Source organism: Richelia sinica FACHB-800 (genome assembly GCF_014698825.1).
GTDB lineage: Bacteria > Cyanobacteriota > Cyanobacteriia > Cyanobacteriales > Nostocaceae > FACHB-800.
Genome location: NZ_JACJTT010000032.1, coordinates 1 through 57,671, shown reverse-complemented (window position 1 = coordinate 57,671; position 57,671 = coordinate 1). Strand labels below are relative to the sequence as shown.

The following is a 57,671-nucleotide window of genomic DNA, read 5'->3' as shown; positions in this document are numbered from 1 at the left end:
GAAAAGTAAAAGAGCGAGTGAAGTTAGCTACTCGCTCTTTTCAGTATTGATTTATTTTTATTTGATTAGGACTTGATTAGCGGCTGCTACACCAGCACCGGGGGTAAAGTTGTCATAGCCAACTTCGGGAAGGACAGCTTCTAGAGAAGCGATACAACTGAGAATATCGCGATCGCTGACAAAGCCCAAGTGACCAATCCGGAAAATCTTGTTTTTCAAATGGTCTTGACCACCAGCTAAGGCAATATCAAACCGTTTTTTCATGGCTGACCGAATTTTATCAGCTTCAATACCTAGAGGTTCTACGGCGGTAATTGCTGGACTACCGTATTCATCCGCTGCAAACAAAGGTAAATTCAAAGCTTTAATGGCAGCACGAGTCGCATTTTTCAATCTTTCATGACGAGCAAAAATTGACTCTAATCCTTCCTCTTTCATAATCCGCAAACTTGCATGTAGAGCCACAATCAAGTTAACTGGAGGAGTGAAAGGAGTGGTATTTTTCGCAGCAGATTTCCGATATTTACCCAAATCTAAATAGTATTTAGGTAATTTAGCAGTTTTGTAAGCTTCCCAAGCTTTGGCACTCACAGACACAAAACCTAAACCAGGAGGAATCATGTAGCCTTTTTGGGAACCGGAAGCTACCACATCTAAACCCCAGGTATCTATGGGCAGATTAAATGCACCTAAACTAGTGACTGCATCAACAATAATTAAAGCTTGACCATGTTCTTTCACATGATGGTTGATAGCTGCCAAGTCATTGATGACACCGGTGGAAGTTTCACTGTGGGTGATAATGACGGCTTTGATTTGTTTTTCGGTATCTGCTTGTAGCTTGGCTGCAAAGGCTGATGGGTCTAAAGGTTTACCCCATTCTGCGGTGACGGCTTCAACATTTAAACCATAGGCTTGAGCAACTTCTACCCAGCGTTCACCAAATTTACCGTTAGAACCAACCAAAATGCGATCGCCTGGTGAGAGAAAATTGATAATTCCTGCTTCTACTGCACCAGTACCGCTCACATTCAACATCAACACATCATTTTGAGTTTGGTGCAGCCATTTGAGGTTTTCTGTTACCTCAGCCAGAATGTTGCTAAACTCGCCAGTCCGGTGGCCAATGGGGTGTTTGGCTAACGCCAATAAAGCCGCTTCTGGTACTGGGGTAGGCCCAGGAATCATGAGCATCAGCTTATCGTTCATAAAATCTGTGTCCTGTCTAAGTGCTAAAAATTGAATCCCAACAAAATTAGCCGCCCAAATTCATGGAGGGCTGAAATTAACCATATTTTTGGCGCTGTGCGTCTATAAATAGGTTTTTCTTAATAGTTTCCCGTAGGCTAACAAGTAGCAGACATCTAATGTAGGACCAATTTATTTAAAATATAGTGAAAGCGTTTATCTAGGATCTCACAAATTGGGCGTGAGGTACAATCGATTATCAAATTTTAGTCTTATAGCAATGGACAGAGCGGTTAGGACATTAACTAACACTAAAACTTAGACAACAAAAGTCTTTTAGCACTGTCACCTGTCACCTGTTAACTGTCACCTGCTATATACTCATTTCGTGCATCTAAGTCAGAGATAGAGGACTGAACAGTTATCAGTCACTCTCTCAGGGTCTAACATCTCAAACCCATGATGGTATGAGAGATGACACTATCAATCAGGAATAAATACTTTTTCACCATGATGATTAATTGACCATCTGTGTTCCACTGTCACAGCTGAAGATTGAAAAACTTCTTCCAGCCGTTTCTGTTGAGATGCTGCTTTGCGTAAAGTAATAATCAATTGAGTCACTTGATTGCGTAATTCAGGGTTTTGATTTACAGCACTCATAGTTTGCTTTTCTAAAAGTTGTAGTATCAATTCGTAGTGGATAGGTGACGGTAAAGGAATAGGCTCCATGTAGTTGATGTAAAAGTGCAACTTAGAATTTTCTCTGACAGAGACTATATCTCTGGTTACATGAATTGTTACATAGGTAATACCATTTTGGAGTTAGGATTTGCAGTTTTGGAAGTCTGCCTGAAGAAAATCCTGTTTATTTATGCCAATCTTTAAGTCTTTGTTTTATTTTGTCTTGGCTGCTATCTGCGAAATTGGTGGGGGCTATCTTATTTGGTTGTGGTTACGAGAAGGCAAAAGCCTATGGCTAGGTTTGGGTGGTTCAGTGCTACTCACTGTATATGGATTTGTAGCTACACAACAACCAAGCAACTTTGGTCGGGCTTATGCAGCTTACGGCGGTATTTTTATTATCCTGTCTATTGTTTGGGGTTGGAAGATAGATGGATTCGCTCCTGATAAATTTGACCAAATAGGGTCATGGATTGTGCTGGTGGGGGTACTAATTATGATGTACGCACCCAGAGGTTGAAATTAACACTTGAGTGAGGGCAACCATCAACCTGTTGGGGCGTATTGCTATAGATAAGTGAATATATAAAGTTAGTTTGTGGCAGTTATACTTCCAACTAGTTGCCAAACAATTGATGAATTGCCAATTGTGGATCTGGTTGTTTAACTAAAGACTCACCCACTAATACAGCCGATGCACCAGCGGTAGAGACTAGGTTTAAATCTTCTGGTTGATGCAGTCCTGACTCACTGACAACTAAAATATTGCGTTCTTGTAACTGCTGGCCTCTAGCTGCAAGTAGCTGACAAGTGGTTTGTAAGTCTACGGTGAAATCTTCTAAGTTACGGTTATTAATACCGATGAGGCTGACACCTTCTAAGGCTAATACTCGGTCTAGTTCTTCTAAGTTGTGGACTTCTATCAAAGTTGCCATGTTGAGCTTTTGAGCAATTTTGATGAAATACTGCAAGTCTTGGTCATTGAGGATAGCTGCGATTAATAGGACTGCATCAGCACCATGAACCCGGGCCCAATACATTTGGTAGCCATGAATGATAAATTCCTTACACAGTAGGGGTAAGTCTACAGCTGCACGAACTAAGGATAGGTTATCAAAACTACCTTGGAAAAATTTGACATCGGTGAGGACAGATAGACAACTAGCACCACCTGCTTGATAGGATTGAGCGATCGCTACTGGGTCAAAATCTGCTCTAAATACACCTTTGCTGGGAGAAGCTTTTTTCACTTCAGCAATTAAGGCTGGTTTGGTTTGACCGTGACGCAGGGCAGCCATAAAATCACGGGTGGGTGGTGCGGATAAGACTTTCTTTTGCAATTCCCGTAGAGGTGTGCGTTCCCGCATTTGCTCAACTTCTACTTCTTTTTGCCAGACAATTTCTTCCAAAATATTATTGGGTGAGGCATCGGGTACAGCGACTTGATAACACAATGTGGACAGATGAATAGCTGGACTAGGTGAAAGACGACGGATTTGCATATTTAGTCTTGGGTCATAGGTGAAGATGGGTCATTTGCCCTGAAGGATGTACAGGACAAATGACTAGTAATTAAGAAGCGATCGCTCGTTTATAAGCTTCGTCTAACACTTCTGAGAGTGTTGGGTGAGCATGGACTAAATAAGCGAGACTTTGTACAGATTGGCGATTGGCAACGGCAGCCGCAGCTTCGTGAATTAAATCGGAAGCATGGGGACCAAAAATATGTACACCTAACACTTCGCCGGTGTCTTTGCGGTAAATAACCTTAGCCATCCCATCTGCATCATTTTCCGCCAAGGCTTTGGAGTTACCTTTAAAGTAACTCTTGCTGGTAGCAATTTCAAAACCGTTGGCTAAAGCTAATTCTTTGGCAGCAGTTTCTGATAAGCCCACATAGCTAACTTCTGGGTGGGTAAACGCGGCAGCGGGAATACTGCGGTAATCTACGGTTTTGTGTCTACCTAAAATATTTTCGACAGCGATAATACCTTGGGCAGAAGCCGCATGGGCTAACATCATTTTCCCTGTGGCATCACCAATAGCCCAAAGATGAGGAACGACTTCACCGGCGGACAACACTGCCATATGGTCATTGACAGGGATGAATTTGCGGTTATCTAGTTCCACACTCACGGATTCTAAACCGAGGTTTTGGGTAGCGGGGATGCGACCTGTAGCTACTAAGCAAGCGTCAACTTCCAGCACTTCTACATCTTCTTTGGTTTGGAAGTTGGCTAACTCAATTACCACTGGGGAACCGGGAATAATTTTTTTGGCGTAAACCCCAACTTTGGTTTCAATATCACGGGGAGTAATCAGGACTCGTTCCGCTAATTTGGCGATATCACGGTCAAAGCCTGGCATTAGCTGGTCTACAGCTTCAATTAAAGTGATTTCACTACCCAAGGCTGAATAAACATCTGCAAATTCTAGACCGATATAACCACTGCCAATGATTGCTATCCAGTCTGGTAGGGTTTCTAACTTCACCCCTTGGTCACTGGTGAAGACGGTTTTACCATCGACTTCAATCCCTGGGGGAACAAAGGGAACAGAACCAGGGCTGAGGATGATATCTTGGGCGGTAATGGTTTTTTCACCACTGTCTGTGGTAACGGTGACTTTCTGGGAACCAGCAATTTTCCCCCAACCGCGGATGATATCTACACCTAAACGTTTAAGGCTGTTTGTTAAATCCCCTTGAATTTTGGCGACGAGATTGTTGGCATGGTCAGCGATCGCTTGCCGATCAAACTGTACACTACCTAATTGAATACCCAAGGACTTGAGATGATGGGCGTTACGCAGTTCCCGTACCTTCCCAGAAGCCGCTAGCAGGGCTTTGGAGGGAATACATCCACGGTTAACACAGGTTCCTCCCATGTCTGCCGCTTCGATAATCGCTGTTTTCAGACCACAGCTAACGGCATGTATAGCTGCGCCATGTCCACCAACACCAGCGCCGATGATGATTAAATCGTAATCAAATCCATGACTCACGTTTATTTTCCCCGTTTCCTTCACCTATTTATTCTTAACTTGACCAGGAATCAATTTAACTTTGATGTGGATTTTACTCAAATTTACAGACCGCAGGCAGATGCAAGACTCTGACAGCAGTATTTTTGGTTGGCTTTTGCCTTATCTTGCCTGACACCCTGGCTAGATGACTGGTTTATCTATGTTGCGTCAGTTCTCAGTTGTTAGTGGTGTAGTTGTTTTGACCGCTGAACAGTGAGGATTAATCAATGATGGCGATGACTTTACCGTTCCTAAACTGGAAATGGTTGTAATCCTGCCATTTTGTAAAATTATAGTGACGATCTCGATATTAACTTTTGCATGACATTTTGTAATTTTAGCGGATTTCCCTGTAATTTTGAGTTGCCATCTTCAACAGCTACTTAATCTTTAAGTTGGATTTTCAAGCGATCGCTTCATGTCTATTTTTAACCTCAGTGAATTTACTATCCGTCGTCATGCCAATGCCAAATCATTTCAACGCGGGGAGGCATATTATGCCGCTGGTGCCGTAATTAGCTTGATTCAAAGGGGAAAATGGTTACAGGCAGAGGTTCAGGGTCTTGAATGCCAACCCGCTTACGTTAGTGTCTATGGGGATGAGGAGGGTGTAAATTGCTCCAGTTGTACTTGTAATTACGATTTAGAGGATTGGTGTAAGCATATTGTTTGTACTTTACTGGCCTGTTTACGCGAACCAGAAAGGATAGAACAACGTCCTTCCTTAAGTCAACTTCTCCAACCACTTGATTACAGACAAACTCAACGGTTAATACAGGAGTTAGTGGCAGAAAACCCCCAATTAATTGATGTAATTGAAGAGCATATCCATTGGATGGCTAAATATCCAGAGTATCGACCCTGTACATCTTTGGCTGTGAATGTGGATATTGAGATGTTTCGGCAACAGGTGGATCAGATTTTGCAGGATGGGGTCGAGAATTGGCTAGATGCAGAGGAAGAAGACCCGATTATAGAGAAATTATGGAGTTTAGTGGAAATTGCCTTAGATTATAATGACCGGGGTGAAGGCATAGAAGCGATCGCTATTTTGTCAGCAATTACCTCCAGTTGCGTAGAAAATTGGCATCAGGTAGCGGACTATGGTTTTGATCAAGATGCGATCGCTCAAGAATTTAATTTAGCCTGGTGTGAAATTATTCTTAGTACCACACTCACACCCGAAGAAAGAGTTGATTTGCAAGTCGAATTAGAAACTTGGCAAGATGAATGGGATGCTGACTTTAGTTTGAGTTTGGAAGCTTTACATCAAGATTGGGATGACCCAGAATTAATGGAGATTCTCGCTGGTCATTCCAGAGGCATCAGCGATTATAGTGATAGATTGGTATTTATTCGCCTGAAAATCCTCAAAAGGGAAGGCAGATATGAGGAATACTTAAATTTAGCCCAAGCTACAGGTCAGACCCAAGAGTATTTAGAAATGTTGACCAGTTTGGGTAGAGTACAAGAAGCAATGACTGTTGCCTTTACACACATGACTTCCATTGAGCAAGCTTTTACTTTTGCGAAAAATTTACGAGCAAAAGGAGCATTATCTCAAGCTTTAAATGTTGCCAAGACTGGGCTGAATTTACCTGGTGATTGTCATGATGACTTAGGAGTTTGGACGAGTGATTTAGCCCAAGAATTAGGAGACAATCAAACTCATTTATTAGCTATAAGAGCAATATTTAAAGAACAACCATCTTTAGACTTGTATCACAAAATAGCAGCTTTATCAGGTAAAAATTGGCAAGCAGAAAAGCAAAATTTATTAGCAATTATGCGCCGTTATGGGTCATGGGGAACGGAAGCAGCCAAGGTAGAGATATTTTTATCAGAAGGTTTAATTGACGATGCCATCAATATTGTCCGTGACCTCAGCCCTGATTATTCACCATTAATTCAGCAAGTTATGACAGCAGCTATCCCCCATCAACCTGGTTGGGTCATAGCAAATGGTCGTCGTCGTGCCGAATTAATCATCAATGCTAGTAAATCAGAACAATATGCAGATGCAATTCAATGGCTAAAACAAGTACGTGCTGCTTATTTAGCCTCCAACAGACAACCAGATTGGGTAAAATATCGGCAACAATTAATAGAAAATCATGGACGCAAACGTAAATTTATGACTATGTTTAATAGCGCAGATATGGAATAAATCTTTCACAAAATCTACTGATATTTTGCGTTCTTCTTTGCGTCCTTGCGTCTACCCTTCTCCTTCGGAGACACTAACGCGAACGGAAATTCCTACGGCACATGCGTGAGACAAAAATATTTACGCCACAAATCCCAAAATTAAAAATACTATTTCTTATTAACCAACCCTATTAAATCTTCAATTCTTTTAATATTGCCATCTCCCGCTAAATAACCAATCCCCCGATGTAAATGCAGACGAAATTGGGTAATCAGGGTTTCTTTATCTGTACCTAAACCATCGTTATAACAGCGTTGTTTTAAGGCTAAAAGCAGGATATCAGCGATTTCACCCCCAAAGACACGCCAAGTCATTTCTACGTTGCTATCCTGGGGAATAGGCACAGGTGAAGGAGGGGTAGGTTCAGCCAGAGAACGACAAAAAGCCCAACGACAAAGAATATTCCATTGTTCAATTTTTGTGCTGCGTTTAAGTTTTAACAGTTGTTCTTTTGCTGTTTGAGAAAGCCGAATGCGTTCAATTGGAGAGTCCATTTACCAAAAATAACCTTCTTTAATGGTGGTTTCGCGTTGACTGGAGTTATATTGAAGGAGATACTCACGAGCGATCGCTTCCATTTCTCTAAGTGTATCGACTTCTTTTTTGCCAACTTCTGTATCAGTAGATAACAAGATTACTTGATGACTAGCAGAGGGGAAATACCTTTCTACTAGGTTATTACGGTGAGATGAGTCCAGTCTACCAAGGGGAGTATCAATAGCTACAGGCAACCGTCGTCCTGAGACTTTAGCTAGACCCCAGAGAAATGCGATCGCTAAAAGTTGCTTTTCCCCAGCTGATAAGCGATGTTTAGGAACAGATTTACCATTTAAGTCATATAAAGACAAACTGAATGTACGAGCATCAATAGCGATGCGATGTACCAAATCAGATTTGTGTAATAAATAAAGAAAACAGTTTTTAACTTCTTCTTCCAACTTATTCAATTTTCGCAAAGTCAACTTTTCTCGAAACACCTTTAATGTTGCTTGCACTTTAGCGGCTGCATTAATAATATGTTCATTGTTTTTATATTTAATATTGTCTATGGTATATTCATTTAATTCTTTCTTGGACTTAGTAATAGCTGCTTCTAATTCTCCTAAATAGCGGCTGGTAGCTTCATAATTAGCCTTAGCCTTAGCCACTTCAGTCTGCGCCGTTTCTACAGCTTTTTGTAACTTAATATATGCTTCTGGTGCAGCAGCAGTTTGCATTTGACGGTCTAATGTGAGAATTTCTTCCTCATAATTATTCAGTTCTTCTAGTTCCTTTTTTGCTCTAGCTTGGCAGATTTTTAGGCGATAAAATAAATTGTCAAGCAAACTTAAACTTTCTTCGTCAGCGTTCAGCCAATTAGTTTCTGACAATGAATTGTTTGTATATAAATTATCGATATCTTGAATTAAAAATAATTGAATATCATTAACTGTATCTTTGTCAATTTCTAATTTATTTAGCCACTGTAATAATCTTTGATCTCTGTCGATTAAAACATCTTTTGCTAACTGCATTTGTTGAGTGTGAAATTCCTTATCACCTTGGTCTTGCACTTGGGATAATAAATTATGAATCAATGCTAAGGGTAATACATCATCAGCCAATTCACATAAAGATTGGCGAATTTTTTCTGTTAATTTAGTTTTTTCTTCTTTTTGTTTTTCCAATTGACTACGTTCTGAAGCAATTTTTCCACCTTCGGCAATAAATTTATCAAAAGCTTCTTGTTGTTTTAAAATTAAGTCTTTCAATTCCAGTGCTAAATTGTCTAATTCAGCTTTAGTGGTGTCGTAATCTTCTTGTTGCTGAACAAGACATGCTTCAATTTCTTCTAAATTTGCCAAATCTTGATTATCAGCTAATTCCTTTTTTTTACGATTGACTAAAATCTCTAAATCTACAGCTAATCTATCTGCTAACTCTAATCCCAACAGTCCATTAATTGCATCTACCACAATAGGTGGTGGTGTTTCCTGTTCAGCTAGTTCCTTAACTTGTTCACCATCAAAGAGAAATAAATTAGAAATTCCCAACGGTAGAATATTTTCTATATATTCATCCCAGATATTCACTAAAGAATCAACAGGCCAGGTATCATCATCACCTAATATCCCCAAAGAGTCTTTACCATCCTTAGGATTTTTTTCCCAGGTTCTTATCACACGATATTTTACAGGCTTATCCTCTTCAATATGTTCAAAAACTAATTCAACTCTGGTTTTTTCTACTGGGTCGGCTTTACTATTAACACATTGATTTAAAAAATCCGTATAACTCAGATTACCGCGAGTAGAACATTGAGCGCGTTGACCATATAAAGCTAAACGAATGGCATCCATCAGGGTAGTTTTACCACCACCATTCATTCCTCCTAAGAGGATAATTGGACAGATATTATCATCATCTACTTTGGGGTTCAGGTTAATTACCTGTCGTCCAGAATAAGGGCCGAAGTTTTGGAGAACAAGTTCAAGAAATATCATAGTTATTGAGTTATTGCATCATAAAATATACAGTGTAAATATAATTCACATCGACACACAAGAACTAAATTATATGATTTTCACTAGTGCATGTAGACAGACTAGTTTTTTAGCTGCAATTGATAATCATCAAGACTATGTTATTATTTGCAAAATATTCCTTACTTGTGCTTCTTAAATTTTACACTTCCCCAATTAACAGGTTTTGTATCTTCATTCGCAGCATCACCTAAAGTTAACTGTTGAAATTTTTCTTTAAATTTAGCAACGTCACCTTCACTCACTGCTTCTCTTAAATCACGTTTTAGATGAGCATTTTTAATTGCTTCTTCTGGGGAACGAGAACTAGAGTCAAAACATTTCTCTAGGCTTTCGTATATACCCACTCGACGAGTTTTTTTTCTAAATTGGCGTTCTGTATCCAACAATTTCGCCATCAATTCCAAGTGCATAGCATCGTGTTCACATATTTCTTCTAATACTCCCCATTCATCACTACCCAGGAGACTATAATCAGCACCAGGACGAGGGTCACGAAATTCTTCTCCCGTCACTTCTTTATAAATACGGGGTAAGCTATCATCAAATTCGTGCTTTTCTTCCAACCATATTCTACGAATTTCGCTCAATTCTTCTAAGGAAATGAGTGTAATATCACGCATATTCTCTGGAGCATTTTGACGCATTTCGGTTTGGGCTGTTAATAATTTTCTCAACCAATACTCACGCCAATATTTTGTGTACGGGCCTGGTATTGGCTCAATTGATTTTTCACCATTTAGATTACGCTCAAATAGTTGAACTTCGCCTTTCAACCGACGAAAGTCTCTTTTTTCACGGTCATTTTCAATATCTAATTCCCGACGAAAATCGACTATAGGTTGTAACCATTCTTTTTCCTCATTATTTTGAATCATTGCATTTAAAGATTTATCTCTGTCAACAAGTGTACAAACCCAACAGCCAAAACGTGAACTACCACAACTTGGAGTAGAAGTATCAACAACTAAAGGACATTCATTATCTGCTGTTGACTCTCTATACATTTTAAATAATTCTTCGTTACTATGACCCCAAGGATTTTGCCACTGCATTAAATATAGCCAAACTTCATCAGTACGCCAATCTTCAATAGGACTATACACAAGTGAATTAAGTAAATTAGCGTTAGGACTAAGACGGTCTCTTACTCTCTTTTCTTCAAGCTTTTTCATAGTAGCAGCGCGAGTAGCACTTTCTGCTTTACGAATTCCCAAGATTACAATAGCTTCTCCATTACTCCTAACAACATCACGAATAAAACGATTAGATGGATTAATTTTCAATCTACCAGTACACCAACGAAATTTTTGACGAGGTGCAGGATAACCTTTCCCAATTAAACCAACCCAAAAGGTTTCTTGAACTTCTGGTTCTAACATATGAGGTTTAACAGGCATATCCTGTTCTATAGCAGCTAACTCTATTTTTTGGTGAGAATTACGTACCCAGTTGGAAACATAAGGATTTTCTACACCTGTATCTGTTGTAATTATATGAATAGTTTTCGTTCTTTTTTCAGGTGGTAATTCAGCAATCGCATTCCAAACAAGTTGTAAAGTAGCTGTACTATCTTTACCCCCTGAATAACCTAACACCCAAGGTATCTGATCAAAGCAGTATAATTCTCTAATTTCCTTTGACAGAATTTGTATATCTTCCACAAAATCTGCTACTTTGCGATTTTCCTTATTCTGATCTTTGGGATTCTCTTTTTTGGTCATTACTCTCTACGGGTAAATATATATAAACTAAAATTTATTTTTGATATTTATTACAATTAAGTTTTTACATGAAAAATTTAATTGCGTATATGCGTGCTTAATAAAAATTATAATAAGTACAATTTTAGTATGCAATTTTTTGGGACATAATGCTACTAGCGAGAAAAAAAATTTTTTAAAAACATGAAAAATAGTACACATAACCCAAGCAATGATATTGCTCAAGAATATGCAGAGTATGAAAATAAGGACAAACATCTGTTAGCTTTATTACTGGACAAGTTCCTGGAGAAAAAAGACCAAATTTTGGTTCAAAAAACCGAAATGGGAGGGACTGAAGCGTATGTTGGTTCCGTCTCATTAGAATGGTTTGCAAATCGAGTGCATTTCGCTTCTGGTTTACCATTGCTGCAAAAAAAGTACAATCCGGAAACTCAAAATATAGAAATTGATGCTGAAAGTATTGATGAAATTCAGCAGCGCCCCCTTGACTGGTCACGTCAAATCGCATTAGTTCATTATTTAGCGTCTAGAAAAAATCATAAATTTCCAGCTGTATTGGTAGTAATTAATCAACCTTGGGTAGATAACCCAAAAGCAGCAGAATGGAACAGCGAAGGAAGGGCTAAAAAAGCTACGACTGATTTTATTCCCTTAGATAACGAAGGTAAAGTTGGTTTATTAAATGTCTCTGAGGACAATGTAACGATTTATGCTCTTGATGGACAGCATAGATTGATAGGTGTACAAGGTTTAATGGAGTTAATCAAAACTGGTAAACTCCAACGTTATAAAAAGGATAAAGCGGCTGATGATAGTTTTATTAATGTGAATGACTTAATAGAACAGTATCAAGTGGAACCTGCTTATTTACAAAGTTTACCCAAAGAAAAAATCGGTATTGAATTTATTTGTGCCGTTAATGTTGGAGAAACTTACACCGAAGCGAAGCGACGAGTCAGGTCTATTTTCGTTCACGTCAACTTGATGGCTGCACCTTTAACAAAGGGACAATTAGCACAGCTAAATGAAGATGATGGTTTTGCAATTGTAGCGCGAAATATTGCGGTAACTCATCCACTTTTAGCACAAAAACCTAATAGAAATCCGCGTGTAAATTGGAATAGTGCCACAGTAGCGGCTAATTCTACTGTATTAACGACGCTGCAAGCTTTACAAGACATGTCTGAAAGATATTTGGGACAAAAATTTCCCCACTGGAAACCTTTAGAAAAAGGTTTAATTCCTATGCGTCCAGAAGATGAGGAATTACAGGAAGGTATTGCAGAATTTAGAAAGCTATTTGATAACTTAGCTACTTTGCCGAGTTATAAGATTTTAGACCATGAAGATACTCCTGTTTTAAGACGTTTTAGTTTTGAAAAGGGAGGAGGGGAAGCCAATATGCTTTTCCGTCCAGTTTCTCAAGTGGCTTTAGCACAAGCATTGGGAACCTTAGTATTTAAAAAGGGTTTTTCGTTGGAAGCTATTTGTAAGAAATTGCGGAAGTTTGACCAACAAGGTGGCTTTAGTGGGATGGAATATCCTCAATCTTTATGGTATGGGGTTTTATATGACCCAAATAAAAAGCGGGTGCAGGTTGCAGGTAGAGATTTAGCTGCAAAGTTATTAATTTATATTTTGGGGGGTACTAACGACGCAGTAGAAATAGCATCTTTGCGTAAGGCTATAGCTGATGCAAGAACTATAGAAGACAATACTATAAATTTTGACGGAAAACTGGTATCTCCGCAGCAAGTAGGACTTCCATCTATTCTTAATTAGATGATTTGCGTCATAATCTATTACTTGTGGATTTTACTGATGTTTAAATACCTCAGTAAGATTTACTATGATAATCAATAGAGTTAATTGTATCAAGTCTTGATATGAATCAATATAATGAAGAAAACAGCAATCTCATAAATCCTGAAGTGCAGTCTAAATTCAGCGCATTTATGGAGCCTTTTTTTTCTAAATATCACCGCGAAAGGTGCTATCCAGGGCTAATTTTTAGGCAAGGGAAACGGACAATGTTGCAAATTAATGTCCCTGCTAGTGATTTTTCAGGACTTTTACAGACAAAACCATCAGACAATAATGATCCAGACTCCGGTAAAAATCGTCCAGAAGTCAAGGGTCATGCTGAAGAAATTAAGCAATATATTATTGAACGTTCCAATAGAGGAAAGCCCTGGATTGTAGGAACTATAACAGCAAATGTCGAACCGAAAGACATCAAAGTTTTGGAATTTGCTAGAGGTATTTGTCTTGTTGTTATTCCCCGTGTTGTGAAGTTAGATATTACTGATGGACAACATCGTAAACGGGCAATTCACGAATTAATAGAAAGTCATAATAGTCACTTGATTAGTGATGATGATTTTGCTATTACTCTAGTTTTAGAAGGAAATTTCCAACAATGTCAGGCAGATTTCCGAGATATGGCACAAACTAGACAGCTTGATAAATCTCTATTACTATCTTTTGGAGAATTTTCTGGAAGAGTAGGTATTAGTAAGGAGTTAGTAAAAAGAGTTTTTATGTTTAAGGACAAAACAGAAAAAATTAAGGCAACTCCTTCCACAAAACAAAAGTTGATTTACACAATGAATTATGTTGCTCGATTTGTGAGTTGCGTTTTTACTAATGATCCAAGCGATGAACTTAAAGATTTAGATGTAGAAAGTGCTTCTGAAGCTTTAGTTAATTGTCTTAATTATTTCTTTTCCAAATGCAGTAATACTGAGTTCATAGCAGCAACAAATTCTAATGAATTAACGGAAACTGATATAAGTTCATTTAAAGATGACTGTCTGCTTGGTGTAAGTGTAGGTTTGGAAGTATTAGGAAGACTACTATATAATACTTATAATCGCTCTGAAAATTATTTTGATCTAGATAAAGTATCACAGCTAGCTAGTATAGATTGGTCTAGAGGAAACGAGATTTGGAGAGATACTATAGTTAGAGTTGATCCTCAACCCAAAAATCCAGACAAACCTTATAGGTTATCGACAGGTGTTCATGCTGCGACAGATGCAGTAAAAATAGTCAAATTTAAGCTGGGATGGGGATAAATTGTAAGATTTAAGTCAGGAATTTGCTGAAGTTAAATTCCTGATTTACTTCTTGTGCATTAGTTATTTCATATTGAATAAATAATAAAATTCTTTCTGAATAATCTATCGCTCCTCTTAATTCACTTTCTAAAATTTCCAATCCACCATTAGCATATTCTTCAAAAATTTCATTTCTTTGCCTTTCATATTCTTCTTCATGAATAGATAATGATTTAATGTTTTTGGTGGCTACAATTCCTAATAGTTTAACTAATGTCTCATGCCCCATCGTAGCAAAAACTTCTAATCTAATTGGTGCTGGTTCACGTTTAGAAATTTCACCTAAAGGAACACGCTTGTTGTACTTTGCACCTAAAGCAGCAGCAAAGACAATCACATCAGCAAAGGTCTGAAATGGCCCGGTATTCCCACTTGAGGAAGTTAAACTCTTCACCAAATCAGCTTTATCTTTAGCAACCCTGATTCTACCAGTTTCTGCCATTGCTCGATTATATAGAGTGTAATTATTTTAACCGAAAAATAGAAAATAATCACATTTTATACGGGAGCATCCCAATTTTGCAAAAATAACCGCAGCAACACCAAAAACTCTCTTCTTCCTTCTTACCTTCGTGTCCTTCGCTCCTTCTCTTCGAGACGCTACGCGAACGTGGTTCGTTCATTTCAAGTCTTGAACTCAAGCAAAAAAAACTTACACATTTGGGATGCTCCCTTTTATACTAAAAAAATTTTTTTATGCGCTAGTCATTATAAAAATTTTCAGTCCTGGAAACAATATCATATCCAGTTGTTCGCGTAGCATCTCGTTACAGATATACTTATCATTAATACAGCAGGGAGGATGGGGAAAAATAATTTTTGAATTTCTGCATAAACCAGTTATATCGCAATTGCTGAAGGGGAGACAGGATAATAACACCCTTAATTCGGGTTTGCTGAAAAAGAAGACTACTTTATGTTTGTATATCTTTATCTGTGTTTATCTGCTTTCAATTATTATTAATTTTTTATTCTATACAACTTCAGATTTAGCAGGTATGATATTCATTTCATTATTTTGACGCAACTTGAGAGTAAATGCAGTTTCACCTTGAGGAGTGTTATCTAATAATAAATCACCATGATGAGCGCGGGCAATTTCCCGTGATAAGCTGAGACCTAAACCGATACCCTCAATTTGACGATTACGAGAGGGATCACCACGATGAAAGCGTTCAAATATCCTTTTTCTATCTTGAGGGGAAATATCTTGAGAACTATTAGTAATAGTTAAATAAACAATACTTTTATCACTTTTAGCATTAATTTTGATCCAACCATCTGGCAGATTATATTTAATAGCATTGCTAATTAAATTTTGCAGAATTTGAATTAATAAATCTCTATCTGCTTTCACCCATAAATTAGGGAAAATATTTGTTGTTACTGATAACTCAGGAGCTAGCATTTCTATATCTTCAATTAAATCATCTAGGACTTGGGATAGGTTAAAATCGACTTTATGCAAACGCATTTGCCCAGAATCTGCTAACGAAAATAACAATAGTTTTCTGACAATAGAACTTAACCGTCGGACTTCATCTAATAGGTTACTTAAATTTTGTTGGAGTTGAGAACCAGGTTCAGCTTTATGTAAAGCTAGTTCTAATTCACCTTGTAAAATTGCTAATGGTGTTTTTAATTCATGTGCTGCATCTGCACTAAATCTGGATGCTTGTTGAAAACTCCGTTCTAGACGTTCCATCATTTGATTAAAAACGTCTATTAATTCCACAAATTCAATATCTGTCGTTCCAATAGGAATACGCTGATCTAATCCTTTGACTGTCACACCGCGAATAGTTCCAGTGAGTTTTTGGATGGGTTTTAAGGCACTTTCTGATAGCCACCAGGCAGCGATCGCTACTAAAATGAGTAAAATGGGCACTGCAACTAGAAATAAATTGCGGATGGCTGCCATTTCTCGGTCAACTTCCCGTAAACTAATAGCGATCGCTATTCGTCGGTCAGGAGAAGTAAGTACACCGAATCTCCACAAGCCTTGGTTTGTGTCTTTTGTGACAATAGACGATAGCATGAGTGGAGATGGAGGAGGAGGTAGTGGTGACTTATGACCAGGAAAGTTATTAAATTGCGGGTAAAAGAATGGTAGTCGTTGTCTAATTATGGGAGGATGGGGAAACGGTGGACAATTTAACTCGGAAGGAGAACAGAGTTTTTTTATACTCCAATCATTTGGCCAATTCAGAGATTGATGTAAAACAGTTTCATCTCTATTAATTACAGATATTGCTATTGATTTTTGTAAAGTATTTTCATTCTGAGGATTGCGGGATATATTTTGTAATAACTGACTTTGAATTTCTGCATCTAAGTGGTCAATTTTAGTTTTATAAATCAATATCCAAGCAGCAAAACCAAAGCTAATCAGTGTACTACCTGCTAATGAAGCGGCAAACAAAGCAATACGCAATCGAAACGAGCGAATATTTAAACTCAATTTCATAATTTTGATTCCTATTGGTGCGGGGGCAAATAATTAAACTCTAGGAGTCATCATCAATCAAGTTAAAATCGCTCCCCCCATCAACCGCTCATACCGATACTTTAACTCAGCTTTCATTAATGGCCAACGTTCTAAACTTGCATCCATTTCTATAACTTTTTCTGCTGCTTGTCGCGCTAACAGCAATACTTCCTCATCTTCTACTAAACTAGCTAAAGTAAAATCTGGTACACCTGATTGTCGTGTTCCTAAAACCTCTCCTGGCCCACGAAAACGCATATCCATTTCCGAGATAAAAAACCCATCCTGAGACTGTTCCAAAACTTTCAATCTTTGCTGTGCATCAGGATTTCGAGTGCTACTCATTAATAAACAATAAGATTGGGCAGCACCTCGACCAACTCGACCGCGTAATTGATGCAATTGAGATAAACCAAACCTTTCAGCATTTTCAATTAGCATCACCGTGGCATTGGGAACATCAACTCCAACTTCCACAACCGTTGTAGAAACTAAAATTTGTGTTTGATTATCCCGGAATTTATTAATTGCTTCATCTTTTTCCGCGGAACTCATACGTCCATGTAAAAGACCAACTTGAAACTCAGGAAATACACTTTCCTGTAACATTTCATATTCTTCTACTGCGGATTTTAAATCTAGCTTTTCCGATTCTTCTACCAAAGGTAAAACCACATAAATTTGTCTACCTTGGGCAATTTCTCGACGCATTAAATCATAAGCTTGGGGTCGTTGTTGACCAGTTAACAATGTTGTTTGAATCTTTTGTCTTCCCGGTGGTAATTCGTCAATTTGACTAACATCTAAATCTCCATGAACCGTCAATGCTAATGTACGAGGAATGGGGGTAGCAGTCATAGTTAAAACATGGGGTTGTTCACCTTTTTGTTGTAACCTTGCACGTTGTTCTACTCCAAACCGATGTTGTTCATCAATGACTACTAAACCCAATCTTTGAAAGTTCACCTTATCTTGAATTAAGGCGTGGGTTCCTACTAATAAAGGTAATTCACCTGTTTCTAATTGCGAGTGAATTTCCCGACGTTTCGCTGTTTTGGTCGAACCTGTTAATAGTTCCACTGGTAGATGTAGCAAGTTAAACCAACTCACTAACTTACGATAATGTTGTTCTGCTAATACTTCCGTGGGAGCCATTAAAGCTGCTTGATAACCTGATTGAATGGCCGCTAATATCGCAATTACTGCCACAACGGTTTTCCCCGAACCTACATCACCCTGGACTAAACGATTCATGGGGACAGATTTTTGTAAGTCGTTGAGAATATCGTTAATGACTCGTTGTTGTGCGCTGGTGAGTCGAAAAGGGAGAATTTCGTGGAATTTTTCAATTAGTCGGCCTTGGGGTGCGAGAATGGCACTAGTTTGAATTTCTCTAGCTTTCTGCTGACGTTGCAATAAACTTACTTGTAGATAGAAAAATTCATCAAAAACCAGACGACGACGGGCTATTCTTAAAGCATCGCTATCATGGGGAAAATGAATATTAGCGATCGCATCTTTCAATTCCATCAAACCATACTTTTCCCTTAACCCACGCGGTAAAGGGTCTTTTAACTGCAATGCTGCTGGTAAAGCTGTAATTACTGCCTGTCTCACGGTATTGGCTACTACACCCTCAGTCAGTGCATATATGGGTACAACTCGCCCAATCGTTAACGACTCTATGGAATCTCCAGGATGAGCTAAAACTTCTAATTCTGGATTATCCAAGGTCAAACCATATTTATTAGCCTTGACCAAACCACAAGCTGCTACCACACTACCTACAGGATAGCGACGTTTTAAACTTTCTTGCCAACCCCGACTAGTAAATCTGCTACCTGCATAGAAACGACCAACTTTGATTTGTGCAGTATCATCACGTAGCAGTAATTCTAAAATTAATAATTTTTGATTTTTAGGACTAGTAAAACAATTACAACGTTTAACAGTGGCAACTATGGTCACCGTTTCCCCGGCTACCAATTCACGGATATTTACTTGCCGAGCATAATCAATATGGTCACGGGGATAATAGAATAATAAATCGCGAACAGTATATAAACCCAATCTCGCTAAATTGTCAGCTTTCCTAATGCCTATTTCCGGTAAATCTTTCAGTTTTTGGTCAATTTGGGGCGCTAGTCGCTTACTTACTTCCGGGATAATGGGGACTTTATTGGGAATTTTGGCTTGATAAACTTTACCCTGTTCTTCTACACCTTGTTGTTTTTGTTCTTTCTCTTCCTGCTCTTTTTGCAGTTGATAAAGATACCTCCGCACCTGCACTACTAAATTTTTTCTTTCTTCAATTTCCAAAAAAGGATAATTAGCAAATTGCATTGCCATATCTTGCCAACGACGGCGTTCAATGGCAGGTAAAACTGTAGGGAATTTCCCAAAAGTTAAACTGAGAAATTCACTGAAGCGATACTGTTTACCCACCAAATCGATAAAGCCATGTTCTGCTTCTACTGATAAGGCTTTGTGCAATCTGATCCAATCTGGAGTGTCATTGGTCATGGAAGGAAGAAGTACGGCTAACGCCAAGCTACGCTAACAAGGGTTCAGGAATTTAGGAATTGAAGATGACAACAATATTACATTCACTATTACCTCCTAATCCTCAAACCAACTAGCTCGCCATGCAGCTTCAGCTTCTGCGATTTTTAGTTCTCTATGTTTCTTTTGATACTCTCGTCCCAGTTTATTTAGCTGCACTAAAATATTACGAATCTGCTTGCGTCCTGACAATAGTGTAGTATCTGCAAATTCCAATTCAGTTAGCCGTAAGTTAATAGTCATAATTTGAGTGAGACTAGAGTCTTCTGAATTTTTCTCACTACTTACCTCTATCACTAAATTGAGGATGTTAGGGGGGCCAGGTATGACTTCTGCCGCAGTTTCCGATGCTGCCGCAGCCGCTGCTGCTAAAATCTGTTCTGGTAATTTCTGTGGTAAGATGCCCGCTTTTTGGATTAAGACGTTGGTGTTGTGGGAGACTTCCTTCAGAGTAGTTTGAATGGCTTCTTCTAAGTCTTGCTGCCATTCTGACAATTCCAGGGGATTACCTGGGTCAATGGTTTGGCTGTTATTGATGTCAGAGTCAATATCCTCCTCGATTTCCTGATCATTCTCCGATTCTTCATCTTCCTCAATCTCTAAAGTTTCTTCCATCTCCTCCATCGCTTCTGTTTCCTGCTCTTCTTCCTCCTCCCCTGAACCATGGAGATAGACTAGTAATTCCTCAGCTGCTTTTTTGCCCAGTTTGCGGATACCCTGTTGTAATTGCTGCCTTTGATTGAGGGACAACTTCAAGAATTTATCGGCATAGCCTTGGGTACAAAGATGGTAAGCTGCCAGAATCAACTGTTTTTGCAAAGTTGGCCCTAAAACACTCAGATAACCGGCATAAGCATTGTGTAGTTCTTTGGCGATGTGGGCGATCGCTTCCTTGAGTCCAGTGATATCTTGTTCTATACGCTCAATTGCTCTTGCCATACCTGTCCGTAATCTTTCACCTGAACTTGATTAACTACCTCAGCCAAATCAATTAGAAATTTTCTTGTTCTGTTCCCTGACCTGAGAATCCCTGCCTGTATTTTGTGGAGAGTGAAAACTGCCATTATTTTAGTACAAATGTACAAAAATAACTGTAACAACTTAATAAAATACAGGCCAGCGTTTCCGCTTGACCTGTATATTGAGCAGTAATTAGTCAATGGTTCATCATCAATAACTCATAGTTAACTACAACTTCTTAATAACTGACCATTGAAAAGTGTGAGGTGGAGCATCGCTCTTGACCTACACTCACCACTAAAATTACTTTTGACCCATTTGGGCTGCAACTTCTTCTGCAAAGTTGCTTTCTTGCTTTTCAATGCCCTCACCCAAGATATAGCGGACAAAGCGGCTAACTTTCACTTCTCCACCAACTGTAGACTTAACTTGTTTCACTAAGTCTTCTACAGAAATGCTTTGATCACGGATGTAAGGTTGATCCAACAGAGTCATTTCTTTGAGACGTTTGTCAATTCGTCCTTGAACAATCTTTTCTCTGATGTTCTCTGGCTTATTGGCCAAATCATCCTTACCCATTTCGATGTCCTTTTCTTTTTGGACAACTGTGGTAGGAATTTCGTCTACAGAAACATATTCAACGTTTGGACAAGCAGCAACTTGCATTGCTAAATTCTTGGCCAAGCCTTGAATTTCTTCATGTGCAGGAGCAATTACTTCCAATAGGACACCTACTCTACCACCAGTGTGAATGTAGCTGTCTATAACTCCTGCGGTTTCATTTAGAGAAAAATTGACAAAGCGTCTGACTTGAATATTTTCACCCAAGGTGGAAATTACTTGCTTGATGGCTTCATCAACAGTAACGTTGGCATCTTCAACGTAAGGTTGGGCCAACAAAGACTCAACGCTATCAGCTGTTGCCGCTTGTTGTGCCAAATTCTTAACTAGAGATTTAAACGCATCGTTCCGGGCAACAAAGTCTGTTTGGCAGTTAACTTCCAGCAGCACACCTACTTTGCCACCAGGCTGAATGTAGGTTTCTACTAGACCTTCTGCCGCAACGCGATCGCTTTTTTTACCCGCAGAAGCAATGCCCTTTTTCCGTAGCCAATCAATGGCTTCATCAATATTGCCTTCAGTTTCTTTCAGGGCTTTTTTACAGTCCATCATGCCAGCACCGGTTTTTTGGCGTAGCTCTTGGACGAGTTTTGCAGATATTTCCGCCATGTTGCCTTAATTCCTAACTTGACCTTGAGTTTAATTGCTCACGGGTGTTGAGTATTTCTATCTTACTCAGGGCTGGTGAAGAAAAACCTATGAACTATTTAATTTCAGGAGGATGAAGTATGAAGTGTGAGCCTAATTATCCTTCATCCTCCTGTTTTTAGTTACTTATTCTTCGTCTTCGTCATCGGGAATCAGTGAGTCTGTGTACTCACTTTCATCGTAATCGTATTCTTCCTCAGCACCTTCGTAATCTTCGTAATCTTCTTCTGCATCCAACTGACCGTGACGACCTTCATAAATCGCATCAGCCAATTTACCAACAATTAGCTTAATCGATCTAATGGCATCGTCATTAGCTGGGATAGGAATATCAACTACATCTGGATCACAGTTTGTATCCAGCATAGACACAATGGGAATACCCAGTTTTTGGCATTCTTGAACTGCGTTATATTCCCGACGTTGGTCTACAATGACGACCACATCAGGAACCTTCCGCATGGTTTTAATTCCGCCCAAGTATTTTTGCAGCTTGGCCATTTCCCGCCGCAACATGGAAGCTTCTTTCTTTGGCAATAAATCTAGAGCGCCGCTTTCTTCCCGTCGTTCCAAATCTTTCAGACGTTCTGCTCTGGTTTTAATGGTAGCCCAGTTGGTGAGCATTCCACCCAACCAACGTTGGTTAATGTAGTGAGCGCCACAACGGCTTGCCTCTTGAGCAATAATTCCTGCTGCTTGACGCTTAGTACCAACAAACAGAAACTTCTTACCTTGTTCTGCTTGAGTACGTACATAGGCGTAAGCCTCTTCCATTAACTGGGCTGTTTGTACCAAGTCAATGATGTGTACACCATTGCGAGCAGTGTAAATGTAGGGAGACATTTTTGGGTTCCAACGGCGGGTTTGATGCCCAAAGTGAACCCCTGACTCCATCATCTGAGCCAATGAAACAACTGGCATATTTTAAACTCCTATTCGGGTTAAACCTCCATCCAGGCGTAGTTTCTGTGACTGAAACACCCGAATTCCTGGATGTGCGAGATTAGTTAACTTTTCTAGGGTAGCATAATTGTGTCATTTTTTCCGCCTAGTAAAGACAGATTTCCGTTTTTGTCAGCTTGATTTCTACAGCTGCTGAACTCCCCAGAAATTATGAAGTGATATTACAAACCTTGGCAAAATATTGTAGAAACTCCACGGGAGCCAAACATAGCTCTAAGGTAGAACCTATAGGAAAGACTTGAGGCAAATTCTGATGAACAAGAATAATATTCAAAACTATCGGTTTGTCTGTACCTTAACCTTTGGTGATATCTACGGTCAAATAATAGTTTGGTTGATTACAATTACTATCAGTTTGGCATCAGCTTTGGGCTTAATGGGTGCTAGACAGCCCGTGTATGCTATAGCAACGGTGGGGCTGGTAGTTTTTCTCACACTACCCTTTTTGCTGTTTGCCTTTGTTACCACTTTATTGAATCACATCGAGTTGACAGCAGTAGAACCAGGAACAAAAACACAACCTATACCTGGTAATGTTTCACAGCAAAAACCAATAGAAGCAACTAGTTAAAGGAATTTTAGGAATAAGTAGAATCAGGAAGGGAAAATCTAGTTGGAATCTAGTTTTCACAGGTTGACATTTTCCATTTATAGCCGTAGACAAGGTAGTTAGGATATTAACTCAAACTACAACTTAGACAACCAAAGACTTTTAGCACTGTCACCTGTCACCTGCTATAACTATGTCACCTTCTTAATCCAAATTTAAAATTAAAACTTAAGATTACTTCCCTGTCTATGGTACAGGGTATTTTTTTGTTGTTGGGGGTAAATGATGTTAGAGCATGATGTAATTATTGTTGGGGGTGGTTTGGCAGGTTGTCGAGCAGCGGTGGAAATTGCCCGAACTGACCCCAAGTTAAATGTAGCTGTAGTTGCCAAAACCCATCCGATTCGTTCTCACTCGGTAGCGGCCCAAGGTGGCATGGCTGCATCGCTGAAAAATGTTGACCAAAATGATAGTTGGGAAGCCCATGCTTTTGATACGGTCAAGGGTTCTGATTATTTAGCCGACCAAGATGCAGTGGCTATTCTCACCCAGGAAGCACCAGATGTGGTGATTGATTTAGAACATATGGGGGTTCTGTTCTCCCGTCTTCCTGATGGTAGGATTGCTCAACGGGCTTTTGGTGGGCATTCTCACAACCGTACTTGTTACGCGGCTGATAAAACTGGTCATGCAATTTTACACGAGTTGGTCAATAATCTGCGTCGTTATGGTGTGCAAATTTACCAAGAATGGTATGTAATGCGCCTGATTTTAGAAGAGGGTGAAGCTAAGGGTATAGTGATGTTTCACCTGCTAGATGGGCATATTGAGGTGTTGCGGGCAAAAGCCGTAATGTTTGCGACGGGGGGATATGGTCGTGTTTATAACACCACTTCTAATGATTATGCCTCCACCGGTGACGGTTTGGCCATGACGGCTTTGGCTGGTTTACCTCTAGAGGATATGGAGTTTGTCCAATTTCACCCAACTGGGTTGTATCCCGTGGGAGTGCTAATTTCTGAAGCGGTAAGGGGGGAAGGGGCGTATTTAATTAATGCAGAGGGCGATCGCTTTATGGCGAATTACGCACCGAGTAGAATGGAATTGGCTCCTCGTGACATCACATCTAGAGCGATCGCCTATGAAATTCGGGCAGGACGTGGTATAAATTCCGATGGTAGTGCTGGCGGGCCTTTTGTCTATCTCGATTTGCGACACATGGGCAAAGAAAAAATCATGAGTCGCGTTCCCTTTTGTTGGGAAGAAGCCCATCGTTTAGTTGGTGTAGATGCCGTTACTCAACCTATGCCTGTACGTCCCACCATTCACTATTGTATGGGTGGTATACCAGTGAACACCGAAGGGCAAGTTCGCCGCAGTGCTGATGATTTGGTTGCAGGCTTTTTTGCCGCTGGAGAAACGGCTTGTGTCTCCGTTCATGGTGCTAATCGCCTCGGTAGTAACTCTCTATTAGAATGTGTAGTTTATGGTAAACGTACTGGTGCAAGTATAGCCAGGTATGTACAAAATCGTAAATTACCAAATGTAGATGAACAACGCTATATTCAAGCAGCCCAACAGCAAATTCAAACTTTATTAGCACAGCCAGGAAAATATCGAATTAACCAAGTTCGTCAAGCTTTTCAAGATACAATGACGGAGTTTTGTGGGGTTTTTAGAACTGAAGAATTAATGCACCAAGGTTGGGAGAAAATTACAGAATTACAACAACAATATTCCCAAGTTTATTTAGATGATAAAGGCAGTTGTTGGAATACAGAATTAGTAGAAGCCTTAGAACTGCAAAGTTTAATGGTAGTTGGACAAACTATCATGGCATCGGCTTTAAATCGCCAAGAAAGTCGGGGCGCACATTTTCGCGAAGATTTCCCCAACCGTGATGATAGCAATTTTTTAAAACATACTCTGGCCTATTATTCTCCTGCGGGTATTGATATTCAATATATGTCAGTGGTAATTAACATGTTTACACCACAGGAAAGGAAGTATTAGATCCTCCTATAAATTAAACTGCATCAATTTTTTAGAGACGTTCTGAAAGAGCGTCTTTACCATGGTTAATTCTTTTCGCTTCCCCAAATTACATCTAATCTTGCCTGTGCTTCTTTTAATGCAGCTTCTGCTGAAGATTTACCTAATAAAGTTGCCTCAATTGCTCTCCCTAAGCTATCAGAAATACGACTATAGCCAGGTATAGTTGGTCTAAATTTAGCCACATCCATCTGGTCTATAAACACTTTTAACCAAGGTTTTTCCTTCAAATATTCCTGATATTCTGAACTAGCAGCTGATTTCAAATTAATGGGTAAAAATCCTGTCCCCTTTGCCCATTCTGTTTGAAATTCTTCACTTAAAACAAATTCTAAAAACTTTAATGCGGCTTTTTCTTTGTCTGGGGTAGTTTTCATCAAATATAAATTACCACCTCCGATGACTGTAGCGGGGTTTTTATCCATAGGAATGGGAAACACGCCATAGGGAACGTCAGATTTAGCAATATAAGTCCAAGGCCCAGTAATTTGCATAGCTACACGTCCCGTTAAGAAAGCATCTTCTTCATAACCTCTTTCCAGGGGAGAAAGGGTAGCTATGCCATCTTTCATTAATTCTTCCCAAAACTTTAAAGCAGAGACAGCACCATTATTATTTAAGTTGGGATAGTCATTATTAACTATGTCTCCTCCTGCACTTAATAAAAAGGGAAACCAACTAAAAACAGTCCATTCCCCTTTCCCTAAAGGTAGTAATATTCCATGTTGTTCTGGTCGTTTATCGCCATTTTTATCTATAGTTAATTTTTTGGCAACTTGTCTGAGTTCTTCCCAAGTTTTTGGTGTTTCAGTGATACCAGCTTTTTTAAATAAATCGGGGCGATAGAAAACACCCATGTTACTTGTGTACAAGGGAATTGACCACAAGCGTTGATCTAATTTCAATTCTTCTAATGAATTGGGGTCTACTTCTGATTTGAAAGATAATTTATCAAACCAATTTTCTAACGGTTCAATTGCTCCTAATTCTACTAATTGACCTGTAATTTGTGGATAAAAATATAAAACATCTGGTGCAGAGTTACCCACAACTGCTGTCAAGATTTTTGGTAGTTGTTGATCAAATGTACCTACAAATACCGAATCGATGTGAATATCTGGATGACGCTGATTAAATTTATCAACTAATTTATTAAAAACATCTCGATTAACAGGAGGGTTCAGACCTTGCCATAGAGTAACATGAGTGACATTATTATTTTTTCGTAGGCTAGTTTGGCAACTTGATAAAAATACAAGGCACAAACTCAAGGTAACACCTAAGGCGATATAGCGTCGCAGAGTATGACGGAAATAATTAGTAATAGGGGTAAACAAATTAATCTGCATAGTATTTTCAGCTATTTTTAAGATATTTTTTCAGTAAAAGTTTTGGTAATACTGGTCTCTGCCCTAGTGTAAATGTAAGTTTCTGGCGCTTTTATCTTTTGAGTTTTACATACTTGCTCGGCTCTTTTCCAAAAATCAGCATCTTCTCCATAATTCATGTGATTAAATCCTTGTAGCTGAAAAAAGACACTGCGTTTACCAAAGAAGGTAGGGCCTAAGACACAATCTTTTAAATTAATGAATTTACCAGGTTGAAAAAAGTCAGCTAGCCAAATTTCTTCTTCACTACAAAATCCGCCTTCAATTAAGTCAATTTCTGGATTCGCTTGCATATATTCTATGCGTGATTGCAAATGATTGGGTTTATAGGCATCATCGCTATCGAGAAAGGTAATATATTTACCAAAAGAAGCCTGAATTCCTACATTTTTGGCATAACATTGTTTTTTATTTTTATGTCTTAAATAGCGGATATTGGCAAAATTATCAACGTAAGCATTGACGACTGTAAAGGTATGGTCATCACTGCCATCATCTATAACTAACAATTCCCAATTGGTACATGTTTGATTAACTAAGCTATCAATACATCTATTTAAATAATTGGCTCGATTATATGTACAAAGAATAACGCTAATTTCTGGATTAATATCAAATTTAATGGGACTCATCTGTATACACCTGGTAAATTTTATTTTTGGGCAACGATGCAAGTAGCAACAGGAAAGTCAGGATGAAATGCGTCTAGTTCTGCCGATGTTAATTCTTCTACGGCTATACCATGATAACTAGCAATCACACTAATAGGATTACCATAAATATAGAGTTTTTGCTGAGAAAAATTGCGGAACATCCACGCAAAAGCATCAGGTAAAGGCCGCCAATAATCTACAGGTGTCGCATGGAGTCTGACTGCGTTAGGAACCATAGCAAAACATTTACCACCTGGTTTTAACCAAGTATAGATATTTTCTACTACTTGCCATGGTGCGTAACAATGTTCCAGAACATTAAAAATGACAATGGAGTCAAAAGATGCTGGTTGAATTATAGATACATCATGAGCATCACCAACTATATCTATACCTAGTCCTGGTTCAATATTCATAACTTGATATGATGTACCAGGATTAACTTCATAGAAGTCTTTATCTTTTGGTGTACCACCAATTTCTAAAATATTACCGACTATTTGATTTTTAATTTCTTGAATAAATTGATTTAAATAGTATCTATCAACAGGCTTGCCTCTAGTAATACCAAAAGCTTGGCAAATAGGAACCGATTTTTTCAAATCTCCCCAGTTGATGGTGTAGGTTGCTATGGATAACAAACCGATTTTTGCTAGATATATGACTAATTGGCAAAAGCTTTCAATGCTGTTGATTTGGTCTAAATCATTTTTGATATTAGTTTGGGCAAAAAATTGAGATAATACCTGATAATTATTGTGGCTAAGGGGTGCAAGTTCATATTCTTCCTCTTTTTCAATAAAGCTGCGAAAACCTTGAGCGAATAAAGTCAGGCTTTTATCTGATAAAAATATGATAGATTGATTAATTAAATTTTGATAACCTTGAATTACACTTTCTATTTCCTGATTTACAGGGGCAACTTTGATATTTTGAAAAATTTGGTAAGCAGATTCAATGTCATGCTCATGCACAAATATTTCTAAAATAGTTAACCAAGATAGATAAGGAATAATTTCTGGTGAACGTTGACTCCAGGCAAATATAGCTGTAACTTGAGAATTTTCAACTGTTAAAAAAGCATTGGGTATATATTGTCTAGACATCTTGTTTGTGTGAGGTAGAACCAATAAATATTTTGACTAATGATTTATCTACTTAAATTTGTCAATTATCATGAGTTATAAACTGGCATGGGTATCGTACCAAGGTTCTTTAATTTTGAGCGTATCTAAAATCCTTTTACCAATGGAGTTGCGGTAGATGATACCATTAACCCCAAAGATTTTGTAATACCAAAAAACTCCTTTGTATACTTTAATTGCTTCACTTTCTGATAGCCAATTACCCGGTGCTTCTTCTCCAAATAGTCCACTGGCACCAAATTCAAATTCATGTTGAATATATTTACCTTCCTTAGCAGGTGAGGGGCACACTTGCTGACATACTGTTTCTTGACTAATAGTTTTAAATTTCTGATAGCCAAGTTCTTTTAATAGGGAAAATTCTTCTAAGAGTCCAGCCCAAGCAGTCTTATTGGATTCGATAGAAATAAACTTTGGTTTAGTGTCAAATTGTCTTAATGCCTGTAGACATAACAAATCAGCACCTTCAATATCGATTTTGAGATAGTAAGGTATACCAAATTCTAATAAAATATTCTCAAATCTGCGCCCTTCTACCGTGATTTCTGTATAACTTGTGCCAAAGGAATTTTGATTGCGGTTAACCCAATCTAAGGAAGTTGTTCCCCAAATACTTTTGTCTAAATTAGCATAAAAAGTAATTGGTTCATCTTTGGACGAAACGGCAACATTTAACAGCGTCAGTTGACCATCTTCAATATATGAATGGAGGCGATTTTTTGTAGATTGATAAACATCCGGGTTAGCTTCAATGCCAACAACTTTAAAACCTTTTTTTAAATAAAACTCCGTATCCTGACCAATGTGAACACCAACATCAATGATTAAATTTTTATCCATAAATAAATTTTCTGCTGTTTAAATTAGAATTTACACAAATTTATGAGTCGATTGTTAATATACCTTGTTCTGCATCTAAAGTTGCCATAACTCCTACAGGTAAAGCTGCATTGGGGTTATCATGACCAAAGGGTAAATCAGCCACGATGGGAATATTTAAATCAGATAGGCGATCGCCCAAAACTTCCTCTACACTCAGACTAGGTATGTTAGGTGGTGCTTCACATTTGGTAAATCCTCCTAAAGCAATACCGCAGACTTGTGATAAAAGCCCACTTAAACGCCACTGAGTTAACATCCTATCAATGCGATAGGGTGGTTCTGTGACATCTTCAAAAGCCAAAATTACACCGTCTAGTGGTGGTAAAAGGCTTGTCCCTAACAGGTGAGTCGCTACTGTCAGATTACCTGGAAGCAATATCCCTTTCCTCACACCACCACCCCAACCTTGACCCTTTAACGGTGCAAGAGGGCGACCTTCTACCAAGTCAAATAGCCTCTGTATTGACCATTCTGGCTCATCTAATAGGGTAGTGAGTACGGGTCCATGTACACTACAACAGCCAGCGTTATAAAGACTCCAAAGCAAGGCTGTGATATCAGAAAAGCCAATCAACCATTTGGGATAGGCTGTATTTTGTTGCCAGTGCCAATCTTCTAAAATGCGGGTACTACCAAAACCACCTCGCGCACAGAGGATAGCACGACATTCTGGGTCTTGCCATGCTTGTTGGAGTTGGTGACGACGGTGTGTATCTGTACCAGCGAGATAACCGTGTCTAGTATCTAGATTATCGCTAATTTTGACTCGGTAGCCGTGCGATCGCCAAATTTCTACACTCTTTTCCAAAGCTGCATATTCTCGCAAAGCCCCACTAGGGGCAATTACTGTGACTAAATCACCAGGTTGGAGAGGAGGAGGTAAAATTTTAGACGGTAAAGGGGGGAAACTGGACATGCCAAGAAGAATTGATTAAATGCTAAATGCACAAAGTAATATGCAGAAGAATTTATCATGATTTTGCATGACTATTTTGATTTTGATTGCCGGAGAAATGTCAGTTTAGCTTTGAAATTGCATTGCTTAAATTCAAGTTTTAAATTTCAGACACTTCCGTAGTTTTTTCCGGTAAAATTTGGCTATCAGCAAAAAATCTGTGGCGATTTATTTGCTTGAGAGCATATCTAGCCGTCGCTTGTACTTCTGGGTCTGTATCTTCCACGGCATGACAGACAATCTGATTCATTTGCACCATTAAATCAGAAATCCGCACTAAATCACGAATGGCATTTTGTCGCACTTGGGGGTTGTCATTTTGCACAGAGATAGCTAACGCGCGGTTCATTGGTTTGAGAGAACGAATGCCAATTTCTGCTAAAGCTGACAAAATTAAACTATGTTGGTGAGAATCCGCATTTAACATCAATTCCACTAAAGGCTGAATTGCCCGTGAGTCTCCTTGCTGACCTAAATTCCAAATAGCTTTATTACGTCTTATCGGGTCACTATGACGTAGTTCTTCAATTAACTCTTCTATAATACTGGGTTTTATCAACACTGAAGTTGTGGCAGATGGAACTAATTCCTGGGTAATTGGTGCTGCATTTGTGGTTGTAGCTTGAATAGATAATGTTTGCACATTTTCATCTTTGGCTGGATTTAAAAGTTTTGGTTCTGAACCGCTTAAATAGCGTACAGACTTAGCAGTATGGAACTTTCTGGTAAGATGAAATAACCCACCAATCATCCCCAAACTGCTAAATCCTAAAAACATCCACCAATTAAAATCTGCTTTATTTTCCGGTGGTTGAATCTTTGCTGGTGCTGGAATTGCGGAATTAGTTGGACATTTATTTTGTCCAGATAAAGCCGTTTCTAAATACTTTCTGGTTGTGAGATCAGCAACACCATCTATTCTTTTTAAACCCTTAGATTTTTGAAACTCGACTACCGCATTTTGAGTAGTTTTACTAAAGTTACCATCAATGACATCGCTGTAGTAGCCTAATGCCTTGAGTTGAACTTGTAATACTTGCACTTCCGCACCTTTAGCACCGATGGCAAGAGAAGTTAACTGAGTAGATGGCAGGTTAGAGGTAGTTGTTAAACCCCGACTAGGATATAAACTGAAGCAAAAACAAGATGCAGCAATGATGATTGAGGGAAAATAAAGCCTCATAACCGATGATGACAAAAACATGATTAAATTTTAACTAGTTATAGAGGCATCTGGATAATTTGTGAGACTTGGTATAGCAAGAGACAGGGGACAGGGGACAGGGGACAGGGGACAGGGGACAGGTGATAGAGAAGTAGAAAACCGGGAAAAAGATATGATGAGTAATTCTTTGTGTTCTCTTCTCTGCGTCTCTGCGTCTCTGCGTGCAACAAAAAAATTTTGATATAAAAATGCCTCAAATTTAAGAATAGGGGCATAGAATTGCCCCTATATTTTGAAAATAGTTAAGCTACCTAAGTTTTTCTCTACGATCTAGACTGTAAAGCTTCTCGCGCTTGTTCTCTGTCGTCAAAGTGGATTTTTTCAGTGCCGAGAATTTGGTAATCTTCGTGACCTTTACCTGCTAGTAATACACCATCACCGGGTTTGGCTTGTAAAATGGCTGTGCGAATAGCTGTAGCGCGATCGCATATTACCATCGGTTCCACAGTTTCAGGTATACCAGCCAAAACATCTTGCAGTATCTTTTCTGGGTCTTCAGTCCGAGGATTATCTGATGTAACTACCGCTAAATCTGCTAACTCCGCCGCTATTTTACCCATTTTCGGACGTTTGGTGCGATCGCGATCGCCTCCACAACCAAACACACAAATCATTTTACCGGGGATAAACGGCCGGGCAGCCTTAAGCAAGTTCTCCAAACTGTCAGGAGTGTGGGCATAGTCCACAATCACGCTAATATCTTGGTCAGGACTAATTTGTACTCTTTCCATTCTTCCCGGTACACCAGGAAACTCAGGAATAGCATCGGCTACTACCTGTAAATCTAGTCCCAAATGTACAACAGCACCAACAGCCGCTAACAGATTTTCTAAATTATATTGCCCAACCAGGGGGGAACGAAACGCCACATCACCTTTAGGAGTATGGAGAATTCCACTCACACCATTGGGTTGATAATTTAAATCACTCATCCAAAAGTCAGCATTACTATCATTAACGCTGTAACTCCAAACTCTTTCTTTCCCCAGGCCAGCAATTAACCGCTTGCCGTAGGCATCCTCAGCATTAATAATTGCCCTACCTTGAAGATAATCAGGGCTAAATAACAACGCCTTCGCCCCAAAATAATCCTCCATATCTTTGTGATAATCAAGGTGGTCTTGGGTGAGATTGCTAAATACAGCTACTTCAAACTGACAACCCCCAACTCTACCCTGTGCTAAAGCGTGGGAACTAACTTCCATCACTCCATATTCACAACCAGCGTCTACTGCTTCTGCTAAACGCTGTTGTAGTTCCACCGCAAAGGGAGTAGTAAAGGCAGCAGTTTGGGAAAAACCAGGCCAACGGGTATAGAGAGTTCCCAACAAAGCTGTAGACAGATGAGCTTGGGTGAGAAAATATTCAATCAAGTGAGTTGTGGTGGTTTTACCATTCGTACCGGTCACACCCACCATTTTTAACTTTTGCCCTGGATAACCGTAAAAAGCTGCGGAAACTTGGGCACAGGCTTTATTGATATTATCAGCACTAATCACCACATCTGTGGCAGCTGGGGGATTTTTCTGGACAGCTTGGGGTGAAACAATAGCCGCAACTGCCCCGGAAGCTAAAGCACTTGGCCAAAATTCACCCCCATCTACCCTAGTCCCTGGCATCCCAATAAATAAATCTCCCGCACCGCAAGCATGAGAATTGGTTTTAATACCCTTAACTTCCACATCCCCAGCACCCGTATGTTCTACACCTTCTACCGCAGCTAGTAATTCCCTTAGTTTCATATACTGCACCTCACACAAGCTTACCTTGCGCCTATTCTGCATGATTTTTTTCTGAATTGGACATATATTTACACAACATTTGTTCCAATTGCTTGACACTGGCACGGGGAGAAGGACGGGGAATAGGTTTTGCGGCTTCTGCACCGTCCTCTAACAGGTACAGGACGGGTATTTCGTACTGATAAGCTGCAAACCAATCTTCACGAGTGGTAATGTCACGAATTTCCAACTCAAATTTCAGACTTTGGATTTGTTCTAGCTTTTCTTGCAGACCTTCACATAAATGGCAACCGGGTTTACTAAATAAAATCAATCGCATTTGTTTCATCCCTATTTTGCCCCTAAGTTAATCATATAGACCCAATGTCGAGGAGGGTATAGACCAAGGCCCAACTGGTAAATAGTTGATTTGATCGAATCCTGTGAGCCTCTACACCCATTCCCAAACTACAATAAAGAAATATATCTCAATATTTTTGACTAACTTGCTCTATGTCAGTTTTAGCAGCGATCGCAGTCTTGGCTGTTCTGATCTTGGTACACGAGTTTGGACATTTTATAGCCGCACGTTCTCAAGGCATTTATGTTAACCGCTTTTCTTTGGGTTTTGGCCCTGTAATTTGGAAGTACCAAGGAACACAAACTGAATATGCTATCCGCGCTTTTCCTTTAGGTGGGTTTGTTGGCTTTCCCGATGATGACCCAGATAGCGATATTCCCCCCAATGACCCAAATCTGCTGCGTAATCGGCCTATTTTAGATCGGGCGATCGTCATTAGTGCTGGAGTCATCGCCAATTTAATCTTTGCTTATTTCATGCTCGTGGTGCAATTGGGTCTGGTAGGTCTTCCCCAACTAGATTATCAACCAGGAGTCCTGGTTATACCCGTCAATGAGCAATCTGTGGCTTATCAAGCCGGAATCAGAGAGGGTGATATTATTTTGGCTGTGAATGGTCAGAAAATCCCCGCTTCTGATCAATCTATTGTTTTGCTGACCAAGGAAATTCAAAATCATCCCAACCAGCCATTAGAATTAACCATTAAGCGTCAAAATCAGCAATTATCGCAGCAATTAACACCAAAACAAGGAAAGGACGGCAAAGGCTTTGTTGGCATTAACCTTTTCCCCAATAGCAAACCAGTGCTTGGTGCCAACGGTAAACCTGTTTATCGTCATCCCAACCCCATCGAAATTGCCAGCATAGCTGCCAATAGATTTCAGCAATTATGCGTTGGTACACTCCAAGGTTTTGGTCAGTTAGTCACCAATTTCCAGCAAACTGTTGGTCAAGTTTCTGGCCCAGTGAATATTGTCAAAATTGGCGCTAAATTAGCTGCTGATGATAGCAAAAATTTGTTGTCTTTTGCCGCCATTATTAGCATTAATTTGGCAGTTATTAATATTCTGCCTTTACCCGCTTTAGATGGTGGACAATTAGCCTTTCTCCTCATTGAAGGTTTGCTTGGTAAACCCTTACCTGCCAAAATTCAGGATGGTGTGATGCAAACTGGTTTAGTATTTCTGTTAGGATTGGGAATTTTCCTCATTGTCAAGGAAACTACTCAATTAGATTGGATACAGAAGTTATTCCAGTAATACTCTTAGATTTGGGATTTTTGATTTCATCTGCAAAAATCAAAATCCTCAATCTAAAAATATTGCCAGTGCCTAGATTCACAGTAGTAAATTCATCCCCACAACTTGATTGACTCGTAAATCCTTATCCAAAAAACAACGAGCTTTAGCAATTCTCGAAAAACTTAAACATCTCTATCCAGATGCAACTTGTTCTTTAAATTATTCCACCACCGTACAACTGCTAGTAGCGACTATTCTTTCTGCCCAATGTACAGATGAACGGGTGAATAAAGTCACACCAGCCTTATTTAGTCGCTTTCCTGATGCGGCAAGTTTAGCTAATGCTGATTTATCCGAGTTAGAAGCATTGGTGCGTTCCACAGGTTTTTATCGTAATAAAGCGAAGAACATTCAAGCGGCATGTCGCATGATAGTCAGTGATTTTAACTCGGTTGTGCCTAATCAAATGGAGGAATTATTAAAACTACCAGGGGTAGCTAGAAAAACTGCCAATGTGGTTTTAGCCCATGCCTATGGTATCAATGCTGGAGTCACAGTAGATACCCACGTTAAACGCTTGAGTCAACGTTTAGGTTTAACTAAGCATACAGAACCCATTGGCATTGAAAAAGATTTAATGCAGTTATTACCCCAACCAGATTGGGAAAATTGGTCAATTCGCTTAATTTATCATGGTCGGGCTGTGTGTAAAGCCCGTTCTCCTGAATGTCAAAATTGTCAGTTAGCTGATTTGTGTCCCATGATTTTAACGAAGACTACTGCTTGACTCCTTTCATTCCTAAACCAATGCGTTTTAATTTTTCATTTACTTCTAATACTCGAACTTTTACCACTTGTCCCACTTTGACAATTTTCTTCGGGTCATCCACAAATCGATCAGCCAATTGGGAAATATGCACTAAACCATCTTGATGGACACCAATATCCACAAATGCCCCAAAGTTGGCAACATTAGTAATAATTCCTTCTAATTCCATTCCCACTGTTAAATCACGAATTTCTTTGATTCCTTCCTTGAACGTAGCGTATTTAAATTCAGCACGGGGGTCTCTTCCCGGCTTTTCTAATTCCTTGAGAATATCCCGTAATGTGGGTTCACCAATGGTATCGGTGACATACTTTTGCAAATTGGTTTTTTGCAACTTTTCGGCAATTTGGGTGACTTGATTTAAACCCACACCTAAATCTTTGGCAATAGCTTCTACTACTCCATAACTTTCAGGATGAACAGCAGTATTATCTAGTGGGTTATCACCACTACGAATCCGCAAAAAACCAGCTGCTTGTTCAAAGGCTTTTGGCCCTAGTTTCGCTACCTTCAACAGTTGTCTGCGGTTTTTAAAAGCACCATTTTGATTACGATACGCAATAATATTATTAGCAACTGTTGGCGTAATTCCTGACACAAAAGTAAGTAATTCTTTAGAAGCTGTGTTTAAATCTACGCCGACATAATTTACACAACTTTCTACAGTTTCATCTAACTTTTTCTTGAGTAGTTTTTGGTCAACATCATGTTGATATTGCCCTACACCAATAGACTTAGGGTCAATCTTCACTAATTCCGCTAAAGGGTCTTGTAATCTGCGACCAATACTAATAGCACCACGGACAGTCACATCTAAATCAGGAAACTCTTCTAATGCCACTTTGCTAGCAGAATATATAGAGGCACCAGATTCATTGACGATGACTTTAATCGGTTTTTTTTCTAATGTTTGTAAAACTTCCGTCACAAATTCATCTGTTTCACGGGAAGCAGTACCATTACCAATCGCGATTAATTGAATCTGATATTTGGTAATTAAATTCTTGATAGTTTGGGCAGCTTTGAGACGTTGTTCTGCTGCTTGATGTGGGAAGACTGCTTGATATTCTAAAAATTTACCCGTCTCATCCAAAATCGCAACTTTACAACCAGTTCTAAAGCCTGGGTCAATGGCTAAAGTTGGTTTCATACCTGCGGGTGCAGATAACAGCAATTCTCGTAAATTGGTTTCAAAGGTTTTAATGGATTCTATATCCGCAAAATTTTTCTTTTCGGCAATTACTTCGCTAATTAAAGATGTTTTCATTAAGCGGTTAAAGGCATCTTTTAACATTCCTTGATAAAAATCCCGAACCGCACGTACTTTGGTTTTAATTTCGTGAGACTCTAAATAAGACAAAACAAAATCTTCATCAAAGGCAACATCAAAGGTTAAAATCGACTCATTTTCCCCCCGACATAATGCCAGTAGATTATGGGGGGCAATATTTTTCACCTTTATTTGATAGTTACGGTACATTTCAAACTTTGTTGTACCTTCAGGATGTTCATCTTTGATGCGAGAAACAAACAGCCCTGATTCTAATAAAAAATCTCGTAAATAAGCTCGTAATTCAGCTTTTTCTGCTACTTCTTCCGCTAAGATGTCAGATGCACCCTTGAGGGCTTCTTCAGCAGTTTTTACGCCTTTTTCTTCCGAAATATATTCTGCCGCTGCGGCTTCTAAGGAAGTAGAAATGCCATTTTTTACATTTAGCGTTTTAATAAAAGCTGCTAAAGGTTCTAATCCTTTTTCCCTAGCAATAGTCGCGCGAGTACGCCGCTTAGGTTTATAGGGTAAGTATAAATCCTCAAGTTCTGTTTTTTGTAAACAAGATTCGATTTTGGCTTTCAGTTCGTCTGTTAGTTTATCTTGTTGAGCGATCGCATTTAAAATTACTGTCTTCCTTTCTGCCAATTCGGTTAAGTAAGTATACCTATCCGATAAATCGCGCAATTGCACTTCATTCATCTCACCAGTGCGTTCTTTGCGGTAACGGGCAATAAAGGGAATTGTCGCACCCTCTGCCAAAAGTTCTAAGGCGTTTTGCACCTGAGTGATTCGCAGATTTAGTTCAGTTGCTATTAATTGAGGAATGTTGGACATTGGCTATTTCCGTGGAAAATGCGACTCCTAGAGGTAATATGCTAAATCATATTCTTGCTCTCAGCATATGATGTTAAGCTAAATTACCAGATTATTTCCCAGCATCACGGTTACACCCCCTTCTTAGCTGGGTGTAAAATCAGTTTCACCAAGAAAATTATCATTTTTCCCTATTCAAACTTGGAGCAAAGTTCAGAGGTTATTCACCATGCCTTTGTTTTTCTTAATTACATTGGGTACTGGTTTAGCAACTACCTATTTATTTAAAAAAAGTCATGACGAAATAGGTTACATCGCCGGGATCATGACAGGGATAGGTTTTATTATCAGTTTGATCATCGCCCCTTGGCAAATACAAGTATTGATGTTGCTGTTGGTATTATTCAGCAGTAAAAAGTTTTAAATCATTACTCTCTCCTAAATTAATCACAGAGAACAGCCCATGAATTGATGCCCGTATCAATAATGACTGTGCCAGTTCAAAATAAGTAAGTACGGTTGCGGAAGTGGACAGTCACCTTCACCACATTCAGCCCTAGTGAATACAATGGGCTTAAAAGATTTTGTTGAAAGGTGATAAATATGCAAACTATCAGCCCGCACAAGGATAGTGCTGCTTGGATTATTCAAACTTGGGCAGCTTTTGTCCTGTCTCTGTCCATGACCACTGTAGGAATTGTCAATTTACCTGTGGACAACTGGGTAAAAGGCTTTATGGGCATGGGTTTAGCTTTTTCTGTAGGTTCAACTTTTACTCTGGCAAAAACTACTAGAGATTTACATGAAACGAAGAAACTCACTGCCAGAATTGAGGAAGCAAAAGTTGAGAAGTTGTTGTCCCAACATGACCCATTGCTGAAATGAAGGTAAAGGATGGATAGTATGGGGACAGTCATTGTCCCTGTCAATCAAAAAAGCGCCAGTAAAACCAGCGCTGAAGGAAATAACGTTTATTTTGCGGATTTTATTAACTAGATTGCTTTTTTAACTTTTGTTTTTTCCTGCGCTTTTCTGTAGCAGCTACACCATGTTCTACAGGATAGCCAACTACAGGAATAACTTGGTATTTGCGCTCTTCTTCTACCCTTTTCAGTTCAGTGTAATCAAGCCAATGAATACAATCAACTGGACAGGTATCGATGGCCTCTTGAATCACTTCTTCTGGGTCTGCATCTTGGCGAATCACACGCGATCGCCCGTAATCTGGTTCAATATAAAATGTATTACGGGCAACATGGGCGCAATGTTTACAACCAATACAGGTAATTTCGTCAACATACACGCCCCTCTGCCGCAGCAAGCCGCCTAATTCCGGTTCTAAACCAGAACGTTCTGGTTCATCCCTGAATAAACCGCCTAACTCCGGTTCCAAACCAGAACGCTCGTATTCTTGTGCTTCTAGGGACGGCAGCGACTCAGACATTACGCACTCCAGCGTTGAACTACTAAGCGAATAGAACCATCTTCATTTTTTTGCTGTTCTGCTACTTGGAAACCAACTTTAGCAGTTTCTTTTAGCACTGTTTGATAAGCATAACGCTGAGTTACTTGACGCAAAAATCCATCTACAGACAAATCTTGTTGCCAATATTGTAAATCAGCTACCAATTCATATTCTTGACCATTCCATCTAAAGCCGATGTCATAACCATTTTCTTGCTCAATGGTCACTTCTGCGGGATGGGTTTGACCGCGATAGCCACGTACTTCTCTTGGCCCTGGTTTCCAATCAATACCCAGGTCATTCAAAGCATCTTGTAAGGATTGAAGGTTACGGATTTGAGTCTTGATTTGGCTAAAGTGTGACATGGTTGTACAAATCAATAAATATAAACTAAGGGGAAAACTTACCAATCGCTAAAAGCGTTTTGCGCATTCACCACACTAGATTGTTGCGTGTTGGTGGTGAAAAACTCTGAGGTGGACTGCTGACTCACTACCTGTCCTAACTGGGCTTCTATAGCTGCTGTGACTTCAGCACAGGAAGCACCGATAATACCGGTTACTTTTTCTTCTACCCGACCATCTGGATGAATCACGAACTCTAAGGTTTCCATGCTCTTGGCTAATTAGAATAGTACCTATGAACTGTACGGGCTAAAAAATAGGCTGTGGAACACTTACACTTAGATACAAATTTGGCATTTGTTCATTAATGTTCCATCTTTCAAAATATATATCTCAGAATCTTTACAAAAATTATTAATCTTATTAGTATGCACATCCATCATTAGTAAGTTTCTCTTAACCTTATCAATTAGTCAAGGATAAGAGGATGAGGAATTATTAACGGATGAATCCTTTATCCTTTAAAGCTTTTAGGAATTTTTTTTCCTAAAGAAAATCTAAAAATATACTAAAGCTTATTGAAAATATTTATCATTACTATTGGATTTCGGATTAGCGCCTATAAATATAAAAGCAAATTTAGATAGAGCTAATAAAAAATCAATTCTATAACTTCTTCAGAGGGTCTGGTTATTTATTTTGTTTCACGCAGAGGCACTCCAGGGGTAAAGAAGGGATGTTGTCAGAGGTCTATTGTTTAATTTTTTTGATTTTTATACGGAATTTAATATCTAGCTTTTGTATTTATAATATCCAAATTATTTATGCTGGTGCTATAGAAAAGTGTGCATTAAATCAAACAATTGGTTCAGCATTTTTTCACAAGACGGGAACTTTTAATAATTAGCTACGACTTTGTATTTAAAGGAAAAAAATTAAACTCTGGTGAATATTATGAAATTTGTAACTAAAGCATATGTAACAATTGCTGCTGTATCTGCATTGGTAATTTCTCCTATGATTTTATCAGCAGAAAAAGCTGCTGCGGAAACACAAAAAGGAACTGACGCGAGTTATGTTGGTGCTGGTATTAGTGCTGGTGTGACAGAGGGTGGCAAAACTAATGATGCTCCTTCTGTTGGTGGAAATCTGACAGGACGGTTGAAATTGGGGAATACTCCATTTTCTGCACGAGGTAATGTCCTTTGGAATGATCAGACGAGTGCAATTATCCCTGAAGTTTCCCTAGATGTACCCATTGCCCATAAAACCAATGCCTTTATCACTGGTGGTTATTCTTTTGTAGATAAAAATGGTTTATCCACTCCCTTGGGTAATAGAGATTCCTTTGTGGTTGGTGCTGGAGTCGAATCGGAATTTGCGAAAAACTTCTTGGTCTACACGAACGCTAAACTGGGAATCAATGCTTACGAAGATAGTCCTGCTTCTGCTGTAAGTATCAATGGTGGAATTGGCTTCCGCTTCAAGTAATAGGTATCAAGTTAGAGTCAGCTAACTGGGGAAGGAGAATAATTGCAGGCTAAGGCTGATAAAATATACCCAGTAGGTTGGTGATTTAAAATTAAGTATCTTGTTTATTAGACTCTGTTGACATGGACTATAATCACAGCCACAGGTCAGCAGTGAAAAACGCAAATATTTTGTGATTACTAACACCAATCTACTAACAGTGCTGGTTTTGGCAAGTAATAGCTTACTGACAAAACCAGCATCTTACCGTGTTAAAATTACATTATCTTCATAATTCCGACCGGATTTTCGGGGTTAAACTAGCCGAACAGGTGCGGTTAATTTCCTAACTTCGGCCTAATCTACCGCCTGATTGAGAAAAATACTACTGTAATGGTTAAATCTGCTCCTTCCCCCCTTGCCAATCGTAAACCTTCTAAAGTTGAAGGGATTAAAGAAAATAGTAATTTTTTGCGTGAACCCGTTGCGACTGAGTTGCTTCAGGATACAACCCATTTTAGCGAAGATGCGGTACAGATTCTGAAGTTTCACGGTTCCTATCAGCAGGATAACCGTGATAATCGTGCCAAGGGTCAGGAGAAAGATTACCAAATGATGCTGCGGACGAGAAATCCTGGTGGGTTAGTACCACCGCAGCTATATTTAGCTTTAGATAAACTGGCTGATGAATATGGTAATCATACATTAAGAGCAACGACACGCCAGGGTTTTCAGTTACATGGGATTTTGAAGAAGAACCTCAAGAGTGCGATCGCTACAATTGTGAATAACTTGGGTTCTACTTTGGGTGCTTGTGGTGATATTAACCGCAACGTTATGGCACCCCCCGCACCATTTAAAAATCGTCCAGAATATCAGTATGCCTGGGAATATGCCCAGAATATTGCGGATTTGCTAGCTCCCCAAACTGGTGCTTATTATGAAATTTGGTTAGATGGAGAAAAGGCAATTAGTGGGGAAGAACACCCAGATGTAAAAGCAGCGAGACAACGCAACGGAAATGGGACAATTGTTCATGATAGTGAGGAACCAATTTATGGTACTCATTACATGCCTCGCAAATTTAAAGTTTGCGTGACAGTTCCCGGTGATAATTCCGTTGATTTGTATTCCCAAGATTTAACTTTGGTGGTAATCACCAATAAAAAAGGTGAATTACAAGGTTTTAATGTCTTCGCTGGTGGTGGTTTAGGGAGAACCCATAACAAGGAAGAAACCTTTGCCAGATTAGCTGATCCGATTTGCTATGTAGCTAAAGATGATGTGTATGATGTCGTCAAGGCAATTGTAGCGACTCAGAGAGATTATGGCGATCGCACCGACAGAAGACACGCCAGATTAAAATATTTAATTAATGATTGGGGCGTAGAAAAGTTCCGCACTCAAGTTGAAGAATACTTTGGTAAAGCCGTCGAACCATTTAAAACCTTACCCAAATTCAAATATCAAGATTTTCTGGGCTGGAATGAACAAGGCGATGGTAAGTTGTTCTTGGGGATTTCTATTGATAACGGTCGGGTGAAAGATGAAGGTTCACTGCAACTCAAAACCGCTTTACGGACAATAGTTGAACAATTTAATTTACCCATCCGTCTCACACCCAATCAAAATTTACTGTTTTACGAAATTGCACCGGAAGACAAAGAAGCAATTCAAGAAATTCTCGATAAACACGGTGTCATTGCTGACCCCAACCAAATCGACGCTTTAACCCGTCATGCCATGGCTTGTCCGGCTTTACCTACCTGTGGTTTAGCAATTACAGAGTCAGAAAGAGCAATACCAGGGATTTTGGACAGAATTCGTACCCTGTTAGATAAAGTGGGTTTACAAAAAGACCATTTTGTGGTAAGAATGACTGGCTGTCCTAACGGTTGTGCTCGTCCTTATATGGCAGAATTGGGGTTTGTCGGTAGCGCACCGGAAGCTTATCAAGTTTGGTTAGGTGGTTCCCCAGACCAAACCCGCTTGGCACAACCTATTGTGGAAAAGCTGAACCACAATGACATAGAAAGCTTTTTAGAACCGATTTTCGTCTTCTTTAAGAAATCACGGAAAGGTAAAGAAAGCTTTGGAGATTTTTGCGACCGGGTGGGTTTAGATGCTATTCGTGAATTTGCATCTACCTATACTCCGGGAACTCCTACGAGTAGTGGTAAATCTCGTCATCGGGTGAGTTTACGAGAAGATGTTTATTTGCAGCTAAAGGAAGCAGCAGAAAAGCAAGACCGACCTATGACTGAGTTGGTAAATGAGGCTTTGGAGAAGTATTTCCAAAGTCTGTAAGAGGATATTCTCACGCAAAGGCGCAAAGACACAAAGTTGTTTTTCGGGTTTTTGCGTGAGATTAAACTTAGGTATTAAGGTAGGTGAGGGTTGGGCTATTACTATAGCAATCCTATTTGTCTGTATATTTGTTGGATTTTTTTCAAAATGACAACAGTAATTACTCAATCTCTTTCCTTAGATGAGTTTCTGAAACTACCAGAAATAACACCTGCTAGAGAATATATCGATGGTGAAATATTTCAAAAACCAATGCCGAAGGGGAAGCATAGCCGATTACAGTTAAAATTATGCAATAGCATTAACGATGTGGCTGAAACTGCAAAAATTGCTTATGCTTTTCCTGAATTGCGTTGTAGTTTTGATGTTCGTTCTATAGTACCTGATATTGCAGTTTTTAACTGGTCACGTATCCCCTTTGCTGCTGACGGAGAAGTACCTAATGATTTTCTCATTTCTCCAGATTGGACAATTGAAATTTTGTCTCCAGAACAAAGTTCTAATCGAGTTATAGATAATATTCTTTATTGTTTAGATCATGGTTGTCAATTAGGTTGGTTGATAGACCCGGAAGACCGTTCTATTTTAATTTTGCGTCCACATCAACAACCAGAACTTTTGCGAGGTGATAGACAGTTGCCAGTGTTAACGGGAATAGAATTGGAGTTAACAGTTACTCAAGTTTTTGGTTGGCTGAAAATGAGTAATTAGGATTTAGACAAATTATGTCTCAACTACAACGCATCACCATTCAACCTTCCCAACTCCAAGAAAACCTACTTTTATTCACACCCCAGCAACAACATTATTTAGTGCGAGTCTTGCGGTTGCGGGAAGGGGAAAAGTTTATTGCCATGGATGGCCAGGGTAAATGGTGGTTAGCGGAGTTAGCAGGGGAAAAAGGGCAGGTTTTAGAACCACTGGAGGTAAAAACTGAGTTACCTGTAGCCATTACCCTGATGATAGGTTTACCGAAAGGCAATGGTTTTGATGATGTGGTGCGTTGTTGTACAGAGTTGGGAGTAGGTTGTATTTTACCAGTTTTGAGCGATCGCACTTTACTTCATCCTAGCCCCCAAAAACTCGAACGTTGGCAAAGAATAGCGACGGAAGCTGCTGAACAATCAGAACGTGCTTTTGTCCCCACTATTTTAGAACCTGTGGCTTTTACAAATGCAATTAATTCTTGTTCAGCTACCCATCGTTATCTTTGTGAAGCACGTGGCGATTATCCCCATTTAAACACCCTCATCAACAATACTTCTGGAGAAATTGTCATCGCTACAGGCCCAGAAGGGGGATGGACAGAAGGTGAGGTAAATATAGCACAAGCCGCTGGATTTCAACCTGTGAACTTGGGGCGGCGCATTCTTAGGGCTGTGACGGCTCCCATAGTGGCATTATCCCTCATTTCTGCCAGTTTTGAAGTATAAATGATTTATTGTCCTGGCTTGCAGGTCTGTGATGCTTGAAGATGTTAATGCCGCTTTTGAACGTAAAGATTATCAAACTGCGGCTAAATTAATTAAACAACTGTTGCAAGATGCACCAGAAAATCCCTTGGTGCAATTTTATCTTGGTCAGCTGTATGAGGTGTCTGGGAAGAGATTGGCAGCAGAGAAAATTTATCGTCAAGTCTTGAGGTTGACGACTAATACGAAAATTCTCACCCAAGCACGACAAGGTTTACAACGGTTAGATGATATTAAACAGGAAGAAAAACAAAGAGCGATCGCTCAAGCCATTGCAGAACCAAATAACACTGAACTGGGTATATTAGTATTAAAACCCATTAGTCATGACCTGAAGACCAAAGCTGCTCAAAATTTTGCCCAAATTATGGGAATAGACCCATATACAGCTAGATTGATACTTCCTAGTCGTTGTTGGCGAGTCTATCGCTTGGGAAAATTAGGCGAACTGGAATTTTACGGTCATCAATTACAACAGGCAAATATTCCCTGCTTTTGGGTGAGAATTTCCCAAATTGAAAAAATTCAAGTTTTTCAAGTCAAACACTTTTCTGTTGCCCAACCAAAAGCAACTGTTATCTGTTGCAATCAGGAAAACCAACTTGGTTCCCTAACTTTTGACTGGTCAGAAGTTACTGCTAAGGTAATGGGAATGTTACCAATTTTTGAACAAGTTGTAGATGTTAATGCTCGTCATCAACTGGAACGGAAAACCAAAACTCAAGACTATTACCAGTTTTGCGATTTACATCTGCCACAGAGGAATTGTATTTTGCGAATTTATGACAATGGCTATAACTATCACGATGGCTTAGAAATAATTAGCAAAGCAAGTCAAAATACTATCAGAATCAACTGGAATAATTTGACTAAATGGTTAGATATTCAATTACCTAAAGTCAAGCTGTGGTCAGATTTTACGCCCTTTGGTCAAACAGTGTTAGATAATACAGAATTGCTGAATCAAATTACATCTCATATCCACCTATTTCGGCGTGAAAAGACTCCTTGGGATTCAGCGTTTCAACTATATAGCAGCTTAGTTTTTCTCAAGTAATGAGAATTTCAAGAGTTAAGAATAAATTGGGCACGGGTTAGTTACTTTGCCTGCATTGAAGATTCCATATTCACAGACAATCTTCTCGTGGCAACTTGAATTTCTCCGGCAATTGACCAATGCCCAATTCCTCAAAATTAACCTTGAGTTTTGACTTGACTTGCCATATCTAAAAATACGCTCATGTTTGCACCAGGACGACGACGACCATTAGATGAGGTAGGAATTAAATATTTAGATGCAAATGCAGTTTCCGCAGGTAATTTTGGTGCGGGTTTTGCTGGTGCAGGTGCGGGTGCTGGTGTTGATGCTTTTTTCGCTGCTGCGGGCTTTGCTGCTGCTGCGGGTGCTGGTGTGGGTTTTGCTGCTGGCTGTGGTGGGGTGGTTTCTTCTTTCAGTTCTAAGTAGTAGCCATTGCCTTTTTTGCCAAATAGTCCAGTGATAAAACCAAGGATGCCACCGATTAAACCAAAGATACCACCGAAGAGTTTTTTGATAAATCCAAACATGACAATTTCTCCTGTTAATATTTCGGAATGTTACCGTAATTATTAAGCTGTACGGCAAAAATTACATTTTATTTTCCCACTTAGTGCCGATACGGACGCTTTGCCTATTCGCACTTAATTAACCTACTATTAGGTATGGTAAGTGTTTTCAGTTTTTTTGACCAGCGTTTCTTACTGTTGGACACTGAGTGATCATTATGAAATCTTATTGTAACTATAAGCAAGATTCTGAGACTTTACTTAACAAAAATTAATATATTCCGTGGGGGAATTCAAAAACTGTCCTAGTCTCCATCATCAATCGAGAGGATACTCGGCTAGATTGGTAGAAATTTTATACAAATCAAAATAATGACTACGGTACAAAACCAAAGCCATCCAGTTTTATTAGTTCATGGAATCAATGACACAGGGGCTGTTTTCAATAAAATGGCTTTTGAACTGAGACAAAGAGGTTGGACTGTTTACACACTGGATTTAATCCCAAATAATGGGGCTGAGTGCCTAGATAAGTTAGCAAAACAAGTAGCTGATTACATTGAGACTACTTTTAACCCAACCCAACCATTAGACATAGTGGGTTTTAGTATGGGGGGAATTGTTAGTCGTTATTATATTCAACGCTTGGGAGGAATCAAGCGAGTCAAACGGTTTGTCACGATTTCCTCACCACATCAGGGAACTGTCATTGCTTATGGTTCTTGGTTAGCTGGATGTATGCAAATGCGTCCTCAAAGTCCTTTGCTACAAGATTTAAATTCTGATGTCCAGATGTTAAATCAACTTAAATTTACGTCTATTTGGACACCCTATGACCTGATGATTGTACCAGCAAAAAGCTCGCAAATGCCTGTTGGTAAAGAGGTTATAGTACCAGTATTACTACATCCTTGGATGTTAATACATTCCCAAAGCTTGTCAGCAGTTATAGCGGCTTTGCGAGAGCCAATTGATACCGAAAATCATGAATGAATCAGTGTTCAGGGCGATCGCCTATTTGATTAAACTCTGAGTTACCAAAAATAGATTCTGGATAGCGATAATACTTAAATTCCATCAAGTTATAAAATGGGTCTTCTAGAAAGAAAGTCCTGTGTTCTAAAGGTGAACCAACAAAACGTTCCTTTGCTTCCTCCCGAAAGGCTAGCTGTTTACTTTGTGATTTTTCTAACAAATTTTGCCAATCTTGTTCAGAAGTAAAAACTAGTCCAAAGTGTCTGGGATAAATACCTCGTTGAGGTGTGAGAGGTTCTTTAGTGGTATGTGCAACTAATTGATGTCCGTAGAGGTTGAGAATTAAAGCATGGGGGTTTTCCCGTCCAGGAATGCAACCTAAGCCATCAACATAAAAGGCTTTGGTTTGGGTAATATCAGTGACTGGGAAAGCTAGGTGAAATATGGTTTTGTTCATATTGGAATGAGTTTTAGATCATACTTTATAAATGTTGGCAAACTCTGCCAAGATATAGCAATTAGACAGTGATTTTTCTGGGTTAATATTTGTAATTTTTTATACTTTTATTTACATTGAGGCTAAAAACCCATTTTGGGTTTATCCTATATTCGGTTTTAGGATGAAAGTTGATATGCGATCGCTAATCAAAATCTCTCTGAAATTAAAGTGCCTAAATCTGTTTATACAGAAGCATACAATCGATTTCGCAAACTACTCATTGCAGCACGCAAAAAAGCAAATCTCACTCAAGCCGAATTGTCCAATCAGTTACAACGTCCACAATCCTATGTATCAAAATATGAGCGAGGAGAACGTCGTTTAGACTTGATTGAATTTTTGGAAATTGCTGAAGCTTTGGAGATAGATCCATTGAAGTTTATCCAAGAAATTAGGGAATCAAAACAGGAGAAATAGCTATTCTTATTAAGTACACAGATTTTAATGAAGCTGATACAATTATTGATAATCTATACAATCAGCAATGGCAGTTGCTCAGTGCAATTTTCACTCAAATGCCATTACATATTAAAGCATCTGACCAAGCAGGAATACAAGGCAATCCCATCTTTGATCCAGTAGGGACAAATGAGTATATCAAAGCAGCCTTAATTCAATCTGGTTGGCAACCTAATCTACCTATCCCTACACCATATAGGTTTTTAGGAAAAGAGGTAGACTTTGGTAAATCTGGTATTATTATTGAAATTCAGTTTTCTAACTATCCATATTTATTGAATAATACATTACGTTCAGAATTATTTTTTAAAGCCAAAACAGAATTTGCTGGACAAGCAACAAATTTACTAATTCTGGTAACTAAAGCATTGATGTTTCCTGCTTCCAATAGTACACTTTATTATGAACAGGCTGTTAATCAATTAACAGCGTTAGTCATGAATCAAGTGTTTGATATACCAATCAGATTAATAGGTTTATTTGAACAAGCAAATACAACAGTACCTGTAGTTTGGAGTCAATATTCATCTACAAGATACTCTAGAACAGTCCAAACAAGGATGCCTCGACAATGCGAAATAATGCCTGGACGGTCTCCTAATAGCCGATGTAAGCTTCAGTTACTGCAAAATTAAATATTTATTCCCATAGTCTTAATTCAATTTGTTCGACTGTTGTATCTGGTGATTGTGATTTTTTACCGTTACCATTAACTTTTGGGTCTAAAGGTATTTTTTCATTACGCAAATTAGCACCAAAAGCAGCCTCTTCGTAGCTTAATCTTTCTTCCATTGCTTGTAAATGATACTCTTCAGGATAGATTTTAGCTTGACTACGTTCTGAAGCTTTGTTACCTATTTGCAGGTCAAATCTAAATTTTTCAATAGGTTGACCAGTTTGATCTACATAATCCCTTAAGGTTTTTAAATTGGGAAAATATCCATTTTCATCAGGTTGTCTATTTAAACGACGTAGAGATACTTGATAATATTTTGGCTCTATTTCTGACCCAATATAATATCTTGCATAATCTTGAGCAACAACTGCCACAGTTCCAGAACCCATATAAGGATCTAAAACTATATCACCTGCTTGAGTTGTACATAATACAATTCTCGCTATTAAATCTTCTGGGAATTGGCAGGGATGTATAGTTTGTTCTTCATGGTTGTGTTTAACATTACGAAAAAGCCAAATATCACCAGGGTTTTTACCATCTGGATTGCACGAAAGTTCTCCTTTACGACTGCCACGATAATGTTTCTTGTTTTGATATTTTTGAGGAACTCTAACTGCATCTAAATTAAACTTATATGTATCAGATTTAGTAAACCAGAGAATTGTCTCATGTCTACAAGAAAATTTTTTTTGAGCATGAAGCCCATGCTGTCTAGCCCATATAATTCGATTACGAGGAATTAAACCACAAGATTCTAGAATCGGAAAAAAGCGAATATCTAGAGGAATCAGCATTCCTTTATCAGAAAAAGCGCCAACCTGCCAAAAGAGTGAACCTGTATTTTTGAGAACTCGACTACATTCGCGCAGTATCGTTGTTTGTTCTTCCAAATAAATCTCTAAGGCCTGTCTTGACTCGTATTCCTTACCCAAATTATAAGGTGGTGAGGATACAACTAAGTCAACACATCCATCTGGTAGATTATTAAGCATCGATAAGCAATCACCTAAGAGAATCTGATTCAACGGTAGACTCTCTTTATTAGTCTTCACTGATACACCTACTTGGAAATTAAGTTTTGACTGATGACAGTATAACCCATTTTGGGTTTTTTAGAAAAAAATATTATCTATTTTCATTTTTTGACTCTCTTATTTCCACAATTAGTGTTATAAGATGTTTATAAAATTAATTATCCTTTTATTGATCACATTCTACTTTTGCACCTTCACATAAACCTTTTCACCTTTAACCCTAACCTCATAGGATTGTAGAGAAATATCAGGTACAGTTAAACATTCACCTGTCCTTAAATCATACTGGAACTGATGAGATGCACAGGTGATGATCCGATTTTCCACTTTACCTTTATCTAGGGGAAAACCTAAGTGAGAACAAGAATTGTGATAGCAGCTTATATTCTCACCTTGCCGATGTAATATAATGTTTTTATTTTCAATTCTTACTGCTAATACCTGATGTTCAGAAATTTCATTAATATTGGCAACACGCAACCAATAAGTATCTGTAGGAATGGCAGAAGATATAGAACTAAGGGTATTATTAACAGCTACTATTTTAGTAATTTCTGGACAGTGCTTTTTAATTGCTTGTTCTACTCCTTGGGTTAAAGTTAAACTGGAAGAAGCACAATTACTGCAAGTACCAGTTAATTTTATTTCTACGGTGTCTGGTGGTTTAATGGCAACTAGTTCTACATCTCCACTATGACTTTGTAAGCTAGGGCGAATTTCCGCCAATGCTGTTTGAATACGTTCTGATAATGGTGGCTTAACTAAGTTGTGATATAACAAAACTGCATAGACAATTTCATCATCTACGGCATGACGTAAAGCTGACAAATTTTCTTGTTTTAGGCTTTTAATTAAGTTGGTTAATGCAGCTTTGTGTAAAGCTTCAATTGCACTTTTTAATCCTACAGCCACACATCTCTGGCTTTCATCCCAATTAGCAATAATGGCTTCAAACCGATTAATATCTTGAACGAGTTCTTCTAAGTTATTCATGTGATCAAAAATATTAATTTCTGTTTGTTTATTGATGAGGGTGGACAAGTAGCCACCCCACAAAATATTGAAAGCCATATTCTTTGTAAAGACGCTAGATAAAACGCCCCTACAATTATTTCATTCTAAAGTTTTGAAGGAGAAATGGCATCATTGCACCTGTAACTACACTAGATACAGTGATGGGGATACATAGAGGCATTTCTGCTTGAGATAGTAACACTAATGTGACTGTACCAACACCGCTAGCAACCGTGGTTTGACGAACAAAGTGTACGGGGTCACGAAAGAGTTTACCTTTGAGAAATAATTTCAAGGAAAACCAGCCAAGTTCTAACATATATCCTCCTATAAATTAGATAAGACGTTGAGCATTAATAGTCCTAAAATGAGTGCAGGAATGACTCCAGCAGGTGCAAATAAGCTACCAATAGTAGCAGCAAATTTATAGCCTATATCTTTACCTGCAAGAATCATGCCACCAATTGCCCCACCAATCATAGATAATACGGTGGCAATCACTACCCAAAATATTTCTGTGAACAAGTTAATTTCTGTGTTCAAACTATGCAGAAGATTAGTCAATTCTGGGCTGGTGAAAACATCAAACATAATTGTTGTCCTATGTCCTAAATTGGGTTCAATGCAAAGCAAATGCTTGGATTTCCGCTTCCACATCTTGTAGGGCTTTCCCTACGATTTCTGCCTGTTCTATTTGTTCATGTTCGGTGAAGATTTGCCAAGCTGCTTGATAGTAGGCTTTGGCTTTTAATAAGTTTTGCGGATTCCCTAATTCAGGTTTTTCGATGTTGTCTGGTAGATTGAAGAGGGCGTTGGCTTTATTGGAAATTGTGTTAGCGTATTCTAGGGGAGTGTCTTTAGAGTTACGCACTTTTAAAGCCTCATCGTAGGCTGCGATCGCTCTCAAGTTATTCTCCACAGGATGGGTACTAGCCAAATATTGCAAAGCGTTGCCTAAATTGTTCTGCAACATGGCATATTCTCTGGGATGGTCAATCAGAGTAATATGCTCAAGTGCCACCTCAAAAGACTGTACAGCTAACCCTTGACGCAATGATTCCCGTTCCGCGGTCATGGGCATGGACAGATAGGCGATCGCTATATTGTTATATAAAATGGCATATTCTTGGGGGTACTCTTGCCAAGTAAACACCCGCAATGCCTCATGATATGCGTGGATACTATCAGTGATTCGCGCTAAATTGTAGGGAACTAGAGACTGTAACACTAACCCCAAATTCATTTGCGCTTCTGCTACTTCCTCTGGTATTGCGAACTGTTGGAGAATTGGCAAAGCTTCCTCATAATCAGCCCTAGCTTGCAGCAGTAATTGGGAGTCTGCATCAGGAATCATCTGCAAACTTCCTGCCATTCCCACCTTAGCCCGCGCTTTCAATAAAGGATAATCTTCACCACACATTTCATAAGCGCGATAAAACAACCCTAAAGCATTTCGTAAATCCTGGGAAGTCTTGGGCTTTTTTTGAAAGCCTTGCGCCATCTCAATCAGCATTTGGATTTTTTCCTCTGCTGTTGCTGACTCGTCTGCAATGGCGGCTATGGCTGCCTTCACACCTGCATCTGTAATACTAGAAGTCATAATTGGCTAGGGGAATGGAGTCATCAACACCCATTGGGGTTATTAACTAAGCCGATTTACGCAGTTTTTCAGTTTTTACAGATTCCCCTATCGTTCATGGTTTCATCACAGATGATCAAACCAAATCAGCTAAATTTGACACTTTTTGTGATTACTACACCCAGAAATAAATTACTTAGCTGGAGGCTAAATTTAGCTAAAGATGAATATTTCTACGATAAAACATTCTCTGGAGAAAATCTAGAGTAAAATTACCAATATTGAGGTAAAATGTAACTAATTCCTCATAAAAATTCTATATTTTGGTATCACCATTTAACCAAGAAGTACCACCTTTAATATTTAACAGTTAACGCTCCCCAGGAAAAGCCAGCAGCACTACTTGCTAAAACCACTTTATTTCCTGGTTGAATTTTATGAGCTTCTTGGAGTTTGGCTAAACCAAATAAAGTATCTACAGCGCCTAAATGTCCGTATTTTCGCAAGGAAATAAACGTCTGACATTCCTGTAGACTTAAAGTTTGTAAAATCTGCCGAGACAAACTGAGTTTTACTTGATTCGTTAAGAGAAAATCTAATTCGTTTACAGAATATCCACTTTTTTCTAATGATTTTTCGATGACTTGCTGATAATTTTCTAAATATATTTTTGATAAAATCATTTCTAGTTCTTGAGGATTATGAATATTTAAGTAATTTAGCTCCTGGCTAAATGCTCCATCTCCAATAGGAAACTTAGTCCCTGCTAATGGCACTTTTAAACAATCAACTAAATTACCATTAGTGATAGCGTGATAAGCCAATATTTGATTGCTATGCTCTCCTTTTTTCAATATCGCTGCGGCTGCACCATCAGCCATGATAAATAGAGATAAACTATTTGGATCGTTATAATTTATTAGCATCGATAATTTATCGCTACAGACGACTAAGGCATAAGATAAATCATCGTCTGCTAGCAACATATTGCGACAGATATGTATACCTAAATTACCACTATTACAGAAATTTCTCACTTCAAAAGCAAAAGCCTGATCAGCACCAATTTGTTGCTGAATTTTAGCCGCAGGTGACCAAAATCTGTAATCATAATCTCCTGCTGCACAATAGGCAATTAAATCAACCTCTCTAGGTTGAATACCGGCTTTGTCAATCGCAGCAATTGCCGCCTTGATTCCCATGTCACTGGGATGTTCATCTCTGGCAGCAATTGGTTTTTGCTCCAAACCAATTTTTTCAGTAAAAACAAACTCTGGGATATTTGCCAGTTTTGACATTTCTGCACTACTTAAAATACCAGAAGGGATATAGTAACCAATAGCTGTAATACCAACCGTTTCTCGATTCATATTCCCAATACAAATAATTATCAGCAGTATACTGCTGGAGTATTCTGATTTGCGATAAAAATTTGACACAGCGTCAAAACTACCTTAATTATGTCAACGAATCTTGTTATTCTTGACTTCCGGCTCCTCATATTTATGCTTTTCTTAAACTGAAGACAAGCTTATAAAAGTAAATTTTTATGAAAAAAATAACAACATTTAAAAATAATTTAATATAAGATATAATTACTTGAGTAATAGGTGAGACTCTACAAGATTCCTCAGCACTAGAAATTGACAAATTGATCATGTTGCTAGTTTTTCTGCGTATCTCCTTATCAACACGGGCGCAATCATCCCGTTGTTCTCTTCACATCAACAACAGAAAAATCATAGCCAATGACTAATGTACTCTGGCTGCAAGGTGGTGCTTGTTCAGGTAACACCATGTCATTTCTCAATGCCGAAGAACCCACAGCTTGTGATCTAATTGCTGACTTCGGCATTAAAATTCTCTGGCATCCTTCCTTAGGATTGGAATTAGGTGCAAACTTACAAACCCTACTGTGGGAATGTGCTTTAGGTAAAACTCCCCTGGATATTTTGGTCTTTGAAGGTAGCGTGGTTAATGCCCCCAACGGTACAGGGGAATGGAACCGCTTTGCAGACCGACCAATGAAAGATTGGTTAAACGATTTAGCTAAAGCTGCTAGTTTCGTAGTGGCTATCGGTGACTGTGCTACTTGGGGTGGTATTCCTGCCATGTCACCTAACCCTAGTGAATCTCAAGGTTTACAATTTCTCAAACGCGACAAAGGTGGTTTCTTAGGTGCAGATTTTGTCAGCAAAGCTGGCTTACCTGTAATTAATATTCCTGGATGTCCAGCCCATCCTGACTGGATATCACAAATATTAGTGGCAATAGCCACTGGACGTATTGGTGACATTGCCTTAGACGACTTGCACCGTCCCCAAACCTTCTTTAGCACCTTTACCCAAACAGGTTGTACCCGCAATATTCACTTTGCTTACAAAGCCACAACTGCGGAGTTTGGTCAACGTAAAGGCTGTCTGTTCTACGACTTGGGCTGTCGTGGGCCTATGACCCGTTCTTCCTGTAACCGCATTTTGTGGAACCGGGTTTCCTCCAAAACTCGTGCAGGGATGCCTTGTATTGGCTGTACAGAACCAGAATTTCCCTTCCATGACCTCAAACCGGGAACAGTATTTAAAACCCAAACCATTATGGGCGCACCAAAAGAATTACCTCCCGGAGTCAACCATAAAGATTACGCAGTCCTCACAGTTGTGGCTAAAGACACAGCACCAAAGTGGGCAGACGAAGACTTTTTCTTGGTCTAGAGATTGGGAATTGGGGAAGTAAAATTATCTTCCTCTTCTCCCTCCTGTTCGCGCAGCGTGCCGTAGGCATACTTCTGTTCGCGCAGCGTGGCGTTAGCCATATTTCTGAATTTCTGAACTCCTATTATTATGCCAATTCAAACTTTAGATATTGCACCTGTTGGTAGAGTTGAAGGCGATTTAGATGTCCGTGTGGAAATTGACAATGGATATGTAACTAATGCCTGGACTCATGCTGAATTGTTTCGCGGTTTTGAAATTATTCTGCGTGGTAAAGATCCTCAAGCCGGGTTAATTGTTACGCCACGAATTTGTGGTATTTGTGGTGGTTCTCACTTGAGTTCTGCATCTTGGGCATTGGATACAGCTTGGGGTACAGAAGTTCCACGCAATGCAATTTTGGCGAGAAACTTAGGTCAAATTGTAGAAACAATTCAAAGTATTCCTCGCTATTTCTATGGATTGTTTGCCATTGATTTAACTAATAAGAATTATCGTCGCAGTCATTTCTATGATGAGGCTTGTCGTCGCTTTGCTGCCTTCACAGGGAAATCCTATGAGTTAGGGGTGACAATTTCCGCCAAACCTGTGGAAATCTACGCTTTATTGGGTGGACAATGGCCGCACAGCAGTTATATGGAAATCAATTGAGGAATTGCTTATATAGTAAGGATTTTTCTGGATATGTCTAATTATTCCCTGGCTTTTCCTTAAATTAGGCAATAAAATCACCTCAGCCATATCATAAGTGCATTTATTTTTATCTACTAAAAGTCATTTGGTTTTTTCAGGCGTTACCTAATTTTTCCCTACATTGCCTCACCCCAACCCGAAAATCGTCTAAACTCAAAGAGTTCGCCAACTGCCAAAATCCCATGTCTCGCTGGTTCAATATTGCAGGGCCATGTAAACCTGAAAAACACTATACCCTCTCAGCAACAAGTCGTCTCCCCGACTTATCGGTAATGATTGAACAAGAAAGTTATTTTGTCCTTCATGCACCGCGACAAACGGGGAAAACAACAGCAATGTTAGCCCTAGCACAGCAACTTACGGCCACAGGACGTTATGCAGCAGTAATGGTATCAGTAGAGGTGGGAAGTGCATTTAATCATGACCCGAGTGCAGCAGAATTAGCGATTTTGGGAACTTGGCGCAATACAATTGAGGATAACTTACCCCCAGAACTACAACCCCCAACTTGGGTTTATAATGCCCCTGGGCAGAGAATTGGCGAAAATTTAAGAGCTTGGTCAAAAGCTATAAATCGTCCGATAGTATTATTTATAGATGAAATTGATTCCCTACAAGACCAAACATTAATTTCAGTTTTACGACAGTTACGTGAAGGCTATCGCAGTCGTCCAGAAAATTTTCCTTCATCGGTAGGATTAATTGGTTTACGGGATGTGCGAGATTATAAGGTGGCATCGGGTGGTAGTGACAGATTAAATACATCCAGTCCTTTTAATATTAAAGTCAGTTCCATTACTCTGAGAAATTTTAATGCTGTGGAAGTGGCAGAACTATATCAACAACATACAAAAGAAACAGGACAAATTTTTACTCCTGAAGCTACTGCAACAGCGTTTGATTTAACCCAAGGACAACCTTGGTTAGTTAATGCTCTTGCTAAAGAAGTTGTAGAAAAAATGCTTAAAGATAGAAATATTGCGATTACCAAAGAACATATTTTAAAAGCAAAGGAAATATTAATTGCTCGTCAAGATACTCATTTGGATAGTTTAGCTGAACGCTTACGAGAACCAAGAATAAAAGCAATTATCGAGCCGATGTTAGCAGGTTTGGAATTGGGGGATATACCCAATGATGATATTCAATTTGTGATTGATTTGGGATTATGTAAAATGCACCCCTACGGAGGATTAACTATTGCTAATCCCATTTATCGGGAAGTGTTACCCAGAGTATTAACAGTAACACCTATGGCTTCTTTACCAATGATTGCACCGACTTGGTTAACTGCGGAAGGTGAATTAAATATAGATGCTTTATTAACAGCATTTCTCAAGTTTTGGCGACAGCATGGAGAACCATTATTAGGTAGCACTGGCTATCATGAAATTGCACCGCATATCGTATTAATGGCTTTTTTACATCGTGTTATTAATGGTGGTGGAATCTTAGAAAGGGAATATGCAATTGGTAGTGACAGAATGGATTTATGTCTGCGTTATAAAGATGTAACCCACCTTCCGCACCCTAACTGTCACACATCAAAAAAAGCCACCAAAATAGTACACAAGAACTAAAGCTTATTTAAGTCCTAAGAGAGTTAATGAAAATAAGTATCA

53 protein-coding genes and 1 pseudogene are annotated in these 57,671 nt (G+C 39.0%); 21 read left to right on the top strand and 33 right to left on the bottom strand.

The window, feature by feature from the left end; genetic code table 11:
- Positions 1–57: 57 nt before the first annotated feature.
- On the bottom strand, positions 58–1,209 hold the full coding sequence (locus H6G73_RS18700; RefSeq protein WP_190607227.1) for a pyridoxal-phosphate-dependent aminotransferase family protein: 1,152 nt from the start codon (positions 1,207–1,209) through the stop codon (positions 58–60).
- A 462-nt stretch (positions 1,210–1,671) separates the two neighbouring features.
- A complete protein-coding gene (locus H6G73_RS18695; RefSeq protein ID WP_190607225.1) occupies positions 1,672–1,920 on the bottom strand; it encodes a DUF5340 domain-containing protein in 249 nt (82 codons plus the stop codon).
- A gap of 142 nt (positions 1,921–2,062) precedes the next feature.
- Between H6G73_RS18695 and H6G73_RS18690 the strand changes: the two genes are divergently transcribed.
- A complete protein-coding gene (locus H6G73_RS18690; RefSeq protein WP_190607223.1) occupies positions 2,063–2,392 on the top strand; it encodes a YnfA family protein in 330 nt (109 codons plus the stop codon).
- Positions 2,393–2,489: 97 nt separating this feature from the next.
- On the opposite strand, the gene trpC is transcribed toward H6G73_RS18690, so the two are convergent.
- Positions 2,490–3,374, bottom strand: coding sequence for an indole-3-glycerol phosphate synthase TrpC (gene trpC, locus H6G73_RS18685; protein WP_190607222.1), 885 nt, complete (start codon positions 3,372–3,374; stop codon positions 2,490–2,492).
- Positions 3,375–3,444: 70 nt separating this feature from the next.
- Entirely contained in the window at positions 3,445–4,875 is a 1,431-nt protein-coding gene (lpdA, locus tag H6G73_RS18680) for a dihydrolipoyl dehydrogenase (RefSeq protein WP_190607220.1), read from the bottom strand.
- Positions 4,876–5,314: 439 nt separating this feature from the next.
- Here lpdA and H6G73_RS18675 point away from each other — a divergent pair, with 439 nt between their 5' ends.
- Positions 5,315–7,063 (top strand): SWIM zinc finger family protein, encoded by a 1,749-nt coding sequence (locus tag H6G73_RS18675; protein ID WP_190607218.1) that lies wholly within the window; start codon positions 5,315–5,317, stop codon positions 7,061–7,063.
- Between the two features lie 149 nt (positions 7,064–7,212).
- Here the strand turns inward: H6G73_RS18675 and dndE are convergent, their stop codons facing one another.
- The 3 genes from dndE to dndC form a co-directional block, all read right to left on the bottom strand.
- A complete protein-coding gene (dndE, locus tag H6G73_RS18670) occupies positions 7,213–7,599 on the bottom strand; it encodes a DNA sulfur modification protein DndE (protein WP_190607216.1) in 387 nt (128 codons plus the stop codon).
- Positions 7,600–9,588: a DNA sulfur modification protein DndD gene (dndD, locus tag H6G73_RS18665; RefSeq protein WP_190607213.1), complete on the bottom strand. Its 1,989-nt coding sequence runs from the start codon at positions 9,586–9,588 to the stop codon at positions 7,600–7,602.
- A gap of 161 nt (positions 9,589–9,749) precedes the next feature.
- Positions 9,750–11,351: a DNA phosphorothioation system sulfurtransferase DndC gene (gene dndC / locus H6G73_RS18660; RefSeq protein ID WP_190607211.1), complete on the bottom strand. Its 1,602-nt coding sequence runs from the start codon at positions 11,349–11,351 to the stop codon at positions 9,750–9,752.
- A gap of 183 nt (positions 11,352–11,534) precedes the next feature.
- Between dndC and H6G73_RS18655 the strand changes: the two genes are divergently transcribed.
- Positions 11,535–13,136 carry a DGQHR domain-containing protein gene (locus tag H6G73_RS18655; protein ID WP_190607209.1) on the top strand — a complete coding sequence of 534 codons (1,602 nt, stop codon included), beginning with the start codon at positions 11,535–11,537 and terminating at the stop codon, positions 13,134–13,136.
- Between the two features lie 104 nt (positions 13,137–13,240).
- Positions 13,241–14,431, top strand: coding sequence for a DNA sulfur modification protein DndB (locus tag H6G73_RS18650; protein ID WP_190607207.1), 1,191 nt, complete (start codon positions 13,241–13,243; stop codon positions 14,429–14,431).
- A gap of 10 nt (positions 14,432–14,441) precedes the next feature.
- On the opposite strand, the gene H6G73_RS18645 is transcribed toward H6G73_RS18650, so the two are convergent.
- The 6 genes from H6G73_RS18645 to rpsB form a co-directional block, all read right to left on the bottom strand.
- Entirely contained in the window at positions 14,442–14,915 is a 474-nt protein-coding gene (locus H6G73_RS18645) for a DNA phosphorothioation-associated protein 4 (protein ID WP_190607205.1), read from the bottom strand.
- 531 nt (positions 14,916–15,446) lie between these two features.
- A complete protein-coding gene (locus tag H6G73_RS18640; protein WP_190607203.1) occupies positions 15,447–16,940 on the bottom strand; it encodes an ATP-binding protein in 1,494 nt (497 codons plus the stop codon).
- A 57-nt stretch (positions 16,941–16,997) separates the two neighbouring features.
- Complete coding sequence (recG, locus tag H6G73_RS18635) at positions 16,998–19,484, bottom strand: ATP-dependent DNA helicase RecG (RefSeq protein ID WP_190607201.1); 2,487 nt, start codon at positions 19,482–19,484, stop codon at positions 16,998–17,000.
- A gap of 96 nt (positions 19,485–19,580) precedes the next feature.
- The gene (locus H6G73_RS18630) at positions 19,581–20,462 is read right to left on the bottom strand and encodes a hypothetical protein (protein ID WP_190607199.1); all 882 of its coding nucleotides are present in this window, start codon (positions 20,460–20,462) and stop codon (positions 19,581–19,583) included.
- Between the two features lie 324 nt (positions 20,463–20,786).
- Entirely contained in the window at positions 20,787–21,713 is a 927-nt protein-coding gene (gene tsf, locus H6G73_RS18625; RefSeq protein WP_190607197.1) for a translation elongation factor Ts, read from the bottom strand.
- Between the two features lie 165 nt (positions 21,714–21,878).
- A complete protein-coding gene (rpsB, locus tag H6G73_RS18620; protein ID WP_190607195.1) occupies positions 21,879–22,673 on the bottom strand; it encodes a 30S ribosomal protein S2 in 795 nt (264 codons plus the stop codon).
- Positions 22,674–22,968: 295 nt separating this feature from the next.
- On the opposite strand from rpsB, the gene H6G73_RS18615 reads away from it, so the two are divergent.
- Together H6G73_RS18615 and H6G73_RS18610 are read left to right on the top strand one after the other, a co-directional pair.
- Positions 22,969–23,286 carry a hypothetical protein gene (locus H6G73_RS18615; protein WP_190607193.1) on the top strand — a complete coding sequence of 106 codons (318 nt, stop codon included), beginning with the start codon at positions 22,969–22,971 and terminating at the stop codon, positions 23,284–23,286.
- 264 nt (positions 23,287–23,550) lie between these two features.
- Complete coding sequence (locus H6G73_RS18610) at positions 23,551–25,278, top strand: succinate dehydrogenase/fumarate reductase flavoprotein subunit (RefSeq protein ID WP_190607240.1); 1,728 nt, start codon at positions 23,551–23,553, stop codon at positions 25,276–25,278.
- 65 nt (positions 25,279–25,343) lie between these two features.
- Here the strand turns inward: H6G73_RS18610 and H6G73_RS18605 are convergent, their stop codons facing one another.
- The 8 genes from H6G73_RS18605 to H6G73_RS18570 all read right to left on the bottom strand — a co-directional run bounded on the left by H6G73_RS18605 (position 25,344) and on the right by H6G73_RS18570 (position 33,626).
- A complete protein-coding gene (locus tag H6G73_RS18605) occupies positions 25,344–26,666 on the bottom strand; it encodes an ABC transporter substrate-binding protein (RefSeq protein ID WP_190607191.1) in 1,323 nt (440 codons plus the stop codon).
- A 17-nt stretch (positions 26,667–26,683) separates the two neighbouring features.
- The gene (locus H6G73_RS18600; protein WP_190607189.1) at positions 26,684–27,337 is read right to left on the bottom strand and encodes a glycosyltransferase family 2 protein; all 654 of its coding nucleotides are present in this window, start codon (positions 27,335–27,337) and stop codon (positions 26,684–26,686) included.
- 20 nt (positions 27,338–27,357) lie between these two features.
- Positions 27,358–28,464 (bottom strand): methyltransferase domain-containing protein, encoded by a 1,107-nt coding sequence (locus H6G73_RS18595; protein ID WP_190607188.1) that lies wholly within the window; start codon positions 28,462–28,464, stop codon positions 27,358–27,360.
- A 75-nt stretch (positions 28,465–28,539) separates the two neighbouring features.
- Positions 28,540–29,343, bottom strand: a complete 804-nt coding sequence (locus tag H6G73_RS18590) for an FkbM family methyltransferase (RefSeq protein WP_190607186.1) — start codon at positions 29,341–29,343, stop codon at positions 28,540–28,542.
- A 40-nt stretch (positions 29,344–29,383) separates the two neighbouring features.
- Positions 29,384–30,301: a S66 peptidase family protein gene (locus H6G73_RS18585; RefSeq protein WP_190607185.1), complete on the bottom strand. Its 918-nt coding sequence runs from the start codon at positions 30,299–30,301 to the stop codon at positions 29,384–29,386.
- A 139-nt stretch (positions 30,302–30,440) separates the two neighbouring features.
- Positions 30,441–31,523, bottom strand: coding sequence for a peptidoglycan-binding protein (locus tag H6G73_RS18580; protein WP_190607183.1), 1,083 nt, complete (start codon positions 31,521–31,523; stop codon positions 30,441–30,443).
- A 305-nt stretch (positions 31,524–31,828) separates the two neighbouring features.
- Positions 31,829–33,307 carry a UDP-N-acetylmuramoyl-L-alanyl-D-glutamate--2,6-diaminopimelate ligase gene (locus H6G73_RS18575; RefSeq protein ID WP_190607181.1) on the bottom strand — a complete coding sequence of 493 codons (1,479 nt, stop codon included), beginning with the start codon at positions 33,305–33,307 and terminating at the stop codon, positions 31,829–31,831.
- Between the two features lie 31 nt (positions 33,308–33,338).
- Positions 33,339–33,626, bottom strand: coding sequence for a glutaredoxin family protein (locus H6G73_RS18570; RefSeq protein ID WP_190607179.1), 288 nt, complete (start codon positions 33,624–33,626; stop codon positions 33,339–33,341).
- Positions 33,627–33,799: 173 nt separating this feature from the next.
- Between H6G73_RS18570 and rseP the strand changes: the two genes are divergently transcribed.
- Both rseP and nth read left to right on the top strand, forming a co-directional pair.
- Positions 33,800–34,906 (top strand): RIP metalloprotease RseP, encoded by a 1,107-nt coding sequence (rseP, locus tag H6G73_RS18565; RefSeq protein WP_190607177.1) that lies wholly within the window; start codon positions 33,800–33,802, stop codon positions 34,904–34,906.
- Between the two features lie 109 nt (positions 34,907–35,015).
- Entirely contained in the window at positions 35,016–35,675 is a 660-nt protein-coding gene (gene nth / locus H6G73_RS18560) for an endonuclease III (protein WP_190607175.1), read from the top strand.
- Here nth and H6G73_RS18555 read toward each other — a convergent pair.
- Complete coding sequence (locus H6G73_RS18555; protein WP_190607173.1) at positions 35,665–37,824, bottom strand: Tex family protein; 2,160 nt, start codon at positions 37,822–37,824, stop codon at positions 35,665–35,667. The genes nth and H6G73_RS18555 overlap by 11 nt on opposite strands.
- A gap of 208 nt (positions 37,825–38,032) precedes the next feature.
- On the opposite strand from H6G73_RS18555, the gene H6G73_RS18550 reads away from it, so the two are divergent.
- The gene (locus H6G73_RS18550; RefSeq protein ID WP_190607171.1) at positions 38,033–38,227 is read left to right on the top strand and encodes a hypothetical protein; all 195 of its coding nucleotides are present in this window, start codon (positions 38,033–38,035) and stop codon (positions 38,225–38,227) included.
- 179 nt (positions 38,228–38,406) lie between these two features.
- Positions 38,407–38,688 (top strand): YiaA/YiaB family inner membrane protein, encoded by a 282-nt coding sequence (locus H6G73_RS18545; protein WP_190607169.1) that lies wholly within the window; start codon positions 38,407–38,409, stop codon positions 38,686–38,688.
- Between the two features lie 103 nt (positions 38,689–38,791).
- Here the strand turns inward: H6G73_RS18545 and H6G73_RS18540 are convergent, their stop codons facing one another.
- From H6G73_RS18540 to H6G73_RS18530, 3 genes are read right to left on the bottom strand one after another with little or no spacing between them, the layout of a single operon-like run.
- Complete coding sequence (locus tag H6G73_RS18540; RefSeq protein WP_190607167.1) at positions 38,792–39,247, bottom strand: ferredoxin; 456 nt, start codon at positions 39,245–39,247, stop codon at positions 38,792–38,794.
- A complete protein-coding gene (locus H6G73_RS18535; protein ID WP_190607165.1) occupies positions 39,247–39,633 on the bottom strand; it encodes a DUF1257 domain-containing protein in 387 nt (128 codons plus the stop codon). The genes H6G73_RS18540 and H6G73_RS18535 overlap by 1 nt, the downstream gene beginning before the upstream one ends.
- A 38-nt stretch (positions 39,634–39,671) precedes the next feature.
- Entirely contained in the window at positions 39,672–39,881 is a 210-nt protein-coding gene (locus H6G73_RS18530) for a DUF2997 domain-containing protein (RefSeq protein ID WP_190607162.1), read from the bottom strand.
- Between the two features lie 685 nt (positions 39,882–40,566).
- Here H6G73_RS18530 and H6G73_RS18525 point away from each other — a divergent pair.
- The 5 genes from H6G73_RS18525 (at position 40,567) to H6G73_RS18505 (ending at position 45,918) form a co-directional block, all read left to right on the top strand.
- Positions 40,567–41,103: a hypothetical protein gene (locus H6G73_RS18525; protein WP_190607160.1), complete on the top strand. Its 537-nt coding sequence runs from the start codon at positions 40,567–40,569 to the stop codon at positions 41,101–41,103.
- 372 nt (positions 41,104–41,475) lie between these two features.
- The gene (sir, locus tag H6G73_RS18520) at positions 41,476–43,389 is read left to right on the top strand and encodes a sulfite reductase, ferredoxin dependent (protein WP_190607158.1); all 1,914 of its coding nucleotides are present in this window, start codon (positions 41,476–41,478) and stop codon (positions 43,387–43,389) included.
- Between the two features lie 147 nt (positions 43,390–43,536).
- Complete coding sequence (locus H6G73_RS18515; RefSeq protein ID WP_190607156.1) at positions 43,537–44,100, top strand: Uma2 family endonuclease; 564 nt, start codon at positions 43,537–43,539, stop codon at positions 44,098–44,100.
- A 14-nt stretch (positions 44,101–44,114) separates the two neighbouring features.
- The gene (locus tag H6G73_RS18510) at positions 44,115–44,822 is read left to right on the top strand and encodes a 16S rRNA (uracil(1498)-N(3))-methyltransferase (protein ID WP_190607154.1); all 708 of its coding nucleotides are present in this window, start codon (positions 44,115–44,117) and stop codon (positions 44,820–44,822) included.
- A gap of 31 nt (positions 44,823–44,853) precedes the next feature.
- A complete protein-coding gene (locus tag H6G73_RS18505; protein ID WP_190607152.1) occupies positions 44,854–45,918 on the top strand; it encodes a tetratricopeptide repeat protein in 1,065 nt (354 codons plus the stop codon).
- Positions 45,919–46,055: 137 nt separating this feature from the next.
- On the opposite strand, the gene H6G73_RS18500 is transcribed toward H6G73_RS18505, so the two are convergent.
- Positions 46,056–46,427 (bottom strand): hypothetical protein, encoded by a 372-nt coding sequence (locus H6G73_RS18500; protein WP_190607150.1) that lies wholly within the window; start codon positions 46,425–46,427, stop codon positions 46,056–46,058.
- A 351-nt stretch (positions 46,428–46,778) separates the two neighbouring features.
- Here H6G73_RS18500 and H6G73_RS18495 point away from each other — a divergent pair, with 351 nt between their 5' ends.
- Entirely contained in the window at positions 46,779–47,399 is a 621-nt protein-coding gene (locus tag H6G73_RS18495; RefSeq protein ID WP_190607148.1) for an esterase/lipase family protein, read from the top strand.
- Position 47,400: 1 nt separating this feature from the next.
- Here the strand turns inward: H6G73_RS18495 and H6G73_RS18490 are convergent, their stop codons facing one another.
- Positions 47,401–47,838: a VOC family protein gene (locus H6G73_RS18490; protein ID WP_190607146.1), complete on the bottom strand. Its 438-nt coding sequence runs from the start codon at positions 47,836–47,838 to the stop codon at positions 47,401–47,403.
- Between the two features lie 210 nt (positions 47,839–48,048).
- Here H6G73_RS18490 and H6G73_RS18485 point away from each other — a divergent pair, with 210 nt between their 5' ends.
- Together H6G73_RS18485 and H6G73_RS18480 are read left to right on the top strand one after the other, a co-directional pair.
- Positions 48,049–48,297: a helix-turn-helix domain-containing protein gene (locus tag H6G73_RS18485; protein ID WP_190607145.1), complete on the top strand. Its 249-nt coding sequence runs from the start codon at positions 48,049–48,051 to the stop codon at positions 48,295–48,297.
- A gap of 98 nt (positions 48,298–48,395) precedes the next feature.
- A complete protein-coding gene (locus H6G73_RS18480) occupies positions 48,396–48,974 on the top strand; it encodes a restriction endonuclease (protein WP_190607143.1) in 579 nt (192 codons plus the stop codon).
- Positions 48,975–48,978: 4 nt separating this feature from the next.
- Here H6G73_RS18480 and H6G73_RS18475 read toward each other — a convergent pair whose 3' ends face one another.
- The 6 genes from H6G73_RS18475 to H6G73_RS18450 form a co-directional block, all read right to left on the bottom strand.
- A complete protein-coding gene (locus tag H6G73_RS18475; RefSeq protein ID WP_199317769.1) occupies positions 48,979–50,010 on the bottom strand; it encodes a DNA-methyltransferase in 1,032 nt (343 codons plus the stop codon).
- Positions 50,011–50,232: 222 nt separating this feature from the next.
- The gene (locus H6G73_RS18470) at positions 50,233–51,045 is read right to left on the bottom strand and encodes a NifU family protein (RefSeq protein ID WP_190607238.1); all 813 of its coding nucleotides are present in this window, start codon (positions 51,043–51,045) and stop codon (positions 50,233–50,235) included.
- 115 nt (positions 51,046–51,160) lie between these two features.
- Positions 51,161–51,385, bottom strand: coding sequence for a hypothetical protein (locus H6G73_RS18465; protein WP_190607139.1), 225 nt, complete (start codon positions 51,383–51,385; stop codon positions 51,161–51,163).
- An 8-nt stretch (positions 51,386–51,393) separates the two neighbouring features.
- Complete coding sequence (locus H6G73_RS18460) at positions 51,394–51,657, bottom strand: hypothetical protein (RefSeq protein WP_190607138.1); 264 nt, start codon at positions 51,655–51,657, stop codon at positions 51,394–51,396.
- Between the two features lie 28 nt (positions 51,658–51,685).
- Positions 51,686–52,666: a hypothetical protein gene (locus H6G73_RS18455; protein WP_190607136.1), complete on the bottom strand. Its 981-nt coding sequence runs from the start codon at positions 52,664–52,666 to the stop codon at positions 51,686–51,688.
- A gap of 335 nt (positions 52,667–53,001) precedes the next feature.
- Complete coding sequence (locus H6G73_RS18450; protein WP_190607134.1) at positions 53,002–54,015, bottom strand: 3-oxoacyl-[acyl-carrier-protein] synthase III C-terminal domain-containing protein; 1,014 nt, start codon at positions 54,013–54,015, stop codon at positions 53,002–53,004.
- A gap of 378 nt (positions 54,016–54,393) precedes the next feature.
- Here H6G73_RS18450 and H6G73_RS18445 point away from each other — a divergent pair, with 378 nt between their 5' ends.
- The 3 genes and pseudogenes from H6G73_RS18445 (at position 54,394) to H6G73_RS18435 (ending at position 57,629) form a co-directional block, all read left to right on the top strand.
- Positions 54,394–55,356, top strand: a complete 963-nt coding sequence (locus H6G73_RS18445) for a hydrogenase small subunit (protein WP_190607132.1) — start codon at positions 54,394–54,396, stop codon at positions 55,354–55,356.
- A gap of 129 nt (positions 55,357–55,485) precedes the next feature.
- Positions 55,486–55,995 (top strand): annotated as a pseudogene (locus H6G73_RS18440) (nickel-dependent hydrogenase large subunit); the annotation flags it as partial.
- 236 nt (positions 55,996–56,231) lie between these two features.
- Positions 56,232–57,629 carry an ATP-binding protein gene (locus H6G73_RS18435; RefSeq protein WP_242034241.1) on the top strand — a complete coding sequence of 466 codons (1,398 nt, stop codon included), beginning with the start codon at positions 56,232–56,234 and terminating at the stop codon, positions 57,627–57,629.
- Positions 57,630–57,671 lie beyond the last annotated feature (42 nt).

Excerpts from the sequence above, each read along its gene's own strand:
- H6G73_RS18700 (WP_190607227.1), bottom strand. The coding sequence starts at position 1,209 with ATGAACGATAAGCTGATGCTCATGATTCCTGGGCCTACCCCAGTACCA.
- H6G73_RS18695 (WP_190607225.1), bottom strand. The coding sequence starts at position 1,920 with ATGGAGCCTATTCCTTTACCGTCACCTATCCACTACGAATTGATACTA.
- H6G73_RS18690 (WP_190607223.1), top strand. The coding sequence starts at position 2,063 with ATGCCAATCTTTAAGTCTTTGTTTTATTTTGTCTTGGCTGCTATCTGC.
- trpC (WP_190607222.1), bottom strand. The coding sequence starts at position 3,374 with ATGCAAATCCGTCGTCTTTCACCTAGTCCAGCTATTCATCTGTCCACA.
- H6G73_RS18675 (WP_190607218.1), top strand. The coding sequence starts at position 5,315 with ATGTCTATTTTTAACCTCAGTGAATTTACTATCCGTCGTCATGCCAAT.
- dndE (WP_190607216.1), bottom strand. The coding sequence starts at position 7,599 with ATGGACTCTCCAATTGAACGCATTCGGCTTTCTCAAACAGCAAAAGAA.
- dndD (WP_190607213.1), bottom strand. The coding sequence starts at position 9,588 with ATGATATTTCTTGAACTTGTTCTCCAAAACTTCGGCCCTTATTCTGGA.
- dndC (WP_190607211.1), bottom strand. The coding sequence starts at position 11,351 with ATGACCAAAAAAGAGAATCCCAAAGATCAGAATAAGGAAAATCGCAAA.
- H6G73_RS18655 (WP_190607209.1), top strand. The coding sequence starts at position 11,535 with ATGAAAAATAGTACACATAACCCAAGCAATGATATTGCTCAAGAATAT.
- H6G73_RS18650 (WP_190607207.1), top strand. The coding sequence starts at position 13,241 with ATGAATCAATATAATGAAGAAAACAGCAATCTCATAAATCCTGAAGTG.
- H6G73_RS18645 (WP_190607205.1), bottom strand. The coding sequence starts at position 14,915 with ATGGCAGAAACTGGTAGAATCAGGGTTGCTAAAGATAAAGCTGATTTG.
- H6G73_RS18640 (WP_190607203.1), bottom strand. The coding sequence starts at position 16,940 with ATGAAATTGAGTTTAAATATTCGCTCGTTTCGATTGCGTATTGCTTTG.
- recG (WP_190607201.1), bottom strand. The coding sequence starts at position 19,484 with ATGACCAATGACACTCCAGATTGGATCAGATTGCACAAAGCCTTATCA.
- H6G73_RS18630 (WP_190607199.1), bottom strand. The coding sequence starts at position 20,462 with ATGGCAAGAGCAATTGAGCGTATAGAACAAGATATCACTGGACTCAAG.
- tsf (WP_190607197.1), bottom strand. The coding sequence starts at position 21,713 with ATGGCGGAAATATCTGCAAAACTCGTCCAAGAGCTACGCCAAAAAACC.
- rpsB (WP_190607195.1), bottom strand. The coding sequence starts at position 22,673 with ATGCCAGTTGTTTCATTGGCTCAGATGATGGAGTCAGGGGTTCACTTT.
- H6G73_RS18615 (WP_190607193.1), top strand. The coding sequence starts at position 22,969 with ATGAACAAGAATAATATTCAAAACTATCGGTTTGTCTGTACCTTAACC.
- H6G73_RS18610 (WP_190607240.1), top strand. The coding sequence starts at position 23,551 with ATGTTAGAGCATGATGTAATTATTGTTGGGGGTGGTTTGGCAGGTTGT.
- H6G73_RS18605 (WP_190607191.1), bottom strand. The coding sequence starts at position 26,666 with ATGCAGATTAATTTGTTTACCCCTATTACTAATTATTTCCGTCATACT.
- H6G73_RS18600 (WP_190607189.1), bottom strand. The coding sequence starts at position 27,337 with ATGAGTCCCATTAAATTTGATATTAATCCAGAAATTAGCGTTATTCTT.
- H6G73_RS18595 (WP_190607188.1), bottom strand. The coding sequence starts at position 28,464 with ATGTCTAGACAATATATACCCAATGCTTTTTTAACAGTTGAAAATTCT.
- H6G73_RS18590 (WP_190607186.1), bottom strand. The coding sequence starts at position 29,343 with ATGGATAAAAATTTAATCATTGATGTTGGTGTTCACATTGGTCAGGAT.
- H6G73_RS18585 (WP_190607185.1), bottom strand. The coding sequence starts at position 30,301 with ATGTCCAGTTTCCCCCCTTTACCGTCTAAAATTTTACCTCCTCCTCTC.
- H6G73_RS18580 (WP_190607183.1), bottom strand. The coding sequence starts at position 31,523 with ATGAGGCTTTATTTTCCCTCAATCATCATTGCTGCATCTTGTTTTTGC.
- H6G73_RS18575 (WP_190607181.1), bottom strand. The coding sequence starts at position 33,307 with ATGAAACTAAGGGAATTACTAGCTGCGGTAGAAGGTGTAGAACATACG.
- H6G73_RS18570 (WP_190607179.1), bottom strand. The coding sequence starts at position 33,626 with ATGCGATTGATTTTATTTAGTAAACCCGGTTGCCATTTATGTGAAGGT.
- rseP (WP_190607177.1), top strand. The coding sequence starts at position 33,800 with ATGTCAGTTTTAGCAGCGATCGCAGTCTTGGCTGTTCTGATCTTGGTA.
- H6G73_RS18555 (WP_190607173.1), bottom strand. The coding sequence starts at position 37,824 with ATGTCCAACATTCCTCAATTAATAGCAACTGAACTAAATCTGCGAATC.
- H6G73_RS18550 (WP_190607171.1), top strand. The coding sequence starts at position 38,033 with ATGCCTTTGTTTTTCTTAATTACATTGGGTACTGGTTTAGCAACTACC.
- H6G73_RS18545 (WP_190607169.1), top strand. The coding sequence starts at position 38,407 with ATGCAAACTATCAGCCCGCACAAGGATAGTGCTGCTTGGATTATTCAA.
- H6G73_RS18540 (WP_190607167.1), bottom strand. The coding sequence starts at position 39,247 with ATGTCTGAGTCGCTGCCGTCCCTAGAAGCACAAGAATACGAGCGTTCT.
- H6G73_RS18535 (WP_190607165.1), bottom strand. The coding sequence starts at position 39,633 with ATGTCACACTTTAGCCAAATCAAGACTCAAATCCGTAACCTTCAATCC.
- H6G73_RS18530 (WP_190607162.1), bottom strand. The coding sequence starts at position 39,881 with ATGGAAACCTTAGAGTTCGTGATTCATCCAGATGGTCGGGTAGAAGAA.
- H6G73_RS18525 (WP_190607160.1), top strand. The coding sequence starts at position 40,567 with ATGAAATTTGTAACTAAAGCATATGTAACAATTGCTGCTGTATCTGCA.
- sir (WP_190607158.1), top strand. The coding sequence starts at position 41,476 with ATGGTTAAATCTGCTCCTTCCCCCCTTGCCAATCGTAAACCTTCTAAA.
- H6G73_RS18515 (WP_190607156.1), top strand. The coding sequence starts at position 43,537 with ATGACAACAGTAATTACTCAATCTCTTTCCTTAGATGAGTTTCTGAAA.
- H6G73_RS18510 (WP_190607154.1), top strand. The coding sequence starts at position 44,115 with ATGTCTCAACTACAACGCATCACCATTCAACCTTCCCAACTCCAAGAA.
- H6G73_RS18505 (WP_190607152.1), top strand. The coding sequence starts at position 44,854 with ATGCTTGAAGATGTTAATGCCGCTTTTGAACGTAAAGATTATCAAACT.
- H6G73_RS18500 (WP_190607150.1), bottom strand. The coding sequence starts at position 46,427 with ATGTTTGGATTTATCAAAAAACTCTTCGGTGGTATCTTTGGTTTAATC.
- H6G73_RS18495 (WP_190607148.1), top strand. The coding sequence starts at position 46,779 with ATGACTACGGTACAAAACCAAAGCCATCCAGTTTTATTAGTTCATGGA.
- H6G73_RS18490 (WP_190607146.1), bottom strand. The coding sequence starts at position 47,838 with ATGAACAAAACCATATTTCACCTAGCTTTCCCAGTCACTGATATTACC.
- H6G73_RS18480 (WP_190607143.1), top strand. The coding sequence starts at position 48,396 with ATGCCATTACATATTAAAGCATCTGACCAAGCAGGAATACAAGGCAAT.
- H6G73_RS18475 (WP_199317769.1), bottom strand. The coding sequence starts at position 50,010 with ATGCTTAATAATCTACCAGATGGATGTGTTGACTTAGTTGTATCCTCA.
- H6G73_RS18470 (WP_190607238.1), bottom strand. The coding sequence starts at position 51,045 with ATGAATAACTTAGAAGAACTCGTTCAAGATATTAATCGGTTTGAAGCC.
- H6G73_RS18465 (WP_190607139.1), bottom strand. The coding sequence starts at position 51,385 with ATGTTAGAACTTGGCTGGTTTTCCTTGAAATTATTTCTCAAAGGTAAA.
- H6G73_RS18460 (WP_190607138.1), bottom strand. The coding sequence starts at position 51,657 with ATGTTTGATGTTTTCACCAGCCCAGAATTGACTAATCTTCTGCATAGT.
- H6G73_RS18455 (WP_190607136.1), bottom strand. The coding sequence starts at position 52,666 with ATGACTTCTAGTATTACAGATGCAGGTGTGAAGGCAGCCATAGCCGCC.
- H6G73_RS18450 (WP_190607134.1), bottom strand. The coding sequence starts at position 54,015 with ATGAATCGAGAAACGGTTGGTATTACAGCTATTGGTTACTATATCCCT.
- H6G73_RS18445 (WP_190607132.1), top strand. The coding sequence starts at position 54,394 with ATGACTAATGTACTCTGGCTGCAAGGTGGTGCTTGTTCAGGTAACACC.
- H6G73_RS18435 (WP_242034241.1), top strand. The coding sequence starts at position 56,232 with ATGTCTCGCTGGTTCAATATTGCAGGGCCATGTAAACCTGAAAAACAC.